The organism is Cupriavidus sp. 05T313 (assembly GCF_056396665.1).
In genome coordinates, this window is sequence record NZ_JBFTLX010000010.1 from 1 (window position 1) to 56185 (window position 56185).

General features: G+C 65.7%; 55 protein-coding genes (1 of these 55 cut by a window edge). 29 read left to right on the plus strand and 26 right to left on the minus strand.

The genetic code is table 11. The annotated features are described in order from the left end of the window. Positions 1 to 140: 140 nt before the first annotated feature. From AC1DKD_RS03775 to AC1DKD_RS03805, 7 genes are all read right to left on the minus strand, one after another. Positions 141 to 1709, minus strand: a complete 1569-nt coding sequence (locus tag AC1DKD_RS03775; RefSeq protein WP_441635513.1) for an amidase — start codon at positions 1707 to 1709, stop codon at positions 141 to 143. Between the two features lie 213 nt (positions 1710 to 1922). Next, positions 1923 to 2441, minus strand: coding sequence for a cytochrome C (locus tag AC1DKD_RS03780; protein ID WP_441635503.1), 519 nt, complete (start codon positions 2439 to 2441; stop codon positions 1923 to 1925). 1 nt (position 2442) lies between these two features. Then, positions 2443 to 2928: a c-type cytochrome gene (locus tag AC1DKD_RS03785; protein ID WP_477142955.1), complete on the minus strand. Its 486-nt coding sequence runs from the start codon at positions 2926 to 2928 to the stop codon at positions 2443 to 2445. After that, complete coding sequence (locus AC1DKD_RS03790; RefSeq protein WP_441635507.1) at positions 2925 to 3446, minus strand: methylamine dehydrogenase light chain; 522 nt, start codon at positions 3444 to 3446, stop codon at positions 2925 to 2927. Before AC1DKD_RS03790 ends, AC1DKD_RS03785 begins: the two co-directional genes overlap by 4 nt. Positions 3447 to 3505: 59 nt before the next feature. Further along, a complete protein-coding gene (gene mauD, locus AC1DKD_RS03795; protein ID WP_035875734.1) occupies positions 3506 to 4093 on the minus strand; it encodes a methylamine dehydrogenase accessory protein MauD in 588 nt (195 codons plus the stop codon). 7 nt (positions 4094 to 4100) lie between these two features. After that, the gene (locus AC1DKD_RS03800; RefSeq protein ID WP_441635509.1) at positions 4101 to 4703 is read right to left on the minus strand and encodes a MauE/DoxX family redox-associated membrane protein; all 603 of its coding nucleotides are present in this window, start codon (positions 4701 to 4703) and stop codon (positions 4101 to 4103) included. Next, complete coding sequence (locus tag AC1DKD_RS03805) at positions 4700 to 5890, minus strand: amine dehydrogenase large subunit (protein WP_441635511.1); 1191 nt, start codon at positions 5888 to 5890, stop codon at positions 4700 to 4702. The genes AC1DKD_RS03800 and AC1DKD_RS03805 overlap by 4 nt, the downstream gene beginning before the upstream one ends. 420 nt (positions 5891 to 6310) lie before the next feature. On the opposite strand from AC1DKD_RS03805, the gene AC1DKD_RS03810 reads away from it, so the two are divergent. Then, on the plus strand, positions 6311 to 6487 hold the full coding sequence (locus AC1DKD_RS03810; protein ID WP_200876849.1) for a hypothetical protein: 177 nt from the start codon (positions 6311 to 6313) through the stop codon (positions 6485 to 6487). A 21-nt stretch (positions 6488 to 6508) separates the two neighbouring features. Here the strand turns inward: AC1DKD_RS03810 and AC1DKD_RS03815 are convergent, their stop codons facing one another. Then, positions 6509 to 6871 (minus strand): translation initiation factor Sui1, encoded by a 363-nt coding sequence (locus tag AC1DKD_RS03815; protein ID WP_441625877.1) that lies wholly within the window; start codon positions 6869 to 6871, stop codon positions 6509 to 6511. Between the two features lie 77 nt (positions 6872 to 6948). After that, complete coding sequence (locus AC1DKD_RS03820; RefSeq protein ID WP_441625879.1) at positions 6949 to 7953, minus strand: LysR family transcriptional regulator; 1005 nt, start codon at positions 7951 to 7953, stop codon at positions 6949 to 6951. A gap of 248 nt (positions 7954 to 8201) precedes the next feature. On the opposite strand from AC1DKD_RS03820, the gene AC1DKD_RS03825 reads away from it, so the two are divergent. The 3 genes from AC1DKD_RS03825 to AC1DKD_RS03835 are packed head-to-tail and all read left to right on the plus strand — an operon-like array spanning position 8202 to position 11747. Next, positions 8202 to 9176, plus strand: coding sequence for a Bug family tripartite tricarboxylate transporter substrate binding protein (locus AC1DKD_RS03825; RefSeq protein WP_441626072.1), 975 nt, complete (start codon positions 8202 to 8204; stop codon positions 9174 to 9176). Between the two features lie 25 nt (positions 9177 to 9201). Next, positions 9202 to 10710 (plus strand): M81 family metallopeptidase, encoded by a 1509-nt coding sequence (locus AC1DKD_RS03830; protein WP_441626074.1) that lies wholly within the window; start codon positions 9202 to 9204, stop codon positions 10708 to 10710. 38 nt (positions 10711 to 10748) lie between these two features. Next, the gene (locus AC1DKD_RS03835; protein ID WP_441625881.1) at positions 10749 to 11747 is read left to right on the plus strand and encodes a tripartite tricarboxylate transporter substrate-binding protein; all 999 of its coding nucleotides are present in this window, start codon (positions 10749 to 10751) and stop codon (positions 11745 to 11747) included. 43 nt (positions 11748 to 11790) lie between these two features. On the opposite strand, the gene AC1DKD_RS03840 is transcribed toward AC1DKD_RS03835, so the two are convergent. The 3 genes from AC1DKD_RS03840 to AC1DKD_RS03850 form a co-directional block, all read right to left on the minus strand. Beyond that, a complete protein-coding gene (locus tag AC1DKD_RS03840) occupies positions 11791 to 12657 on the minus strand; it encodes an isocitrate lyase/PEP mutase family protein (RefSeq protein WP_441625883.1) in 867 nt (288 codons plus the stop codon). Positions 12658 to 12735: 78 nt separating this feature from the next. Next, on the minus strand, positions 12736 to 13689 hold the full coding sequence (locus tag AC1DKD_RS03845) for a tripartite tricarboxylate transporter substrate binding protein (RefSeq protein WP_441625885.1): 954 nt from the start codon (positions 13687 to 13689) through the stop codon (positions 12736 to 12738). 93 nt (positions 13690 to 13782) lie between these two features. After that, a complete protein-coding gene (locus AC1DKD_RS03850) occupies positions 13783 to 14904 on the minus strand; it encodes a TauD/TfdA family dioxygenase (RefSeq protein ID WP_477142956.1) in 1122 nt (373 codons plus the stop codon). A 144-nt stretch (positions 14905 to 15048) separates the two neighbouring features. On the opposite strand from AC1DKD_RS03850, the gene AC1DKD_RS03855 reads away from it, so the two are divergent. After that, a complete protein-coding gene (locus AC1DKD_RS03855; RefSeq protein WP_441625889.1) occupies positions 15049 to 15939 on the plus strand; it encodes a LysR family transcriptional regulator in 891 nt (296 codons plus the stop codon). A gap of 63 nt (positions 15940 to 16002) precedes the next feature. On the opposite strand, the gene AC1DKD_RS03860 is transcribed toward AC1DKD_RS03855, so the two are convergent. Continuing rightward, positions 16003 to 16131, minus strand: a complete 129-nt coding sequence (locus tag AC1DKD_RS03860) for a hypothetical protein (protein ID WP_255350714.1) — start codon at positions 16129 to 16131, stop codon at positions 16003 to 16005. 545 nt (positions 16132 to 16676) lie between these two features. On the opposite strand from AC1DKD_RS03860, the gene AC1DKD_RS03865 reads away from it, so the two are divergent. Further along, entirely contained in the window at positions 16677 to 17147 is a 471-nt protein-coding gene (locus AC1DKD_RS03865) for a hypothetical protein (RefSeq protein WP_441625891.1), read from the plus strand. A 66-nt stretch (positions 17148 to 17213) separates the two neighbouring features. Here AC1DKD_RS03865 and AC1DKD_RS03870 read toward each other — a convergent pair whose 3' ends face one another. Next, positions 17214 to 17933: a YceH family protein gene (locus tag AC1DKD_RS03870; RefSeq protein ID WP_441625893.1), complete on the minus strand. Its 720-nt coding sequence runs from the start codon at positions 17931 to 17933 to the stop codon at positions 17214 to 17216. A 155-nt stretch (positions 17934 to 18088) separates the two neighbouring features. Further along, the gene (locus tag AC1DKD_RS03875; protein WP_441625895.1) at positions 18089 to 18589 is read right to left on the minus strand and encodes a LysR substrate-binding domain-containing protein; all 501 of its coding nucleotides are present in this window, start codon (positions 18587 to 18589) and stop codon (positions 18089 to 18091) included. Positions 18590 to 18638: 49 nt separating this feature from the next. Between AC1DKD_RS03875 and AC1DKD_RS03880 the strand changes: the two genes are divergently transcribed. After that, a complete protein-coding gene (locus tag AC1DKD_RS03880) occupies positions 18639 to 19346 on the plus strand; it encodes a Bug family tripartite tricarboxylate transporter substrate binding protein (protein WP_441625897.1) in 708 nt (235 codons plus the stop codon). 7 nt (positions 19347 to 19353) lie between these two features. Next, entirely contained in the window at positions 19354 to 20466 is a 1113-nt protein-coding gene (locus tag AC1DKD_RS03885) for a CoA transferase (protein WP_441625899.1), read from the plus strand. A gap of 132 nt (positions 20467 to 20598) precedes the next feature. Here AC1DKD_RS03885 and AC1DKD_RS03890 read toward each other — a convergent pair whose 3' ends face one another. Then, the gene (locus tag AC1DKD_RS03890; protein ID WP_477142970.1) at positions 20599 to 21924 is read right to left on the minus strand and encodes an MFS transporter; all 1326 of its coding nucleotides are present in this window, start codon (positions 21922 to 21924) and stop codon (positions 20599 to 20601) included. 140 nt (positions 21925 to 22064) lie between these two features. Between AC1DKD_RS03890 and cyoA the strand changes: the two genes are divergently transcribed. From cyoA to AC1DKD_RS03915, 5 genes are all read left to right on the plus strand, one after another. Then, on the plus strand, positions 22065 to 23138 hold the full coding sequence (gene cyoA / locus AC1DKD_RS03895; RefSeq protein WP_477142957.1) for a ubiquinol oxidase subunit II: 1074 nt from the start codon (positions 22065 to 22067) through the stop codon (positions 23136 to 23138). Positions 23139 to 23190: 52 nt separating this feature from the next. After that, a complete protein-coding gene (gene cyoB / locus AC1DKD_RS03900) occupies positions 23191 to 25194 on the plus strand; it encodes a cytochrome o ubiquinol oxidase subunit I (RefSeq protein WP_477111125.1) in 2004 nt (667 codons plus the stop codon). After that, complete coding sequence (gene cyoC / locus AC1DKD_RS03905) at positions 25187 to 25843, plus strand: cytochrome o ubiquinol oxidase subunit III (RefSeq protein ID WP_441625905.1); 657 nt, start codon at positions 25187 to 25189, stop codon at positions 25841 to 25843. Before cyoB ends, cyoC begins: the two co-directional genes overlap by 8 nt. Further along, positions 25840 to 26226, plus strand: coding sequence for a cytochrome o ubiquinol oxidase subunit IV (cyoD, locus tag AC1DKD_RS03910; RefSeq protein WP_441625907.1), 387 nt, complete (start codon positions 25840 to 25842; stop codon positions 26224 to 26226). The genes cyoC and cyoD overlap by 4 nt, the downstream gene beginning before the upstream one ends. 65 nt (positions 26227 to 26291) lie before the next feature. Further along, a complete protein-coding gene (locus AC1DKD_RS03915) occupies positions 26292 to 27011 on the plus strand; it encodes an SURF1 family protein (RefSeq protein ID WP_441625909.1) in 720 nt (239 codons plus the stop codon). Here AC1DKD_RS03915 and AC1DKD_RS03920 read toward each other — a convergent pair. Next, positions 27008 to 28486 carry a dipeptidase gene (locus AC1DKD_RS03920; RefSeq protein WP_441625911.1) on the minus strand — a complete coding sequence of 493 codons (1479 nt, stop codon included), beginning with the start codon at positions 28484 to 28486 and terminating at the stop codon, positions 27008 to 27010. The genes AC1DKD_RS03915 and AC1DKD_RS03920 overlap by 4 nt on opposite strands. Before the next feature lie 188 nt (positions 28487 to 28674). Between AC1DKD_RS03920 and AC1DKD_RS03925 the strand changes: the two genes are divergently transcribed. The 3 genes from AC1DKD_RS03925 (at position 28675) to AC1DKD_RS03935 (ending at position 31415) form a co-directional block, all read left to right on the plus strand. Then, positions 28675 to 28884 (plus strand): DUF2188 domain-containing protein, encoded by a 210-nt coding sequence (locus tag AC1DKD_RS03925; RefSeq protein ID WP_441625913.1) that lies wholly within the window; start codon positions 28675 to 28677, stop codon positions 28882 to 28884. Positions 28885 to 28937: 53 nt separating this feature from the next. Then, a complete protein-coding gene (locus tag AC1DKD_RS03930) occupies positions 28938 to 30011 on the plus strand; it encodes a zinc-binding metallopeptidase family protein (RefSeq protein WP_477142958.1) in 1074 nt (357 codons plus the stop codon). A gap of 102 nt (positions 30012 to 30113) precedes the next feature. After that, positions 30114 to 31415 carry a UDP-N-acetylglucosamine 1-carboxyvinyltransferase gene (locus AC1DKD_RS03935; RefSeq protein WP_441625917.1) on the plus strand — a complete coding sequence of 434 codons (1302 nt, stop codon included), beginning with the start codon at positions 30114 to 30116 and terminating at the stop codon, positions 31413 to 31415. A 151-nt stretch (positions 31416 to 31566) separates the two neighbouring features. Here the strand turns inward: AC1DKD_RS03935 and AC1DKD_RS03940 are convergent, their stop codons facing one another. From AC1DKD_RS03940 to AC1DKD_RS03950, 3 genes are all read right to left on the minus strand, one after another. Continuing rightward, the gene (locus AC1DKD_RS03940) at positions 31567 to 32286 is read right to left on the minus strand and encodes a Crp/Fnr family transcriptional regulator (RefSeq protein ID WP_441625919.1); all 720 of its coding nucleotides are present in this window, start codon (positions 32284 to 32286) and stop codon (positions 31567 to 31569) included. A gap of 278 nt (positions 32287 to 32564) precedes the next feature. Continuing rightward, entirely contained in the window at positions 32565 to 32912 is a 348-nt protein-coding gene (locus tag AC1DKD_RS03945) for a hypothetical protein (RefSeq protein ID WP_477142959.1), read from the minus strand. Positions 32913 to 32987: 75 nt separating this feature from the next. After that, positions 32988 to 33470 (minus strand): Spy/CpxP family protein refolding chaperone, encoded by a 483-nt coding sequence (locus AC1DKD_RS03950; protein ID WP_441625923.1) that lies wholly within the window; start codon positions 33468 to 33470, stop codon positions 32988 to 32990. A gap of 301 nt (positions 33471 to 33771) precedes the next feature. On the opposite strand from AC1DKD_RS03950, the gene AC1DKD_RS03955 reads away from it, so the two are divergent. Beyond that, positions 33772 to 33948, plus strand: a complete 177-nt coding sequence (locus tag AC1DKD_RS03955) for a CsbD family protein (protein WP_441625925.1) — start codon at positions 33772 to 33774, stop codon at positions 33946 to 33948. A 45-nt stretch (positions 33949 to 33993) separates the two neighbouring features. Here AC1DKD_RS03955 and AC1DKD_RS03960 read toward each other — a convergent pair whose 3' ends face one another. Next, a complete protein-coding gene (locus AC1DKD_RS03960; RefSeq protein ID WP_477142960.1) occupies positions 33994 to 35700 on the minus strand; it encodes an ABC transporter ATP-binding protein/permease in 1707 nt (568 codons plus the stop codon). Positions 35701 to 36217: 517 nt separating this feature from the next. On the opposite strand from AC1DKD_RS03960, the gene AC1DKD_RS03965 reads away from it, so the two are divergent. The 9 genes from AC1DKD_RS03965 (at position 36218) to acs (ending at position 47876) form a co-directional block, all read left to right on the plus strand. Further along, positions 36218 to 36568: a hypothetical protein gene (locus AC1DKD_RS03965; protein ID WP_441625929.1), complete on the plus strand. Its 351-nt coding sequence runs from the start codon at positions 36218 to 36220 to the stop codon at positions 36566 to 36568. Between the two features lie 538 nt (positions 36569 to 37106). Next, a complete protein-coding gene (locus AC1DKD_RS03970; protein ID WP_441625931.1) occupies positions 37107 to 37412 on the plus strand; it encodes a DUF485 domain-containing protein in 306 nt (101 codons plus the stop codon). After that, on the plus strand, positions 37412 to 39076 hold the full coding sequence (locus AC1DKD_RS03975) for a cation acetate symporter (protein WP_441625933.1): 1665 nt from the start codon (positions 37412 to 37414) through the stop codon (positions 39074 to 39076). Before AC1DKD_RS03970 ends, AC1DKD_RS03975 begins: the two co-directional genes overlap by 1 nt. Before the next feature lie 10 nt (positions 39077 to 39086). Beyond that, entirely contained in the window at positions 39087 to 39335 is a 249-nt protein-coding gene (locus AC1DKD_RS03980; RefSeq protein WP_441625935.1) for a hypothetical protein, read from the plus strand. 1 nt (position 39336) lies between these two features. Beyond that, positions 39337 to 42078 (plus strand): ATP-binding protein, encoded by a 2742-nt coding sequence (locus tag AC1DKD_RS03985; protein WP_477142961.1) that lies wholly within the window; start codon positions 39337 to 39339, stop codon positions 42076 to 42078. Then, positions 42075 to 42461 (plus strand): response regulator transcription factor, encoded by a 387-nt coding sequence (locus AC1DKD_RS03990; RefSeq protein WP_477111129.1) that lies wholly within the window; start codon positions 42075 to 42077, stop codon positions 42459 to 42461. Before AC1DKD_RS03985 ends, AC1DKD_RS03990 begins: the two co-directional genes overlap by 4 nt. Continuing rightward, the gene (locus AC1DKD_RS03995; RefSeq protein ID WP_441625941.1) at positions 42458 to 44611 is read left to right on the plus strand and encodes a 3'-5' exonuclease; all 2154 of its coding nucleotides are present in this window, start codon (positions 42458 to 42460) and stop codon (positions 44609 to 44611) included. Before AC1DKD_RS03990 ends, AC1DKD_RS03995 begins: the two co-directional genes overlap by 4 nt. Before the next feature lie 14 nt (positions 44612 to 44625). Beyond that, complete coding sequence (locus tag AC1DKD_RS04000; protein WP_477142962.1) at positions 44626 to 45744, plus strand: DUF294 nucleotidyltransferase-like domain-containing protein; 1119 nt, start codon at positions 44626 to 44628, stop codon at positions 45742 to 45744. 158 nt (positions 45745 to 45902) lie between these two features. Beyond that, positions 45903 to 47876, plus strand: a complete 1974-nt coding sequence (acs, locus tag AC1DKD_RS04005; protein ID WP_477142963.1) for an acetate--CoA ligase — start codon at positions 45903 to 45905, stop codon at positions 47874 to 47876. A gap of 61 nt (positions 47877 to 47937) precedes the next feature. Here acs and AC1DKD_RS04010 read toward each other — a convergent pair whose 3' ends face one another. Beyond that, positions 47938 to 48399 carry a PRC-barrel domain-containing protein gene (locus tag AC1DKD_RS04010; protein WP_477103993.1) on the minus strand — a complete coding sequence of 154 codons (462 nt, stop codon included), beginning with the start codon at positions 48397 to 48399 and terminating at the stop codon, positions 47938 to 47940. A gap of 440 nt (positions 48400 to 48839) precedes the next feature. On the opposite strand from AC1DKD_RS04010, the gene AC1DKD_RS04015 reads away from it, so the two are divergent. From AC1DKD_RS04015 to AC1DKD_RS04025, 3 genes are all read left to right on the plus strand, one after another. Then, complete coding sequence (locus AC1DKD_RS04015; RefSeq protein ID WP_441625949.1) at positions 48840 to 49790, plus strand: DnaJ C-terminal domain-containing protein; 951 nt, start codon at positions 48840 to 48842, stop codon at positions 49788 to 49790. A 4-nt stretch (positions 49791 to 49794) separates the two neighbouring features. Beyond that, a complete protein-coding gene (locus AC1DKD_RS04020) occupies positions 49795 to 50112 on the plus strand; it encodes a chaperone modulator CbpM (RefSeq protein WP_441625951.1) in 318 nt (105 codons plus the stop codon). A 75-nt stretch (positions 50113 to 50187) separates the two neighbouring features. Then, positions 50188 to 51861, plus strand: coding sequence for a PHA/PHB synthase family protein (locus AC1DKD_RS04025; RefSeq protein ID WP_441625953.1), 1674 nt, complete (start codon positions 50188 to 50190; stop codon positions 51859 to 51861). Between the two features lie 75 nt (positions 51862 to 51936). Here the strand turns inward: AC1DKD_RS04025 and AC1DKD_RS04030 are convergent, their stop codons facing one another. The 4 genes from AC1DKD_RS04030 to AC1DKD_RS04045 form a co-directional block, all read right to left on the minus strand. Further along, a complete protein-coding gene (locus AC1DKD_RS04030; protein ID WP_441625955.1) occupies positions 51937 to 52089 on the minus strand; it encodes a hypothetical protein in 153 nt (50 codons plus the stop codon). 291 nt (positions 52090 to 52380) lie between these two features. Further along, entirely contained in the window at positions 52381 to 53811 is a 1431-nt protein-coding gene (locus tag AC1DKD_RS04035) for a C25 family cysteine peptidase (protein ID WP_441625957.1), read from the minus strand. 44 nt (positions 53812 to 53855) lie between these two features. Then, positions 53856 to 55178: a hypothetical protein gene (locus tag AC1DKD_RS04040; protein WP_441625959.1), complete on the minus strand. Its 1323-nt coding sequence runs from the start codon at positions 55176 to 55178 to the stop codon at positions 53856 to 53858. Between the two features lie 85 nt (positions 55179 to 55263). After that, positions 55264 to 56185: the 3' end of a WD40 repeat domain-containing protein gene (locus AC1DKD_RS04045; protein WP_477111130.1), read on the minus strand. 2858 nt of this gene lie beyond the right edge of the window; 922 of the gene's 3780 nt are visible here — the last part of the coding sequence; its start codon lies off the right edge, out of view; it ends in the stop codon at positions 55264 to 55266.

A 56185-nucleotide genomic window follows, 5' to 3' on the forward strand; every position in this document is an offset into this window, starting at 1 on the left:
TCGCATCGCATCGCGCTGGGGTGTGGACCGCCCTTGGGGGCGCTCCACACGGCTACACCGGGTCGTTGATCTGCGCCATCGCTCTTCTTTGCGCCGCCTGCGGGAGAGGACGGGCGCTGGCAGGAGTGTGATGTCTCGCTTTACCCCATCATCGCCGACGGCAGCCGCTTGCCCACCCAATCCCGCTCTTCTTCATAAGCCCGTGCCAGGCGCAACACCGACAGATCATCCCGCGGCCTTCCAATCAGCTGCATCCCCATCGGCAACCCCTGCGGCCCGAATCCCACCGGGACGCTGATCGCGGGGCATCCCGACAGCGTCCACGGGAACACCACTTCCATCCAGCGATGATAGGTATCCATCTCGCGGCCGGCGATCTGCTTCGGCCAGGGCTGGTTCACGTCGAAGGGAAACACCTGCGCGGTCGGTACGGCGATGTAGTCGAAATCCTTGAATACGCCGAGCAGTGCCTGATACCACGCGGTGCGTTCCATGCTGGCGGCGTAGATATCGCTGGCGCTGAGCTTGAGCATGCCTTCGATTTCCCAGATCGCGGCGTCCTTGAGCAGCGCGCGCTTGGCCGGGTCCTGGTAGAAGGCCAGCATGCCGTTACCGACCAGGAAATGACGGTGCACCAGCCACGTCTTCCAGAGCCGCTCGGGCGAGAACGGTGGCTTGATGGCTTCCACGCTGACGCCGAAGGCCGGGAAGGCCTTGAGCGCGTCTTCGCACAGCGGCAGGATGCCGGCTTCCATCGACAGGTAGCCATGCCAGTCACCCAGCCATGCCACGCGCTTGCCCTTGAGGTTGGTCTTCAGCGCGTCGGCTACGTTGGCGGGAGTGAGCGTGGCCAGCACGGGGTCTTGCGCCAGCGCTTGCGGTGTGCGCGGATCGGGCCCGGCTTGCGTGGCGAGCAGCAGGGCCACGTCGGCCACGGTGCGTGCCATCGGCCCTTCGTAGCCGAGTTGCTGGATAAAGACTTCGGCGGCCGGCCCGTAGGGCACGCGGCCGGCGGAGGGCCGCATGCCGTAGACGTTGCAGAAGCCGGCCGGGTTGCGCAGCGAGCCGCCGAAGTCGCTGCCGTCAGCTACCGGCAGCATGCGTAGCGATAGCGCCGCGGCCGCGCCGCCGCTGCTGCCGCCGGCGGTGCGGCCGGCGTCGAACGGGTTGCGGGTGGCGCCATAGACCGGGTTGAAGGTTTGCGAGCCCAGCCCGAATTCCGGCGTGTTGGTCTTGCCGATGAGCACCGCGCCGGCGGCGCGTGCGCGCTCTACGATGATGGCGTCCACGGTCGGTACGTTGTCGCGAAAGATCGGGGTGCCGAAGGTGGTGCGGATGCCGCGTGTGAGCGCCAGGTCCTTGGGCGCCTGCGGCATGCCGTGCATCCAGCCCGCAGGGCGTCCGGCGGCGAGCGCCTGGTCGCAGGCGGCGGCTTCCTGCAGCAGCACCTCGCGCTCGCGCAGCGCCACGATGGCATTGGCGCCGGGATTGACCCGCGCGATGTGGTCCAGATAGGCGGTCATCACCTCGCGGCTGGAAAGCTGGCGTGCATGGATGGCGCGCGAGAGCTGCCATGCCGGCATCATCACGATGGGGTTCGGGCCGCTTGCCGCCGGGCCGGGCGAGGACGCGCCGGATGCGTTCGATGCGCCGCCGCTGCCGGCGGGAGGCGCCGCGCTGGCCCCGCTTGCGGCTACGCCCGCTGCCATGCCGGCAAGCGTCGCGCCCGCGAGACGGCCTAGCAAGTCGCGCCGCGAGCGTTGTTCGGGACTGGCCGGCGCGGCGCCGGTGCCTGCGTCTTGTGGTTTGCCGCTATTGGTGGTGTTGCCAATGGGGTTCATCGTCTCATTCCTCGGTCTTTGTCCTTGTCCCGCGTCTCTGGCTTTTCCTGCCGCGATGATGCGCCTGGGTACGTGAGTCTGTCACATCGGCCGCGGGCTCGCGCGGGCGGTGGTGCCCGGCGTTGCCACAGGTGTTGCCGCAGGTGTTGCATCAGGCAGGGCAACGGCGCCGCCCAGGATGGCGGCGCGATGCGCGCTTACGTCGTCAAGCGGCTGGCGGCGGTAGCGTCCCACTTCCTCGGTGCTGAACGCGGCCACATCGCGGTGTCCGGTCAGCTCGGGCAGCAGCCAGTTCATCAGGCCGGCGATCTCGCTGTCGCTCAGCGCGGAGGCCGAGGTGCCGGGCACCTGGATCAGGAAGGCGCGGCCGGCCGGCGTGGCAAGCAGCAGCGGCGCGGTCTCGCGCATGTCGGGAATGCCGGCCCCGGGTTTGCCGCGGCCGTCGGGCTGGTGGCAGCCGGAGCAGTGCAGCAGATAGTTGTCGCGCGCGTGGCGCAGCTCGGCCTGCGCGCTCGCGGCGGCCGACAGCGTGGCCAGCGCCACGAATGCGAGGCCGCGCAGCGTGGCCGGACGCGAGGAGCGTGGTCGCGGCGATGCCATGTCATTGCCCCGCATCGCGCAGCTTGCGCACGGCGCCGGGGGTCTTGCGCTCGGCACGTGCGCGGGCCAGCGCATCGGGGCTCACCGCTTGCTCCGGTACGCCGTTGCTCGCGGCCAGCCAGGACAACACGGCGGCGAGCTCATCGTCGGGCAGGCTGGCGAAGCTGGGCATGATGCCGTTGAACGACTGGCCCTGCGACTGGATCGGGCCGGCGAGTCCATGGGTCAGTACATTGGCCAGATAGGTTTGCCCCGCCGGCGACGCCAGCCGCTCGCGCAGCGCGCCGGCCAGCGGGGGCGCCACGCCGGCAATGCCGGATCCGTCGGCATTGTGGCAAGCGGCGCAATGGGTGCCGAACAAGGCCTTGCCCTGATCGGCCAGCGAGTCGGCAAGGGCGGTGCCCGCGGGCGCTGCGCAAGCCATGCACACGGCCAGCAGGCGAGCGGGAACGGAGCGTGGCGGCAGCCACGGCAAGGACAGCTTCATTCCTGGACTCCGAGGATGATCGAGGTAGTGCAATGGAACATGGTGCTGTCGTTGCTCATGCACCAGTTGACATCGTTGTGCACGCCCAGCCGGTAGCCCGGCCGCTCGCGTTCGTTGGTATTGCATTCGCAGCGCCCGCAGGTGGTCTTGCCGCAGCAATCGTTGTAGCTGACCATGTAGTCCTTGCCGTCGGCCGGGTTGTGGCAGGTGCCTACCCACGAGACGCGGGAGGGCTCGGTGCCGGGCGGGCAGGTGGTGGAACTGCCGCCGCAGCACGAGCACAGGAAACCGTCCACGGCGCAGTATTTCCAGTAGTCGCAGGCGGTCTCGTCGTTTGCCTGCGGGCCGGCGGCCTTGCCGCCATGCGCGACCGCCGCATGCGCGCTGCGGTCGAAGGGCAGGACGGGCAATGCCATCGTGCCCACCATGACCTTGCCAAGCGTGGCCAGCATGCTGCGCCGGCCGGTGCGCTGCGCCGCGCGCCGCGTCTGGTGTTCGAAAAATCGGTCAAGCCACATTGCTTGTTTTCTCCTGCCTTCAGTCAGGTTCACTCGGGTTCAGTCAGGCTCAGCCGCATTCAGGCGCGCGTTTCCAGGAACTGCTGCACCGAGCCCACATTCAGGTCCATCGCGGTGAACAGGCTCTCCAGCTGCTCGCGCGAATTCACCAGGCCCTTGGCGCGCAGCGTGCCTTGCTCGTCCATCAGCACGCCATACGGCAGCTTGCCGATCTGCAGGTGCATGCCTAGCTCGGGCGACAGCACRTAGGGGAAGGCTTCCAGCCCGGCCTGGCGCAGGAAGGCGAGGTGCTCCGGCTGCTCGCCGTCCGAGGCGAGCACCACGCGCAGCCAGCCGGCCTCGCTGGCCTGCATCGACTTCAGCACCGGCAGCAGCTTCTTGCACACCGGGCAGGTGGGCGAGAGAAAGAACAGCAGCGTGCTGCGCGGCTGCGCGCCGCCCACCGCAACCGGGCCGCCGCGCACGTCCCGCAGGGCAAAGGGCGGCAGCGCATCGCCCACGCGCGGGCCGGCGTCGATCACCAGCGCGCCCATCGGCGCGACCCGTTCGAACAGGATGCCGACCTGGCGGGCCAGCGCGTAGAAGCCGAACAGGAGCGCCAGCACGGCGATCCACAGCACGATATTGGCAATCACAAGGGCAGTCATGGCAGTCTCACGAGTAGGTTGAATGGGTGCGGCGAGAGGGCGCGGCGGCGCGATCGGCATTGACCAGCACTTGCGTGGCGCCGAGCCACAGCAACAGCAGCGCAAGCGCGCAGAAGCCGGCCGCCAGGTAGTCGAGCAAGGTGAACGCGCGCGGCGCCGCGTCCGCCGCCAGGCCGGCCGCCGTTGCCGCGGCCAGCCCCAGCACCGCGAGCAGTCCAAGGTTGCGCGCCAGCAGGCCCGGCGAAAGGCGCAAGCTGTCGGCGGCGCTGCCGCAGCCGCAGCGGATGTCGCGCCGGCCGCGCAGCAGGTTGATGCCCACCGCGCCGCTGGCGATCGCCACCACCAGGGCCGCCAGCAGCGCCGCGCCCGGCTGCAGCGGCGTGGCTACCAGCGCCGCCACGCTGGCCGCCTCGGCGCCGGCATAGGCCAGCGCCACCCAGCGCGACCATGCCTGCGGCATCAGCCGGTAAGCACTCACGGCGGCCTGGAAGCCGGTGAAGTCGCGCAGCTTGGGCCAGAGGGAATGCGCCAGCACCAGCGCGGCGGCGGCGGAGCAGGCCGCCACCATGACGGGATCGCGCAATACGTCGGAGATTTCGGCGGCGCTCATTGATGCAGCTCCAGTTGCACCGCGTTCTCCGCGACCTGGTCCAGGCGGGATATCGGCTTCAGTCCGCGGGCCGGGTCCAGTGACACCACGCCGGCCTTTGCCGCGTCCAGCACGTAGAGCGTTGGCTGGGAACCTTGCGTGATCGTGAGCGCCAGCGCGTTTTGCCCCGGCGCGCGGGCAACGCGCTTGCGCTGGGCCAGGTCGATGGTCCAGATCTCGGCGGCGGGCGACTTGTGCGATCCGTCCTTGGCGCGCGGATGCATGCCCAGGTACAGGCGGCCGGTGGCGGCGTGCAGCGCGAACAACTGGTAGCCGCCCGGCTTCCAGCCAGCCTTGCGGTCGGCGGCGTCGACCACGGGCCAGGGTTGCGCGAACGCTGGCGTCTCGTCCGAGAGGTCGGCGCTGTACACATTGCCGTTGAAGGACACGAAGGTCAGCGTGTTGCCGACGCGCTCGCTGTGCAGGAAGACCGGATCGGTATCGGGATCGAACATGCGCGCGCTGCGCTTTTGACCGCTGGGCTGGCCACTGGCGTCATGCGTCACCGTCAGCATGGTGCCGTCGCCGCACAGGGTGCGAAAGCGCAGGCTGGAAGCCTCCGTGGCAAACACGCCCCAGCATCCCGGGGTTTGCGCCTCCGCCACGAACTTGCCGGCCTGCAGGTCAACGATGCTGACCGTGGTGGCTGGCGTGGCGTTCTGCACGTAGAGGAAATGCCCGTCGGCGGACACGGTGGCGATGCCCCGGTAGTTCAGCGACTGCGCATGTTTGGGCGGGATCACGATCTCGCTGCGGTAGGCCAGCGTGGCGGTGTCATAGAGGCTGACCACGTCGGTGCGCTCGCTGCGCGCCAGCCGCGTGTAGAACGTGGAGATCACATACAGCGTGCGCCTGTCCGGCGACAGCACGCTTTGCCCGCCGAACGCGGTGGGTACCAGCCCGAGGTAGCGCATGCGCTTGCCGTCCACCACGTGCAGGCGCCCGTCCACCATGTGCTTGAACGCCACATCGGAGATATAGAGGCGGCTGTCGTCGGCGGGCGCCAGCGCCTGCACGGAAAGGGTTTCGGGCGGCAATTCGGCGGCGTTGGCGGCGGGCGCAGGCATGGCGAGCGCGCTCAATATCGCCGCTGCCGCCAGTCCCGTGCCCGGCCGTCGCGTGAAGGCCCTGGTGCTTACCTCGTTCACTTGCTGGCTCCTTGGTGCGCTTTGCAATGAGGCCAGTCTACGAACGCGCGTGGCAGGGGCGTTATCCGAAATCGGCAACCGCGGCACGGGGATATTCACCGATGCCGGCGGGCGATGGCTTGCCGCGGGACGCGCCTTCAGCGCCACAGCGGGTGCATGGCCGCCGGGCCGCCAACGTGGCTGCGCCCGCCGGCGGTGCCCGCCAGCCCGCCGCCGCGCGATCCTGCACCGCGGCTGTGCGCGGCCAGCCGCGCGGCGGGCTGGCGCACGGACGCAGGGCTATCCGTTTTCGGAAACGGAGCAGAATAGGCGGAGAGCGCGAAGGAGGCGAGGCAGAGACGCCGATGCGCAGGATGGCGCACCAGCCGGGGCCGCATTCGCCCGCCGTGCTACGATCCGCGCCTATTACGGAGAATGAAGATGTTTTTTACTTGCCAGAACCAGTCGTGCCAGACGCGTTGGGACCCCAAGGACGTGACGGTCAAGGACGAAGGCCAGGGCCCGCTGTTCCGCTGCCCAGTGTGCAATTCCCGCAACCCGGTCGTGCCCCAGCGCAAGGCCGACGGCAGCATCGTTTACAAGCAGCGCACCAGGTAAGCGGATCCCGCGGACTCTTGCTCAGCCACCGGCCCGCTTCACCGTCATGCCGCGCTGACGGAGTTTTTCCATCACCGTGTCGCAGTGGTCGCCCTGGATCTCGATCACGCCATCCTTGACGGTGCCGCCCGAGCCACAGGCGGCTTTCAGTTCCTTGCCCAGTTGCGCCAGCGCCAGCGCATCCAGCGCGATGCCGCGCACCAGCGTCACCCCTTTGCCCTTGCGGCCCTTGGTCTCCCGCGAAACCCGCACGATGCCGTCGCCCTGCGCGACCGGCCGGGCCTTGCCGCAGGTGCAGGCCGCCAGCGCATTGCCGCAGCCGGGGCACATACGGCCGTGTTCCGTGGAGTAGACCAGCGAGCTGGCGGGTTTTTGCTGTGACATGTCCGGGGTCCGGTTGGCGGGCTGGGCAGGCAGCGTACGGCAAGCGTGCGCGCGCTGCAAGAGGCGAGCGCCGCTTGTCACGAGCCGTTCGCCGGGTTCATCAATCCCGCATTGGCCAGCCACGCCGACGGATCCGCCGGCATCTCCGCCGCGTGCTGCAGGATGAAATCGCGAAAGGCGCGCGCCGGGGCGCGCGGCGCCAGCGCGCCATTCCACACCATGACCACCGGTTCCACCTGGCTTGCCAGCTTGAACGGCAGTACCGTGGCGAGATTCGCCGCCGCCAGTTGGGCGGCGATGCGCTCGGGGTACACGGCCAGGAAGTGCGCGGCCTGGAGCAGGTTGACCGTCATGGTCACGTCGCTGGTCCGGATGCCGCGCTCCGGCGGCGGCATGTCCAGCGCGCGGAATGCGGTGTGCAGGTGGTGCAGCATGCGCGCGCCATGCGCCGGAATGCACCACTGCTGGTCGGCCAGGTCCTGCGCGGTGATGCGCGCGCGCCCTAGCAGCGGATGCGTCGTGCTGGCGACGATGACCAGTTTCTGTCCGGGAATGATGGGCGCATGGCGCAAGTCCTTGCGCTCGAGGCGTGGGTCTTCGTAGGCAAACAACAGATCGAGCTCGCCTTCTTCGACCTGGCTGATCAGGTCCATGATGCCGCCATCGATCACGCTGATATCCACCCCTGGATTGCCCGCATGAAAGGCGCAGAGCAACTGCGCCAGTGCGGGCTGGACCGATGTGGTCCGGTAGGCCAGGCTCATCTGGCCTCGCGTGCCCGCGCGCACGGCTTGCAGGGACTCGGCCAGGCGGCTCAGTTGCGCCGTCACCAATGCCGCGCCGTCGATCATCTCCCGGCCGATGTCGGTGGCGCGCATGCCGCGGCGTCCACGTTCGAACAACGGCATGCCCACGATGGCCTCCACTTCGCCCAATGTCTTCGACACCGCCGCCGGGCTGATATGGAACCGTGCCGCGACTTCGGCCGCACTCTGCAGCTCGTCCAGCGCAAGGATGACGCGCAGGTGCCGGAACTTGAGTCGGGCGAGCAGGGCGTGAACGGGATGGACGGCGGGCGGCATGGGGGATTCCAAGGGAGATCTGCGGCGATAAAAAAGCAGGAAGACCTCGCCGCGGCATTAACCAGGTCATTAACCAAATGCTCAACAACTATCAATTTTAATTCGCTTTTGGTTGATTGTGGGCTCCTCTATAGTGAGCCATCGGAGTGCCGTCATGAGCACGCCTCTTCCCCGGCAGGCCTGCGTCGCGCCGCCGTTCCCGCGGCAACGGGAAGCACAAAGATCCAAGGTCAGGAGACAAGCAAGTGATCAAGTTCAGTGCAGCAGTCAAGGCGGCCATCGCCGGCGCCAGCCTTCTCTCCGCGAGTTTCGCGGCCCATGCAGCCTGGCCCGAGCGGCCGTTGCGGCTGGTCGTGCCGTTCCCCGCGGGCGGGTCCTACGACATCGTCGCGCGCACGCTGTCCCAGAAGCTGGGGAAGCGGCTCGGGCAACCCGTCATGGTCGAGAACATCGCGGGCGGCGCCACCGTGCCTGGCGTCATGTCGGCCCTGAAGGACAAGGCGGAGGGCTATACCCTGCTGCTCGCCAGCGATGGCTCGCTCAACATCAACCAGTACGTCATCAAGGGCCTGCGCTACAACCCGGACACCGACCTGACGCCGGTCACCATCCTGAACACGGTGCCGCACTGGATCGTCGCCCGCTCCGACCGCAAGGAGGGAAGCCTGACCGACCTGAAGGCGTATATCCGCAGCAACCCCGGCAAGGTCTCGATCAGCATCAACACGGTGGCCGGTGCGGCCCACCTGGGTCTGGCCAGCTGGAAGCAAAGCAACGGCCTGGACTTCACCATCGTTCCCTATCGCGGCTCGCCGCCGGCCATGGCCGATCTCATCGGCGGCCAGACCGACGCGCACGTCGACGTGATCGGTTCCTCGGCGGCCTATGTCACCGACGGCAAGGTCAAGCCCCTGGCCACGCTGCAGGGCCATGCCGTCACGCAGTTCCCCAGGGTGGAGACGCAAAAGGCCGATAGCCCCGATGCACTGCTGGTGCGCGCCAACCTGGCGCTGGTGGTGAGGACCGGCACGCCCCAGCCGATCATCGAGCGGTTGTACAGGGAGGTGAAGAGCAGCGTGGAAGAGCCTGACTTCATCGCACGCCTGCAGTCGCTGGCTTACGAACCCGTGCTGAGCCCGCCCGCGCAGGCCCGCAAATTCCTCCAGGCCGAGTCCGCCCGCTATGGCGCGATCGCGAAGGCAGTCAACCTCGATGCAAACTAAAGCCATGCAGCCCAAGGATAAGAAGATGCGCTTTGTCATTGCCCTGATGCGGCATGAAACCAATACTTTCTCCCCTATCGCGACGCCGCTCTCGTCGTTCTGCCGGGGCACGGGCGTGGATGGGCCGGTATCCGGCGAGGCTGCCATCCGCGCCTGCGAAGGCACCAACAATGCCGCCGCGGCCTTTATCGACATGGTGCGCAGCCAGGGCGACGAGTTCGTCATGCCGCTGCTGGCCAACGCGGTGCCGAGCGGCATCGTGACCGCCGAAGCGTTCGAATCGATGGCCGGGGCCATCGTGGCGGCGGTGCGCGAAGGCTGCGACGCCGTCATGCTCGACCTGCACGGCGCGATGGTGGCGCAGGGCTATCCCGATGCCGAGGGCGAACTGCTCAGGCGCATCCGTGCCGTGGCGCCTGGCGTGCCCATTGCGGTAGCGCTGGATTTCCACGCCAACTTCAGCGATACGCTGGTGGGCAATGCGACGGCCATCGCCGGCTACTGCACCTATCCCCACGTAGACGTGTACGAGACCGGCGCGCGGGCGGCGCGTACCTTGATGGCCGCGCTGCGCGGCGAGGCCACGCCGGTCATCCTGTCGCGCACTTTGCCGATGCTCACGCATATGCTGCGGCAGACCCCGCAGGACCAGCCCATGAAAGACATCATGGACCGCGCCATGGCGGCGGAGCGCGATGGCGAAGTGCTCAATGCCTCGGTGTTTGGCGGATTTCCGCTCGCCGATATCCCGCACGTTGGCCTGACCGTGGTGATCGTGGCCGATGCCGGGCGCGAACATGCCGCGCGCCAGTTGCTGGACGAACTGACGGCAATGGCCTGGGCACGCCGCGCCGACTTTGTTTTCCCGATCGAGCCGATGGCGGAGTCGGTGGCGCGTGCCAGGACGCTCGACGGCGGCCCCGTGGTGCTGGTGGACCATGGCGACAATTGCGGCGCCGGCGGCCCGACCGACCAGATGAGCGTGCTGGCCGAAGTGATGCGCCAGGGCCTCGACGATGTCGTGGCCGGCCCGTTCTGGGACCCGGCCGCCGTCGAACAGATGATCCGGGCGGGCATAGGCCAGCAGATCACGGTCGCGGTGGGCGGCAGGACCGACATGCCGGCGTTGCGCCTCAAAGGCCAGCCCCTGACGCTGACCGGGCGGGTGAAGTGCATTACCGATGGCAACTACCAGGTGACCGGGCCGATGTTTACCGGCGTACGGCTAAGCCTTGGCCGGGTCGCGGTGCTCGAGGCGGGCGGCGTCCTGGTGATGGTCTGCGAGAAGCCGCAGGAGCCGTTCGATACCGGCGTGTTCACGCATGCGGGCATCGACCTGGCGCGCAAGAAGTACATCCTGATCAAGTCGCGCCAGCACTTCCGCGCAGGGTTCGGCCCGATTGCCCGGCATATCGTGCTGGTGGCCGGACCGGGGGTTTGCAGCTCGGACTACAGCTTGTTTCCGTTCGAGAACCTCCGGCGGCCGATATATCCGCTGGAGCCGGACACGACGCTCGAGCCGGCCGCGGCATGACCCGGCACACCACACGGCACACCACACAGGAATCAGACATGCACAATCGCTTCTCTTGGCCTAAGCTGGCAACCGCGCTCGCGGCCGCCGTTGCCGTCGTCGCGGCAGGCGTGCCGGCTGCGGCCGGTGCCGCCAGCGCCGACACCCCCACACGCATCGTCATCGGCTTTGCACCGGGCGGAGCACTGGACGTGTTCGCGCGCACGGTCGCGGAAAAGCTGCGCGTCTCGCTCGGCGAAACCATTCTGGTCGAGAACCGGCCCGGCGCTTCAGCCCGGCTGGCGCTCGAATCCGTGAAGCGTGCCGCCCCGGATGGAAAAACCATCCTCATCTCGCCCGCGCCTCCGTTCACCATTTTTCCGCTGACCTACAAGCGGCTGCCCTACGATCCCGACAAGGATCTCGTGCCCGTCGCCTACCTGGCGGACGTGCCCCTGGTCGCCTCTGCCAGTGTCAGCCAGCCCTACAAGACGATGCCGGAGTACATCGCGTGGGTGAAACGCAATCCGGCATCCACCGGGTTTGGCCTGGTCACGCTGGGCGGCACCGTTCACTTCGGTGTACTCACGCTGCGCAAGGCCATCGATGTGCCGCTGACCCCGACGGCCTACCGTGGCGCGGCGATGATGTTGACGGATGAGATCGGGGGCACGCTGCCCATCGGCGTCGATGCGATAGGCGGCCAGATGGAACTGCACAGGGCGGGCAAGATCCGCTTTCTCGGCGTGACCGGCACGAAGCGCTCGGTATTGCTGCCCGATGTCCCGACGCTGCAGGAGGCCGGCGTACCGGGGTTCGACATGGCATCGGGCTGGTATTCCGCGTTTGTGCCCGCGGGCACGCCCGCGGCGACCGTGGCACGTCTGGAGAAGGCATTGCTGGACGCGGTGAAGGAGCCTGACGTGCGCGCCAGGATGGCGGCGCTCGGCATGGAGATGGCGGGACAGCCCGGCGCGCAAGCCCGCAAGACCATCCAGGCGCAGCGCGCGCAGTGGAAGCCCATCGTGGAGGCTTCCGGCTTTACGGCCGACGACTGATGCCAGGCGGAACCGGCCATCGCCCGGGAGATGGCCGCCGCCCTCACTCGCCGTAGCGCTGGCCCCGCGCGATCAGTTCCGGGGTGCCGATCACGGCATTCAGCCCGTCAAAGTCCAGCATGGCATCGCGCATCGGCGCGGTAGTGCCATGCTCAAGTAGCGTCGAGTAGTAATGCTTCATCTGCGCACCGAGGAAGCGCACGACGCCGCCAGGGAAGATCACGATCCGGAAGCCTTTGCTGCCGAGCGCGGCAGCACTCTGCACGGGTGTCTTGCCGCCTTCCACCATATTGGCAAGCAGCGGAATGCGTCCCGCGAAGCGCTCGCACACGAGGGCCATGTCTTCCTCGGTGCGCAGCGCCTCGATAAAGAGCGCATCGACACCGCACTCCACATAGGCCTCGGCGCGCTCGATCGCCGCATCGAGTCCTTCGATGGCAACCGCGTCGGTACGGGCAAGGATCAGGGTTTGCGGCGAGGTGCGCGAGTCCAGGGCGGCTTTCAGCTTGCCRCACATCTCGGCGGTGGAGACCACGCGCTTGTTGTCCAGGTGGCCGCACCGTTTGGGGAAGGTCTGGTCCTCGAACTGGATCATGGCGGCGCCGGCACGTTCTAGCGAACGCACGGTGCGGATGACGTTGAGCGCGTTGCCGTAGCCGGTATCGGCATCGACGATCAGGGGCACGTCGACGCGGTCGGTGATCCTGCCGACGATATCCGCCGTCTCCGTCGCGGTGGTCAGCCCCACGTCGGAGCGCCCAAGCTGGGTGTAGGCCACGGCGGCGCCGGACAGGTAGAGGGCTTCGAATCCCGCTTGCGCGGCCAGCAGCGCCGAGAACGCGTCATAGACGCCGGGCGCCAGCAGCACGCGCGGTTCGCGCAGGCGGTGTTCGAGCAACGGGGTGGTCATTGTATTTTCCAGGTGTGGCCGCGCATGGCGGCAGAGTCATCAGGCAACGTCATCAGGCTGCAGCTCCAGGCGACATTGTCAGGCAACCTTGGTATGGGTCACGGCGACTACCTTGGCCCAGCGGTCGATCTCCTTGCGCACGAACTGCGCGAAATCCTGCGCGCTGCTCCCCACCGGAACCAGTCCCTCCTTGAGCAAGCGCTGGCGCATGGCTGGCGACGCGACCGCCGCGCGCGCAGCCTTCTCGATTTGCCGGACCAGGTCGGGCGGCATATTGGCCGGGCCGAACAGGCCATACCATGAACTGTAATCGAAGCCGGGCACCACTTCGGCGATCGGCGCCACATCGGGGAACGCCTGCAGCCGTTGCGGCGTGCTGACGGCGATGGCCTTGAGCTTGCCCGCGCTCAGCAAGGGCTGAACGGTGGCGACATTGCCGAGCAGCAGGTCTGCCTGGCCGCCGACCACATCGGCCACGGCCGGCCCCGCGCCCTTGTACGGCACGCTGACGATATCGACTCCGGCTTCGGCTTTCAGCATCTCGCCCGCGAGATGGTTGGCGCTGCCCACGCCCGCCACCGCCAGGCTCAGGTGGCCGGGCTGCGCCTTGGCCAGTGCGATCACGTCGCGCAGGTTGCCGGCCTTGAGCGAGGGCCGGGCGACCAGGATCAGCGGAGAGCTGGCGATCAGGCTGATGGGCGTGAAATCCTTGAGCGTGTCGAACGGCAGCTTCTGGAACAGCGACGGGTTGATCGCATGGCTGGTATAGCTCAGCAACAGCGTACCGCCGTCGGGCTCGGCCTTGGCCACCGCACCCGCCGCGATATTGCCGGCGGCGCCCGGCTTGTTGTCGACGATGAAGGTGCGCCCCAGCCGGCTTTCCAGTTCCATCGCAAGCGAACGCGCCACGATGTCGGTGCCGCCGCCCGGCGTTGCGCCGACCAGCAGCTTGGTCACGGTGGTCGCCGCCCTCAGGTCGGGCGGGATCAGCAGGGCCGCGGACAGCAGCGCCAGGAAGTCGCGTCGTTGCATGTTGTCTCCATCTCTTGCTTGTCGTTATAGTGCGTCGGCGGGATCGAGCCCGCCGCGTGGGGCGTGTTTGCTACTTGCTACCTGGCGGCAGGATCAGTCCGCCATTGCCGATGCTGGCGCCGGCACGCCGGGCGTCCATGCCCGCAACGGCATGCCCATCGCCGCAGCCTGCCGCGCTTCGAACACGGCAAACGCTTCCGGCCGCGCGGCGCCGCGCAGGCCGCCCCTGACCGCGCCGGCACGCACGTCGTCAAAATACTCGGCCCAGTCATCGGGCAAGGCCTGCGCCGACGGCACGGCCAGCCACAGCCGCAACAGATGGCGCTTGCGGTCCATCTCCTCGTAGTCCTCGAAATGGGTCCGCGAGTGCACCGTCACGTAGTTGTTCAGCAATTGCATGTCGCCGGGTTCCAGTGACATCGAGAAGCAGAGTTGCGGGTCCGTCAGCAGTTCGTCGAGCAGGTCCAGCGCGTCTTGCTGCGGGCCGGTCAGGCGAGGCACGGTGTCGAAGTCCGCTTGCGCGGCGACGATATTCTTCCGGTTGGTGCGGAACGCAAAATGGTCCGGGTGGTTGCCCAGGATGGACAAGCCGTAATACGGCGGCTGGGCCGGATCCTGCGCGCCCTCATAGCTGAAGTAGAAGCGCTGGCGCAGCACCGGCTCCAGGTCCGGCCGCCTGCGCCGTACCTCGTCGCGCAATGCGATCGAGCTGACCACCTTGCTCTCCCCGCCGCTCCTGGCCGCCCGGCGGCACAGCAGGGCAACCACGTCGCTGGAGTCCGTGTGGAAGTCCAGCGCGGCATTGGTGTTGTAGCCGCGCCCGTTCCTGGTCTTGTAGGCCGCGCCGATATCGCGCACATCATTGAGGAATTCGCTGGCGCGGTTCTGCGTGCGCGCCACGCCCATGTGCAGGCCCATGCACCAGTAGGCCAGGCGCGTGTCGTCCTCGGTCCACTTGTCGACCGGAAAGCCCTTGAGCAGGCACATGCCCCACCGGCCTTGCGTGGCGGCGATGGCCCGGTCCAGCGCTGCCCGCGCCGCGGGGCTGAGTGGAAAGTCCTCCTGCGCCAGGTCGAGAAAGGCCTTGCCGGTGGCCTTGGCATGCGCCAGCGCGGTGTCGAAACTGGCCACCTCATCGGCCGACAGGCGTTGAATCCACGAGGTATCTTTTTGCGCATCCGGGGCATGCCAGGCGGCGGGGCTGAAGGCGGTCATGGCGGGTTTGGTCTCCGTTTGATGGGTATCGCTGGCGCAATCGCAGCGGTCTTGCCGATCTTGCGTTGTGCCCTGAGACCAGTCTAAGCTGCGCGAGAGCCAAGAAATAGTGATGAAAATTCGCGCCTTACATAAGGAATCTTGATGAAGCTCGAAGCGTTCTCCACCCTCCAGGCGGTGATCGAGGAGGGCTCGTTCGCCGCGGCCGCGGCGGTGATGCATCTCACCCCCAGCGCCGTGAGCATGCAGATGAAGCAGCTGGAGCAGTACGTGGGCCAGACGCTCTTCGACCGCTCCGGCCTGCAGGTGCGCCCGACCGCGGCGGCCGTTGAGGTGGTGGCAGCGATGCGCGACGGGCTGCACCATCTCAATGCCTTGCGGCGACGCACGTCGGTCGCCATCGAAGGCACCTTGCGCCTGGGGATGATCGAATCGATCCAGCCGGTGCTGTTGCCCGGCACCATGCGCTACTTGAGGGATCGTTACCCGCGCCTGGCGGTGCGGCCCATACGCGGGCGCAGCGCGGGATTGATGGATGCCGTCAAGGCTGGCCAACTCGATGCGGCGGTGGTGGCCCAGCCCGAGAAAGGCCGCCTGGCCAGCCTGCGCTGGCATCCGCTCACGCAACGGGAAATCGTGCTGGTGGCCCCACCGGGGGAGCGCCCGGATTCGGCGGAGGCGCTGCTGCGCAGGCATGACTGGATCCGCTACGACCGCGGCACGGCCACCGGCGCAATGGCTGCGCGCTATGTCCACGCCCGCATGCCCGATAAGCGCAGCACCCTGGAACTTGACACCGTGCCCGCCATCGTCGCCATGGTCAGCGCCGGGCTTGGCGTCTCGCTGGTGCAGTTGATGGATCCCGGTATCTGCCAGATCTATCCGGTGCGGATCGTGCGGCTGGGTGCCGACGCGCCTACGCTGCGGATCTCACTGGTCATCCGCAAGGCCGACCAAGACAGCCGCCTGCTGCTGGCGCTGCACGAGGCCATGACCGCAACGCTGGGCGGGCGTTCCGCCTATGCGGCAATGTAGATTGCGGGCAATGCGCCATGTCCATACATTATCGGCATGGCCGAGGCGCCGCGTGGCCCCGGACTAGCGGGCGGCGGGACTGCCGTAATACGCGCCGGTGCGGGGGTTGGATACGATATAGGTATTGCGCCTGGCCCAGGTCTGGGCAGCCATGAAGACTTCCGGTTCGCGCTGGCTCCAGTCACTCGTCATGAGTGGCGTGGCCTCCTGCTCCGTAGTCGCGTACACAACGGCCTGGTGAAGGGCGGCCCGGCCCTGGCTTCCCGGAATCGTAATCGTGCGAATCGTCACGCGCATCGTCAACGGCCTCAACGTGTTTGGACTGCAAATTATCGCTGCCTTCAAACGACACTATTGTGACAAGTAGTGTGCCCGGCTGCAGCGCCAATATGGTGCCTGCAATGAGGCGCCTGGCGAAGCCGCGGCAGTTCTGGTTTGCGGCGTCGCCGTTGATCTGGAGCGGCTATTCACGATCATACGCCGCAAGTCCTTGCCGAGCCAATGTCGACTGTTGTGGCGTTTATACAGGTCTGCGAGCGCTGCTTGCGTCACAAGCGTGTGATAGCCTCCCGCTGGTTTCCTCCACAAAGGCGGTTGCCAGGACGCCTGATCCCGTATTCCTTGCGGACCTGCTGCCAGGCTGCCATCGCTTGAATGCCGTAGTTCCACCTTGCCCAAAAAACATGATGCAACTTAGTCCGGTCCGCCAGGCTTCCGAGCCTGTCAGCAGGTTTCGCATGCGGTACGCGTTCTTCTGCCTGAAATGGGCCGTCGCCCTTGCGATTCCCCTGGGCCTGCTGCTTTCGCTGCGTCCGGGTATCGAGTCATCATGGACCGCCATTTTCCTGGTGGGCCTTTACATAGGCCTTCCGATCGGCTTTGGAATGGCGGTACTGGCGTGTATCGGCTTTACCATTGGTGGCGTATTTGCCGGGTGGCTGGAGAGCAGCGAAGATGCGCAGCGGCTTTGGCTTCGCGTCAAGTTCGTGTTGCTGACGCTGATCGCGCTGCCGGTCACGGCGTTTGCTATTTACTGCGTATGGCGCGGCTTCGCCGAGCACAGAATCCTGGCGCTGTCTCGTAGTGGCACGCTGATCTCTCCCGAGAGCCATCCGGTTTTCTTCTGGGTCAGTTTTTGCGGATGGGGGTGGCTGGCAGTCGGGATGCCTGTCCACGTCTATCGCCGGGCGAAAGCGGTCTTGGGCTAAGCCGGTCCGTCTCGGATTCGCGGGACGGAGCCCGGCATTCATGTCACGGACGCCGGGTCCCTTGGGCTATAGGCCGTTCTTGTCGAGCGATATCCCCAATTCGCCAGCCATGCGCTCAACCAGCGCCTGCAGCCGTGCCACCTTCTCGGCCAGCTCCTTCTGCTCGGCCTTCAGTGCCTCGAACTCCGAAGGCGGGACCGACTCGTCGGTGGCGCTGCGCTCTGGCATATCGTCGAGGCTGACTTCGCCGCAGAGCAGGTGCATCCAGCGATGCTCGCGCCCGCCGGGCGCGCGCGGCAGCTTCACCGCAAAGGGAGGCTCGGCGGAGGCGAGTTCTTCCAGGAATACTTCGACCGACGAGATATCGGCAAAAGCATGCAGGCGCGCGGAGTTCAGCCGCAGTTCAGCCGCCGTCTGCGGACCCCGCAGCAGCAGCGTGGTGAGCAGCGCGACCGACTGGCTTGGGATGCCCAGCACGCGCTTCATGTTTTGCTCGAAGCGCGGCACGCGGCTGCTGCTGCCTTCCATCGCCAGGCTCAGGCGTTTCAAGCCATCGATGGCGGTAAGGATCTCGGCCTCGCTGGCATTCATCACCGGGGAGCGCGCGGTTTTCTGGTTGCAGCCCGAGGCCAGTGCATTGAGCGACAGCGGGTAGGTGTCCGGCACCGTGTGCTGCTTCTCGACAAGTACGGCCAGCACGCGCCCTTCAAGCTGGGTCAGGGAACGGATGGCTGGGCGCGCGGGGGTGTCGGGAGTGTCGGGAGTGTCGGAATCGGAGGTGGTCATGGGTGGCATCGCAAGGTGAAGCTGCTTGCTCGAGCCCGATCGTGAGTCAGTCTGGAGCGCTTTGTCTGGTGGCCATATGATATCCGGTCGGAAGCCGGGTGCCGGGCGATCGGTGCGGTCAACGCTGCCTTGCCGTTTGACGCGGGATTCCTGCGCTATGGATTTCCCGCGTCCCGCAGGGCTGTGGCAATCAGCGTAACGGCTGGTGACGCCGTATCCCGCTGGGTGATGAACACCATCCGCCCGGAGGCGAAAGGCGTGCGCAGCCGTACCTTGCGCACCATCGACATCGCGCTGTAGTGCCGTACGGCGCTGTCCGGCGCAACGGCCAGGAAATCACTCGTGGCCACCATCGACAAGCTGCTGTGGAATGAGATCGATTCGATATGCGGCACGGGCGGCAGCTGGCCGTCGTCGAGAAACGGCTGCTCGAATATCTCCCGGGTGTGCGTGCCGCGCGGCGGCAGTATCCACGGGCTTTCGCGCAATGCCGACAGGCTTACCTCGCGGCGCCGGGACAGCGGATGGTCCGGGGCGCATGCGATTGCCAGGTGCTCGTCCCACAGCGGCGTGATGTCCAGGCGTTCCTGCCACTGCTCGGGATGACCGGTTTCAAGCCGCCCCACCACGCAGTCGAGGTCACCCCGGGAGAGCATGCCGAACAGTCCGCTAACGGTGTATTCCCGCACTTGCAGGCGCGGCAGGATGCTGCTGGGCGCCTCGACGCATGTCGCGCAAAAGCTGCTGCAGCCGGCAGTCAAGTTCGACCCTGCAACATTCACCCACGTGATCCGCATCGGCATCAGCCCGGCCGTGCTTGTCGTGGGCACGAATTCTCCGTACCGCACGGTGGCGGACCTGGTGGCCGCCGCGCGTCGCTCGCCCGGCTCGCTGAACTACGCATCGGGCGGCGTGGGCTCCGCCGCGCATATCTCCGGCGCGGCATTCGCGTCGGCGGCAGGCATCGACGTGGTCCATATTCCCTACAAGGGGTCGGTGGAGATCGTGCCCTCGCTGATCAAGGGCGATACGCAGTTCGGCTTCCCTGTGGCAGCCACCGCGGTGCCGCAGATCGCCAACGGCAAGGTGCGGGCGCTCGCGGTGACCTCGGCGCACCGGATTCCCACGCTGCCCCAGGTACCGACGCTGAATGAAGCGCTCGGCCGCACCAATCTGACGCTCGACGCCTGGAGCGGCATCTGGGCTCCCGCGAACCTGCCGAAGCCGCTGGTGGCGCGCCTGCACGGCGCCATGCTCAAGGCGCTGGCGGATCCGGAGTTGCGCCGCTTCTACGCCGAGACGGGCGCTCTGGTCGACCCGAGCCCGACGCCGGAAGCCTTCTCCCGCCTGATCGCCGAAGAAACCGCCAGGATGCGGCAGGTGATCGACAAGAACCACATCACCATTGAATGAGCTTGCCATGCCTAACACCGCTACCCATGCGTTCAGCCCGCTCGCCGGTATCCGCGTGCTCGATTTCTCGCACGTCATCGCCGGTCCTTTTGCCACCTTCCTGCTTGCCCAGCTGGGTGCCAATGTCACCAAGGTCGAAAACGCCAATGGCGGCGACGTCATGCGCCGCGCCGGCCGGGGCCGCGAGGGATTTGTCGCGCTCAACGCGGGAAAATCCACGCTTGCCATCGACCTGTCCGGCGAGGAAGGCCGGCAACAGGCGCTGAAGCTGGCAGCCTCCTGCCATGTCTTCGTCGACAACCTGCGGCCCGGCGTGCTCGAGCGCTTCGGCCTGGGCTTCGAGGCGGTGCGCGCACGCAACCCGCGCGTGGTCTACTGCAGCATCTCCGGCTTCGGGCGCGGCGCGCCGGACTGGAAGGACCGGCCCGCCTACGACCATGTGGTGCAGGCCGCTACCGGCATGGCGTTCATGGCCGGCAACGAAGGCGATCCGCCGATCAAGACCGGCTTCCCGGTGATCGATTCCGCCACGGGGTTGCTCGCCGCCTTTGCCATTCTCGCCGGCGTGCGCGAGAGCGAGCGCACCGGGCGCGGCATGCTGCTGGATATCTCCATGGCCAGCGCCGGCATGCAACTGATGTATCCCATGACCTGCGACGCGCTCACGCGCGGCGCCACGCCTGCCAGGCAGGGGAACCAGGGCTACTCGGGCAGCCCCTCGGCCGATTTCTTCCGCACGCGGGACGGTTGGCTGGCCATCGGCGCGAATACGCCAAGGCAACTGCTGGCATTGCTGGAGGCGCTCGGGCTTGGCTATCTCGCCAGAGACCCCGCCTTGTTCAACCCGCAGCTGGAGAGCAGCGATCTGCCTGCCTTTGTGCGATCGCTGGATCCAGCGGCGCTCAAGGATGCGCTGGCTGCCGTGCTGGCCGATGGCAATGCCGCGGAGCTTGAAGTGCGGCTCAACGCTTGCGGAATCCCGGCCGCGCGCTTGCGCAATATCGCCGAGTTCGCCGCCGAGTCCATGGCCAACGGCAGCCTGGAAGCCGTCGAACTGCGCGACGGCGAAGCTGCGGTGCTGTCACCGGGGCTAGGTTTCCGGGTGCGTTCCGGCGCCTGATCCATCTCGCCTTGCCGCGAGCGGAGCTGATGAGCGCGCAACCGGCGGGCGAGCATGGCGCGAGCCCGTTCCGCTACGACAACGGCAACTCCCAGGTGCTCGGGTGGGTCATGCAGCGCGCCATCGGCCGAGTCAGTCGCGCGCCTCCATCTTCCGGTTAAACCAGAGCGCCAGCAATGTACACACCGCTCCGGAAAGCAGATAGCCGCTGACAGCAACCAGCCCGAACTCCACCGACAACCCCAGCGCGACCAGCGGCGCAAATGCCGCCCCGAACAGCCACGCGAAATCGGAAGTCAGCGCCGCGCCGGTATAGCRGAACCTGGCGTCGAAGTTCGCCGTGACGGCGCCCGCGGCCTGCCCATAAGACAAGCCCAGCAAGCCGAAGCCGATCAGGATGAACATGTCTTGCCGGGCCGGGCCGCCGTCCATCAGGTAGGGCGCGAACAAGCTGAATATGGCGATCAGCACCGCCATCAGCGCCAGCGTCGTGCGTCTGCCGATGCGGTCCGCGATCAGTCCGGATGCGATGGTGGCCGCCATGGCGATCCCCGCGCCCGCGATCTGGACGATGAGCACGGAGCTGATGTCCTGCGTCTCGTGCAGCGCGACCCACGACAGCGGAAACACGGTGACCAGATGGAACAGCGCATAGCTCGCCAGCGCGGCGAACGCACCGATGAAGAGGTTGTAGCCCTGCGCGCGAAGCAATGCGACCGGGTTGATCGGCTCCAGTTCTCCCTCGTCCAGCAACTCGGTGTACTCACGGGTCACCACCAGCCTCAGGCGCGCGAACAGGGCAACCACGTTGATCGCGAACGCTACGTAGAACGGATAGCGCCAGCCCCAGTCCAGGAACTCATCGAACTCCAGGGTAACGCGCAGGAAGAGGAACAACGAACCGGCGATCAGGAAGCCGATTGGCGCGCCCAACTGTCCCAGCATCGAGTACCAGCCCCGGCGGTGTGGCGGGGCATTCAACGCCAGCAGCGAAGGCAACCCGTCCCACGAGCCGCCCAGTGCGATGCCCTGCAGGATGCGAAGGAGGGCCAGCAATACGATGGACGTACGCCCGAGCGTGTCGAAGCCAGGCAGGAACGCCATGCCCGCGGTAGCCGTGCCCAGTACGAACAGCGCCGCCGTCAGCTTGATGCTGCGCCCCCAGCGGTGCTGGATGGCCATGAACAGCGCCGTCCCGAAGGGCCGGGCGATGAACGCGAAAGAGAAGATGGTGAAGGAGAGCAGCAGTCCGTCCAGCTGTCTGACGAAGGGGAAGAAGACGGAGGGAAAGACCAGCACCGAGGCGATGCCGTACACGAAGAAGTCGAAATACTCGGAAGCGCGTCCGATGACGACGCCGGCGGCGATCTCTCCCGGAGCGACCTCCCGGTGCATGGCTTCGCGCTCTGTCAGGGCCGGGGATGGTGACGGGTCGTGCTGGTGCGTAACGCTTGACATCATCAGGCCCTCTCGTGGTTCGGGGTGGCGTTTTGTGTCACTCCTTTAAGAATGGCACTTCTTTGACTACAGTGCCATAGGAAATGTTGAGTTTCCGCGGCCAGACCATCGGCGTAGTTTCAACGATCACTTCCACGGCTATGCAATTTCGCATTCGGAGAGTGCCATCCCGCTACGCAAGGCGAGGGTGGCTGTTGCTTCCTGCCATCCTGCTGTTGGCGGGCTGCAACGCGGTATTGCTGGCCCCGGCCGGCGACCTTGCGGTCAGGCAGCGTGATCTAATCATCATTTCAACCGGCTTGATGCTGCTGATCATCCTGCCGGTGATCGCGCTGACGCTGCTGTTCGCGTGGCGCTACCGCGCCGCCAACCGGGAGGYGGTCTACGAGCCGGACTGGGACCATTCCACCTTGCTGGAACTGGTGATCTGGGCCGCGCCGCTGCTCATCATCATCGCCCTGGGCGCGCTGACCTGGGTCAGCACCCACAAGCTGGACCCCTACCAGCCGCTGAGCCGCATCGACGCACAGCGCGATGTGCCCATGGGTGTGGCGCCAATGACGGTCGAGGTGGTCGCGCTGGACTGGAAGTGGCTTTTCTTTTACCYCGAGCTGGGCATCGCCACGGTCAACGAACTGGCGGCGCCGGTGGACCAGCCGATCCGTTTCAAGATCACGGCCTCCACGGTGATGAATTCCTTCTTCATCCCCTCGCTGGCGGGACAGGTCTATGCCATGCCGGGCATGGAGACCCAGCTCCACGCCGTCATCAATCGGACCGGGGTCTACGAGGGCTTCTCCGCCAACTACAGCGGCGCGGGCTTCTCCGGCATGTACTTCAAGTTCCATGGCATGAGCACCGAGGAGTTCGAGCGCTGGGTCCGGCAGGCCAAGGCCGGAGGTGGCGTATTGACGCGCGACGCCTACCTGCAGCTGGAAAAGCCCAGCGAGCTGGAGCCGGTACGCCGATACGCCAGCGTGGCGCCAGGCTTGTACGATGCGATCCTGAACCGCTGCGTGGAAGCCAATCGCCCCTGCATCAAGGACATGATGGCCATGAGCGCGAGCCGCGGGCAGGGCAAGCCGCGGTCCTTCGATGTGGCCGCGCTCGAGGGCGGGGCCGGAACACGAACCGGCCCCATCTGCACCGCGGGCGACCCCGCCGGCATCGGCAATGGTCCCGCCGCAGCATCCGCGAGGGTGTCGCAGCGATGACCCGCCGCTCCCCGATTCCCGCAACAACGCCCCTGCGGCCCTGGTGACCACCATGCCCGAGCACCTTGACCTTGCGAAGCTGATATTTGGCCGCCTGACCTGGGAAGCGATTCCCTTCCACGAGCCCATCCTGCTGGTGACCTTCCTGGTGGTCGCGGCCGGCGGCCTGGCGCTGGTCGGCGCGCTGACGTACTTCCGGGTGTGGGGGTACCTGTGGCACGAGTGGTTCACCAGCATCGACCACAAGAAGATCGGCGTCATGTATGTCGTGCTTGGCATCGTCATGCTGCTGCGGGGCTTTGCCGACGCGATCATGATGCGCCTGCAGCAGTCGGTCTCCTTTGGCGATTCGCTGGGCTACCTGCCGCCGCACCACTATGACCAGATTTTCACCGCCCACGGCGTGATCATGATCTTCTTCGTGGCCATGCCGCTGGTCACCGGGCTTATGAACTTCGTGGTGCCGTTGCAGATCGGCGCGCGCGACGTGGCCTTCCCCTTCCTCAATAACTTCAGTTTCTGGATGACCGTCGGCGGTGCCGTGCTGGTGATGATGTCGCTGTTCGTGGGCGAGTTCGCGCGCACTGGCTGGCTGGCCTATCCGCCGCTGTCCGGCATCCTGCAGAGTCCGGATGTGGGCGTGGATTACTACATATGGGGCTTGCAGGTCGCGGGGCTGGGGACGCTGCTCTCGGGCATCAACCTGCTCGTGACCATCGTGAAGATGCGCGCGCCGGGCATGACCATGATGAAGATGCCGGTCTTTACGTGGACGGCGCTGTGTACCAACGTGCTGATCATCGCCGCCTTTCCGGTGCTGACCGCCGTGCTGGCCCTGCTGGCGCTGGACCGCTACGCGGGCTTCAATTTCTTCACCAACGATCTCGGCGGCAACGCCATGATGTACATCAACCTGATCTGGATCTGGGGCCACCCGGAGGTGTACATCCTGATCCTGCCCGCCTTCGGCATCTTCTCGGAAGTGGTGTCGACCTTCTGCGGCAAGCGCCTCTTCGGCTATGCGTCGATGGTGTACGCCACGGTGGTGATCACGGTGCTGTCCTATCTCGTCTGGCTGCATCACTTCTTCACCATGGGATCGGGCGCCAGCGTCAATTCCTTTTTCGGCATCACCACGATGATCATCTCGATCCCGACCGGGGCGAAGATGTTCAACTGGCTGTTCACCATGTACCACGGGCGCATCCGCTTCGAGGTGCCGATGCTCTGGACCATCGGCTTCATGGTGACCTTTGTCATAGGGGGCATGACCGGCGTGCTGCTGGCCGTGCCGCCCGCCGATTTCTCGCTGCACAACAGCCTCTTCCTGATCGCGCACTTCCATAACGTGATCATCGGCGGCGTGCTGTTCGGGATGATGGCCGGCATTACCTACTGGTTCCCCAAGGCCTTCGGCTACCGGCTCGATCCCTTCTGGGGCAAGTGCTCGTTCTGGTTCTGGCTGGTTGGCTTCTACGTTGCCTTCATGCCGCTCTATGTGCTCGGCCTGATGGGCATCACGCGCCGCATGAGCCATTTCGAGGATGCGTCCCTGCAGATCTGGTTCCAGCTCGCGGCCTTCGGCGCCCTGCTGATCGCGCTCGGCATCGGCAGCTTCCTGATCCAGCTGGTGGTCAGCTTCCGCCGGCGCGAGTCGCTGCGCGACACCACCGGAGACCCGTGGGACGGCCGCACGCTGGAGTGGTCCACCTCTTCGCCGCCGCCCGCCTATAACTTCGCCTTTACGCCGGTCATCCACGACAACGACGCATGGTGGCAGATGAAGTCCCTGCAATACCAGCGCCCGCAGCAGGGTTTCATACCGATCCACATGCCGAAGAACACCGCTGCCGGGATCATAATCGCGGGCCTCAGCACGTTGTTCGGCTTTGCCATGATCTGGCATATGTGGCTGATCGCCGTGGTCTTGTTCGTTGCCACCCTGGCAGTGGCAATCGGCCATACCTTCAACTACAAGCGCGACTACTACATCCCGGCCGACGTTGTCGTCCGCACCGAGGCAGAGCGCTCGCGCCTGCTTGCCAGCCATGGTTGAAACCTCTCTCCCCTACGGCAGCGGCGACACCAGCCTGCCTGAGCGGACGCGCGCGGAAGCGCTCCGTTTTCATGAACTGAGCGAGGTGCATCCGCAGAACGGCACGTTGCTCGGCTTCTGGCTGTACCTGATGAGCGACTGCCTCATCTTTGCCTGCCTGTTCGCCGTGTATGGCGTGCTGGGCCGCCGCTATGCCGGCGGTCCCACGGGCGCCGAGCTGTTCGAGCTGCCGCTGGTCGCCCTCAACACCACCATGCTGCTGCTGTCGTCGATCACCTACGGCTTCGCCGTGCTGGAGATGCAGAAGGACAAGGCGCGCACGACGCTGATCTGGCTCGGCATTACCGGCCTGCTGGGCGCCACCTTCATCGGCATCGAGCTCTACGAGTTCGCGCACCTGGTCCACGAGGGAGCGGGGCCGCAGCGCAGCGCTTTCCTGTCCTCGTTCTTCACGCTGGTGGGCACGCACGGCACGCACGTGACCGTGGGCATCGTCTGGCTGATCACGCTGATGGCGCAGGTCGGGCAGCATGGGCTGATTCCGGAAAACAAGCGCCGGCTGATGTGCCTGTCCATGTTCTGGCACTTCCTGGACGTGGTCTGGATCGGCGTATTCACCTTCGTCTACCTGATGGGAGTGCTGCCATGAGCGCGCATGACAATGCCCTCGATGCCCATGGACATGACCACCATGGCCACGACGACCACGCCCCCAGCACCTTCAGGGGCTACATGACGGGCTTCGTGCTCGCGGTGATCCTGACGGCCATCCCCTTCTGGCTGGTGATGGCAAAGGTGTTCGACAAGTCCAGCACCACGGCGCTGCTCGTGCTGGCCTGCGCCTCGGTGCAGATCGTCGTGCACATGATATATTTCCTGCATATGAATGCCAGGTCGGAAGGCGGTTGGACCATGCTGGCGCTGATTTTCACCATCGTGCTGGTGGTCATCGCGCTGACTGGCTCGCTATGGGTGATGTTCCACCTCGACCAGAACATGATGCCGATGCACGATATGAAGAACCTGCCTTGACTCTCCCGCAACAAGATTTAGCCCGCCCGACCCCAACTCGCAGACGAACCGCCGGTGCACTGATCGTGCTGGCCCTGATTGCCGCTATCGCGGTTGCCGGGCTGGCTGCGCTTGGCACCTGGCAAGTCCAGCGGCGCGCCTGGAAGCTCGACCTCATCGAACGCGTGAACCAGCGGGTGCATGCCCCCGCCACAGCGGCGCCGGGCCCCGGTCAGTGGCCGCGCCTGAACAAGACGGACGACGAATACCGGCGCGTGCAAGTGACCGGCACGTTCCTGCATGACCGCGAGACCCTGGTCCAGGCCGTGACGGAACTGGGTGGCGGCTTCTGGGTGCTGACGCCGCTGCGCGCGGCGGACGGCAGCGTGGTGCTGGTCAACCGGGGCTTTGTGCCGCCGGAGCAGCGCGATCGCGCCACACGCAGCGGGAGCGACCCGGCCGGAGAGACCACGGTGACCGGCCTGTTGCGCTTCAGCGAGCCCGGCAACGGATTCCTGCGCCACAACGACCCGGCGGCCGGCCTCTGGTACGGGCGCGATGTGCCCGCCATTGCCGCCGCCCGCGGGCTCTCGAATGTGGCGCCGTATTTCATCGACGCGGATGCGGCCGCGCCGGGCGGCGAAGGCAGCAAGCGCGTCTGGCCGGAAGGCGGCCTGACGGTGGTCACCTTCAACAACAACCATCTCGGCTATGCCATTACCTGGTACGTACTGGCGCTGATGGCGGCTGGCGCCGCGTGCTATGTTGGCCGCGAGGAATACCGGCGGCTGCGCGGCGGCGCCTAGCCGACCGAGGCTTCGAATACCCGCCGGTAGTTGCCGCCGAGAATCCCGTTCATTTCGTCTTGCGTGAAGCCCGCCGCCAGCAGCGCATCGGCCAGCGAAGGCAATTGCTCGTAACTCCTGAACACCGGTGGGGAAATAAAGCCGAGCATGTCCGTGCCCAGGCCGACATGTTCGACGCCAACCACGTCGGCCATCCGCTTGATGCCCTCGGCCATTGCGCGCAGGTCGCGGAAGGTGCCCGAACTGGGCCAGACGCCGATCACGCCGCCGGTGCCGGCGATCACGCGGGCGTGGTCGGGCGTGATCAGCCGGCTGCGCGTGCCCGGACGCGTCGCCAGCGCGGAGTGCGAGATCACCAGCGGCCTGGTGGACGTCGCCGCGGCGCGCTTCACCAGCGCATAGGTGCCGTGCGCGACGTCGACGACGATGCCCCGCGCATTGCAGCGCCGCACCACCTCCGCGCCAAAATCCGTCAGGCCGCCGTGCACCGGCGTCTCGGTCTGGATATCGCCGAGTTCGTTGACGCGGTAGTGCGTCAGCTGCAGGTGGCGCAACTGGTGCATCGCGTACGCTTCGTCGACGCGCTCCAGTCTGCCTTCAAGAAAATCGGCGCCTTCGGAAGCGATGATCGCGCACGGCCCGGCGCGGCCACGGGCGGCCAGGGACGCCGCGTCTATCACCACATGCATCTGCTCACGCTCGATCAGCCGGTGCGCGCGCGCGAATTCGGCCACGCCGAGCGCGTAAAGCTCGCCCTCCTCCGGCGCTCGCCACGCTTCGAAGCGCGAGCGGTCCGCGGACACGCGCGTGACGGTGGTGTCGGTCACGATCGCCAGGCAGATCACGTTCATGCCGCCGGCGCGCATCGGCGCGGCGAGAGGCTGGAAGGGACGGTCCGCGCCGATGGCGGGATCGCGCGAGACGGTCACGCGGCCGCCGTGGCTGTGCATGTCGATCGTCAGCGCGTTGGCGGGCGGCGCCCATCTGGCGGCAGCGTCAGCCGCTTGTGGGGCGGATGCCGCGGATGACTCGCGCGCTTCGGTGTAGCCGGCGAAGCGTCCCGGCGCGCAGGCGGCAAGCCCGAGCGCCGCGCCGGACGCCAGGAACACGCGCCGGCTGATCGGCGCCACCCCTGCTTGCGGCGCGGGCGCAAGCGCCGAGGCTTCCACCAACTGATAGCGCCAGCCCGCCGGATCGTCGCGCAGCCGCAGCAAACGCCCTCGCAGGCAAACAGCGCGCTCTTGCCGCGCGAGCGGCGCCGCGAGGTACACCTCGATGCAGGCCAGCGGATCGCGTGGCACGCACCCGCCGCAGCATGGCGCCTCGGCGGTGAGCAAGGCATAGTCGGCAGTCTTTTCCGCGGGATCCAGCGGCATCATCCAGCCTGTCACCTCGACCAGGGTGTCATGCAGCGCGTCGGCCGCGCCGGTACGGATTGTCGTCCAGTCAATCTGCGCAATCTGCTCGATCTGCATTGCCGCTCCACGCGTTGGGCATTCGGACCTGAGCGTTGGCCGGTCAGGCATGGCTTGCTTGCGATCCACATGATATCGCGGCGAAATGCGCGGGTGGCTCCCGGTACCGGGCTTGTAGGACGGCGCCCAATTGCCGGACGGGCGCGCACTGCCTACCCTTCCTGTAACGCACGCAGCCGGAGAAACAGATGTTTCGCGATTTCGTAGTATTCCCCGCAGGCGGGGGCTGGGCATTGAAGGTCGATGGCGCCGCCACGGCCATTCTTCAGTACGAAACACGCGAGGAGGCGGCGAGCATCGGCGCCGTGATGGCTGCCAGGCGAGGCGTATCGCTCGTGATCCGCGGGCACGAGGAAAACCCGCCTTGCGTGGCGGCGGCCGATCCCATCGCGTCGTGACCTGTTGCCCGGTTCTGCCTGGCTGCGCCGTGCCCTACTGAGTCAAACCGTTCATGAAGACTTATCACTGCGGCAATTGCTCCAACCATGTCTTCTTCGAGAATGTCATCTGTGAACGCTGCAATGCCCTCCTTGGCTACGTCTGCGAGGACGCGCAGATCAGGGCCTTCGAACCCGCCGAAGGCAACGTGTGGCGGAGCCTGCATGCCGGCGCGGACGACCGGCTCTACAAGCAGTGCGAAAACTATGCGGTGCACGGTGTGTGCAACTGGATGATCCCCGCTGGTTCGGAGGATGCGCTTTGCCAGGCCTGCAAGCTGACCCGCACCACGCCAAATCTCGCGATGCCAAACAACCGCCTGTACTGGGCGCGCCTGGAGACCGCGAAACGCCGCGTGCTCTATACCCTTGTGGCATTGGGATTGCCCGTCGTGTCCCGGGAGGAAGATCCCGAAAATGGCTTGCAGATCGATTTCCTCGAAGATGCCGGTGGCAAACGCGTGATGACGGGGCACGACAAKGGCATCATCACCATGAACATCGCGGAAGCCGACGATGCCCATCGTGAAATGACCCGCTCCCGGATGGGTGAGCCCTACCGTACCTTGCTCGGCCACTTCCGTCACGAGATTGGCCACTACTATTTCGACCGCCTGATTGCCGGCACGCGCTGGCTGGAAGCGTTCCGGGAGCGGTTCGGCGATGAGCGGGCCGACTATGGGGCGGYGCTGCAGGCGCATTACGGCCTGGGTGTCCTGCAAGGATGGGAGCAGACCTACGTCAGCGCCTACGCGGCCGTGCACCCGTGGGAGGACTGGGCCGAAACCTGGGCGCATTACCTGCACATTGTCGATACCGTGGACACCGCCGCGGCGTGCGGGCTTGCACTCAAGCCAAGCAGCGCCGGGGAGCCGACCCTGACGGACCAGACGCCGGTCGAGGATGCGAGCTTCGACAGCCTCATGAACCGGTGGTTTCCGCTCACCTATGTGCTCAACAGCCTGAACCGGAGCCTGGGGCTGCCGGATGGCTACCCGTTTGCGCTGTCGCCGCTTGTCGTGGACAAGCTTCGCTTCGTGCATGACGTGGTGTCGGCGGGGCCACAAGCGCCTTTGCCTGCACCGTAGACCCGTTTCCGCACCATTCCCGTCATTCCGGCATTCGCATAGCAAGTACAATGCTGGGCTTCGTCCCGGAATGTCCGGGTCCGCCCCGCTATACCTGATCCCATGTCCAATCTCATCGTGCACGGCGGCAAGCCGCTCCGCGGCCGTATTACTCCCTCGGCCAACAAGAATGCAGTGCTGCCCGTGCTCTGCGCCACGCTGCTCACCGATGAGCCTTTGCGCTTGCATGGCGTGCCCGATATCACCGACGTGCGCAAGATCCTCGATATCTTCCGCGCTTTGGGCAGCAAGGTGCATATGGACCACGCCACCGGCACGCTGGAACTGCACCATTGCGAAACCGTCTTCGATGCTGCCCGCCATCGGCTGCCCGAGGAAATGCGCTCTTCGATCATGCTGGTGCCCCCGTTGCTGGCGCGCTTCGGCGTTGCCCGGCTGGAGGACAACGTCAAGGGCTGTACGCTTGGCGTGCGCGAGATCGATCCGCACGTCGACGTCTTCCGCCGCTTCGGCGGYGAGGTGGAGCGTGTCGACGGCTCGCTGCTCGTGCGCAGTGCCGGCCTGCTGACACCCACCGACCACTGGCTGGATTACGCATCGGTCACCACGACGGAGAACTTCGTGCTGTGCGCCGCCGCCGCGGGCGGCACGTCCACGCTGACCAATGCGGCATCGGAGCCGCATGTGCAGGAGTTCTGCCGCTTCATGGCGATGATCGGCGCGCGCATCGAAGGCATTGGCACCTCGCGCCTGACGGTGCACGGCGGCAACGCCCTGCGTGGCGGGGAGTTCACCTTCGACGAGGATTTCCACGAGATCACGACCTTCCTGGCGCTGGGCGCCATCACCGGCGGCGATGTTGTCGTGCGCAACAGCGCGCCCGGCAATTTCCCGCTGATCGACCGGACCTTTGCCAAGTTCGGCGTGCAGATCACGCACGAGGACGGCTGGTCGCGCGCCACCTGCGCCGGCCCGCTGAAAGTGCAGACGCCCTTCACCAGCAACGTGCTCACCAAGGTCGAGGCCGCGCCCTGGCCGTATTTCCCGGTGGACCTGCTGCCGATCTTTATCGCGCTGGGCGTGCGCGCGCAGGGCAACGCCATGTTCTGGAACAAGGTGTACGACGGCGCGCTGGGCTGGACCGGCGAGCTGTCGAAGTTCGGCGCGCATGTGTTCTCGTCCGACCCGCACCGGCTCATCACCTTTGGCGGCAATCCGCTGACGCCGGCGGTGGTGGAAAGCCCGTACATCATCCGGGTGGCGATCGCGCTGTTCATGGTGGCCGCCAGCATCGACGGCCGGTCCGAGATCCGCAACGCGGCGCCGATCCGCCGGGCCCATCCCCGCTTTGTCGAGAACCTGCGCAGCCTGGGCGTGCAGGTGGAGTGGACGAGCGAAGATTGAGGGCAGGGCTGCGCGGGCCGGGCAACGCGGGTCTTGCGCAAGCGCGGCCCGCCACGTTCAGCGCGACGCCGCGGCGACTGCCCCGGCGATGTCCACCTCGCCGGGAAAGCTCGGCCTGGTCCGCTTCGCGACCGCCTTGCCGCCGGGATTCTCAGGTTGCAGGTTTACCGGGCAACAGGCGGTCGAACTCGCGCTTTACCACGGCATAGCACTCGCAGGCATGCTTTTCGAGCGCTGGCCGGTCGAGCACCGCAATATGGCCATGGCTGTATCGAATCAGGCCGGCGTTCTGCAGTTTCAAGGCCGCCTCGGTGACGCCCGAGCGCCGCACGCCCAGCATGTTCGAAATCAGTTCCTGCGTCATCGTCAGTTCGTTGGACGGCAGCCGGTCGATGCTTAGCAGCAGCCAGCGGCAGAGTTGCTGCTCGATGGAGTGATGGCGGTTGCAAACGGCGGTCTGGGCCATCTGGGTGATCAAGGCCTGGGTATATCGCAGCAGCAAATGCTGTATGGGACCGCCGCGGGTGAACTCCTGTTTCAGGATCTTTGCATTTAGCCGGTATCCGTGGCCGCCGCTTTGCACGATGGCCCGGCTCGGCGTCGTCTCGCCGCCCATGAACAGGGCAATGCCGACGATTCCCTCATTGCCGACGATGGCAATCTCGGCGGACGCGCCGTCCTCCATCACGTAGAGCAGCGAGACGATCGACGTGGTCGGGAAGTACACATTCGCCATCTGGTCGCCCGACTCGTACACGACATGGCCCAGCGGGAGATCGGTCAGAACCAGATGGGGCGCGAGGCGCAGCCACTCCGCTTCCGGCAGCACGGCCAGAAGGTGGTTGGCCTTGGGATCCTGGACGGAAGTCACGCTTCGCCTCCCAATACTGTTTGGGTTGACTGCCGGTCACATTGGCGTTGTCTGCCCGCGCGCGGAACTGCGGGGACGACAACAGACGGCCTCTATAAATATAGGGCAGCAATATCGGAAGCAGAAGGCGCTGCACGGCCAGGAGTGCGCGTGGAGCCGCGTGGAAACCTTGCCGGGGGACGGCAGGGGGGAGGGGGGGGATGACGCTGCCCGAGGCTTACCCTTGGCTTGCAGCCTGGCATGCGGGATACATGCCAGGCCGCCTGTGCATCAGCCGGTTAGCGGATCTGCAAAGGAAAGAACAGGCTGATGCCGGGTGCCGGCTGAGGTACATAAGCCACGGGTGGCGGCGCATAGACGTAGCCATAGCGCTGGTCGTCATAGTAGTTGCCGCGATAGTGATTGTGATCGTAGCGCTGGTTGCCATGCCACGCGCCGTTATGTCCCTGATGGGCTGAAGGATGCGGGTTGCCAYGGTTCTGCTGGCTGGGATGGTGGTCGCGGTCTTCGCCGAAGGCCGGTGCCGTCGACACGGCGCCGATGGCCATTGCCAGGCCGAATGCCGCGACGGTCCGCGCGCTCGCAGAGCGCATCCACCTTGACCGCGCTGTTGAGGTGTTCATCATGATCTCCTGTGTTCGGGTGGAAGCCCGGACCGCACCGCGTTGCTTGCGCCCGCGGCTGCCATCCGGTTCCGGGATTCAGTTCCTCCTCGAAGCATGTTGCTCCCTGGTCCGGAAGATCAGGTCGGCATTCTTCTTCTGTACGTCCGACATGCTGTCGTACAGGTCCCGGAACACGGGCGTGAGCTTCCTGATGCCATCGGCATGGGCGTCGGCAATCTCGCCATAAGACTTGAGGTCGCCAAGGGCGGTCATGCCTTTGACGTCGTCAGCCCGCTCCTGACGCAGCGAATCCATCCTGCTCGCGTTGTCGCGCATGACCTGCGCGACCTTCAGCCAGAGCTGTTCCTGGGAGCGGGTGATCTGGAGCTTCGCATGCAGGTCGCTGATGTGCATATCGATGCGCTCTTGCTTCGCAATCTTTAAAACGTGCGAGGTACCCTGGGCATCCGTGGCCGTGATGGCGCCGGCGGGACCGGCCAGCGCCAGCGCCGAAAGAAACGCGATGGACGGCAGGACGAACGCCGTCCCTGGCTGGAAATAGCGGGCGGTGAGTTTCATGATCGGTCTCCTTGGACATTCCATGATCCCGCCGGCGGCTCGCCAGTGCTGGCGGCGCGATCGCATGCCTACTTGTGCGCCAGTTCCTGGTGCGCGTCTGTCCGGCACCGGACAAGGATGAGGGGGGAGCCCTGCGCCGGTACGGGGCAGGCGACGGCGTTCGCCAACTGTCCGGCATCGTACCGACACTGCCGCAAATTGGTGTCAGCCTGACTGTCCTGGAAAGATGTCTCGTCGTTCGCGCGATGACGCGCCAGGCGTAGCGCTGGCCGGCCATTCGCCGTCTTCAAGGAGCAAGATCATGAACTCAGATCAAGTGAAGGGTCGCATCGAACAGGCAAAGGGGAAGATGAAGGCAATATTTGGCAAAGGAACGGGTAACAAGAAGACCGAGCTGGCCGGCAAGATAGAACAGATAGTCGGCTCCACGCAGGCTTTGTATGGTGACGCGAAGGAGGAATCCAGGAAGCAGCCGTAGGCGCCCCGTCCTGGCAGAGGAGAGCTGCCGGACCGCCCCCCGGAGTTACCAGCTGAAGCGGTAGCTCCGGGAGCGGTGGAGTTCCCAATCGCCGTTTCCCTTCAGCTCCAGCACCTGTTGGTGGTACTTGAGGAGCGTGGGCCGGTGGCTGACGCTGACCAGTGTCGTCGGGGCGGTGGATAACTGGAAATAAAGACGTTCTTCATTGCCAATGTCCAGGGCGCTGGTGGCCTCATCCAGCATCGCATAGCGTGGTTTCGCAAGCAGCACGCGGGCAAAGGTAAGACGCTGTTGTTCCCCCACGGAGAGAACCTTCCCCCAGTCCAGAACCGCATCCAGCCCGCCAAATCGTTCCACGAAGTCCGGCAGGTTTACCGCGTCAAGCAGTTGCAGGAGTTCCTCGTCGGATATCTTCCGGTCATCGAGATTGGGGTACAGCAGTTGGCTGCGCAGGCTTCCCAGCACCATGTAGGGATGCTGCGGCAGGAACAGCATCTRCTCAAGTTCCGGCCTTGCGATGCGTCCGGTGCCGCAGTTCCACAGCCCCGCTATCGCACGCATCAGCGAACTCTTGCCGCCTCCGCTCGCACCCACGATCAGCAATCCCTGTCCGGGGTTGATCGATACGGTGAGATCCCTGACGAGGGTCCGCTCGTAATTTGGCGTTTGCAAGGTGACATGCTCGAGCGCCAGGCGCGAGTCGCGCGTGGCTTCGATCCGGTCCCCGGCTTGCCTGGGCGTCGCCGGTGCTTCCTTCAGCGAACCTGAGAAAGTGCTCAGCCGGTCGAGTCCGGCGGCAAATCGGCTCAGGCTTTCAAAGTTATCGACGATGACGGTGAGCGCGGCCAGTATCGCGGCAAAGGCGCCGGCTGCCTGGATGGCCCGGCCGACTTCGAGCTCGCCCGAGAGCACGCGCGAAGCCACGATGGCACTCGGCAGCATGATGGTCAGGAATGCATAGGCATACTGAAACAGATTGAGGTTCAGTTGCCATCGGATGAGCTTGCTGAAATTCGCGAAGACGTGATCGAAACGGTCCCGCACGTGAAGGGACTCAAGTGCCTCGCCGCGATGAAAGGTAATCGATTCGGCGTTCTCGCGTACCCGGATCAGGCTGAAGCGGAAATCCGCTTCCCGTTTCAACTGGTAGAAGTTCAACCCGATCAGGATTCTCCCGAACAGGAAGATGGAGACCAGCGTGCCCGCGATTGCATAGAGGACAAGAAACAGGACCAGTTCCTTGGAAATCGACCAGAGCACGCCGCTAAACGCAAAAAGCTGTAACAGTGCCCCCAGTCCAAGCAATAGAAAATACAGGGATTGGTTTGTGAACGTGTTGATATCTTCCGAGATTCTCTGGTCGGGGTTGTCTATCTCGGTATTGGCGTTCAGTTTGTAGAAAGCGTGATTCCTGAAATATTTATCCAGGTAGTGGCTGGTCAGCCAGCGCCGCCAGTGGATGCCAAGTGTATTTCTGACGTAGTAGTAGAGAGCGTAGACCGGCACGGCTGCGATCATGACATAGACGCACAAGAGGATGGAGTGCCAGAATCTGCCGGCATCCTTCGCCGCCAGCGCCGACGTGAACTCGCCGGATTGCTCGTTGAACAGCACATTGACGCCGGTCTGGCCAAGAAGCAGCAGGACCAACAGGAAAAGGAACAGCCTGGCCTTCCATCTTTCCCGCGAGAACCAGTAAGGTTTCGCGATTTCCCAGAATCGCGTCCACAAGTTACCGCCAGCGTTTCCCATGATCCTTCTCTTGCCCGAACCGGAGCCATGATTGCGTCGCCAGCCCGGCCAGAGTGCTTCTCTTGGCAGCGCCGGAACGCGTCACGCCCTTCGAATGCCTGCCTCACGCCCCCCTGAGCCTTCCGGGGTCGTTGATCCGTCACATGTGGTCTTTGCCGGCGAGATGCATGCAATGGGTTGGAAGGCCGTGTATTGAAATATAGGTGAGCCAACCGGCGATGGCGGATTTTTGGCAGGAATCCAGGGCGATATGATTTTGCAAATTGGTACGCTTGCGGACAGTAATTATTTCAAAAACAAGCTATAAATACACGTAGGGGCGCACATGCCGCAACATACCAGAATCGGCGCCGGGATTTTATGGAAGATGTCCGGCATGGGGCCCCACCAGTTTCAGATTCGGATTTGCTGGTTGGCGATTTTTTATAAAAATTGAAAGAAATAAAATCGATCCCTATCCGGATATTTTCATATTGAATGTGGGATAAAGAACCAGATTCTGGTTGGGGGTAAGGGTATGTCAAAGGAAGTTTGTCGCGCCGTCGTCGTTGTCTATCGAAGTAGTCCGGCCAGCTGGTTCTTTGCTGAAGTGGATGGCAATGACATCTACCGGTTCGGGCCGTTCGAGAGTGAACGCATCGTTAGCGAAATCCTCCCCGTGATCTACCCTGCCGACCTGCAGCGTGAAACCATCACCGCGATGATCGATTGCGACGATGCCACCCTGCTATGCGCGGCGCGCGGAAACATCGCGCCGCCGCCTCCCGGCCCCAGGGCGAATGAAAAGCCGCAGGCGCAGGCATCCGTCTCCTCTGGCTCCGTCTGGCGAGCCTTCTTCAGTCGCCATATCCAGGGCCGGATGGCGTGAGGAACAGTCTCGCGCGCCGTCACGGGAAATTCCCGCGATGGGGGCACGGCCATTCCGCATGACACTACGTGAATGCCGGCACCGCGTCGGTACGCAAGCGGGCATGCCCGCTTGCGATTGCGGGACTTGGCTGATGAACCCATATCGCATTGCTGCCTCTGCCTCGCCAGCGAATGTGTCAGTCCTGCCGGGCAGCTTTGCTGCCGTCGCGCTTCAGCTGGAAACTGTCCGGCAAATGTCCGGAGAATGTCTGAAGAAGAAGTCTGAAATGCCGAAGCGCGGGCGCGCATCAAGCCGTAAGACAACCGGTACGGGACCGTACCGATTCTTATTTCAATCCCGGGCATGATGCCGCCGGTTGCCTTTTGACTTTCCGCGCATACCGGATGCCATGAACGAGACTGCAGCGAAGATCGGCTTTACGTCACTTGCCCATGGGCTGCATGCATATCGCCATTGATTGTTGCCGCTGTTCGACATAAGACTGAAGACAGCGCGTCGCATGCGCACCTCCTGCCCGAAGAACCGGAGATAAGACATGGAAGAAGATCTCGTTCAGCGGATACGGTCCAATCCCAACTATCAGCGGCTGGTATCGACCCGTTCTACCTACGGATGGGTGCTCGCCGGGATGATGATGGTCGTGTATTACGGCTACATTCTCCTGGTTGCCTTCGGCAAGACCCTGCTTTCCACCAGGATCGGCGACGGCGTGATGACCTGGGGTATTCCGATCGGACTCTTTGTGATCGTATTTACCGTGGCCATCACCGGCATCTACGTCTGGCGCGCCAATCGCGAATTCGACGACCTGACGGCTCAGATTCGCAAGGAGGTGCTGTAATGTCGACCCGGAACCGCATCCTGAGCACACTGACGCTGCTTGCCCTGTGCGGGGCGGTCTGGGGAGCCGGCGGCGACCTTGGCCAAATGCAGAAGCAGCCGACCAACTGGACTGCGATCTCCATGTTCGCTGTCTTTGTGGTGTTTACCCTGTTCATCACGAAATGGGCCGCCAGCAAAACCAAGTCCGCCGCGGATTTCTATACGGCCGGCGGCGGCATCACCGGCTTCCAGAACGGCCTGGCAATCGCGGGCGACTATATGTCCGCGGCATCTTTCCTCGGGATATCGGCCGCGGTTTATTCGAACGGCTATGACGGCCTGATTTATTCGATCGGCTTTCTGGTCGGCTGGCCCGTCATCACCTTCCTGATGGCCGAGCGGCTGCGTAACCTCGGCCGCTTCACCTTCGCCGACGTGGCTGCCTATCGCTTCGAGCAGACACCGATCCGCGTATTCGCGGCCTCGGGCACGCTGGTGGTGGTGGCGTTCTACCTGATTGCCCAGATGGTCGGCGCCGGACAGCTGATCAAGCTGCTGTTCGGCCTGGAGTACTGGCTTGCCGTGGTGATCGTCGGCACGCTGATGATGGTTTATGTTCTGTTCGGGGGCATGACGGCGACCACATGGGTCCAGATCATCAAGGCCGGCCTGCTGCTCGCGGGCGCGACGTTCATGGCAGTCATGGTGCTGGCGCAGTTCCATTTCAATCCCGAAGCGCTGTTTGCCAAGGCGGTCGACGTCCATGCCAAGAAGGATGCCATCATGGGTCCCGGCACCTTCATCAAGGATCCGATTTCCGCCATTTCATTCGGCATGGCGCTGATGTTCGGCACGGCAGGGCTGCCGCACATCCTGATGCGGTTCTTTACCGTGCCAAGCGCCAAGGAAGCGCGCAAGTCCGTGTTCTGGGCGACGACATGGATCGCCTACTTCTACCTGCTGACATTCATCATCGGCTTTGGCGCCATCGTGCTGGTCAGCACCAACCCGGTATATAAGGATGCGCTTGGCGGCTTGCTGGGCGGCAACAACATGGCTGCCATCCACCTTGCGAACGCCGTTGGCGGCAATGTGTTCCTCGGTTTTATCTCCGCGGTGGCCTTCGCCACGATTCTTGCCGTGGTCGCCGGGCTGACGCTGTCCGGCGCTACTGCGGTTTCGCATGACCTTTATGCGACCGTGTTCAAGAAAGGCAAGGCGGCCAGCGATAAGGAATTGCGCGTTTCGCGGTATACGACAGTCGCGCTGGGCGTCGTGGCGGTGATTCTCGGGATTGCGTTCGAGAAGCAGAACATCGCGTTCATGGTGTCCCTGGCCTTTGCCGTTGCGGCATCGGCTACCTTCCCCGTGCTGTTCATGGCTGTGCTCTGGAAAGACTGCACGACGCGCGGCGCGACCATCGGCGGCTTTCTCGGCCTGATCACCGCGGTCGGGCTGACCATTGTCTCCAAATCGGTCTGGGTGGATGTATTCGGCTACAAGGATGCGATCTTTCCGTACACATCGCCTGCCTTGTTTTCGATGACCGCAGGCTTTGTCGGCATCTGGCTGTTCTCGATTCTCGACAATAGCGATCGTGCCCGGGTTGACCGCGCAGGGTACGAGGCGCAGAGAGTCCGGTCGGAAACCGGCATTGGCGCGTCGGGCGCTTCCGGCCACTGAAGGACGTGCCGTGTTGCGCCGCAACCTTGTCGGACACCGCCTGATCGCGCTGTTTGCCCTGGGCTGGCTGCTGTTCAACTATCCGCTGCTGGCCCTGTTCAACAACACGCTCACCTGGTTCGGCATCCCGCTGTTGTACGCCTATCTGTTCGCCGCATGGGCGGTGCTTATCGTTCTGCTGGCAGTCACCGCGGAGCAGGAAGCACCGCGAAAAGGAAACCCTCAGTTCGCCCCGCCCGCACCTGCGCCGAGGGACTGACATGCTGCAGGGCTGGGTCGTTGCGCTGGCGTCGTTCACGTACCTTGGCATGCTGTTCGCCATTGCGTATTACGGCGACAAGCGCTCGGACGCGGGCGCCAGCGTCATCAACAACCCATACCTGTATGCGTTGTCGCTGGCCGTGTACGCCACCTCGTGGACATACTACGGCAGCGTCGGCCGCGCCGCCGTCAGCGGCATCGGCTTCTTGCCCATCTACCTCGGCCCTACACTGATGGCGGCGCTATGGTGGACCGTGCTGCGCAAGATCATCCGTATCAGCAAGAACAACCGCATCACGTCGATTGCCGATTTCCTGGCTTCGCGATACGGCAAGAGCGCGCTGCTTGGCGGCCTTGTCACGCTGGTGTCGGTGGTGGGCATCGTGCCTTATATCGCGCTGCAACTAAAGGCCGTCTCGGCGAGCGTGGCGGTACTGGTGCATTCCGCCGACATCGGCATCCGGCGCGGCACGGCAGGGCCGGTGTGGTCGGACACCACGCTGTACCTCGCGCTGATGCTGGCCATATTCACCATCCTGTTCGGCGCCCGCCATATCGATGCTGCGGAGCGCCATGAGGGCATGGTCGCCGCGATTGCGTTTGAATCGCTGGTAAAGCTGGCGGCCTTTCTCTCGGTAGGGATCTTCGTCACCTTTGGCCTGTACGATGGCTTCGGGGATCTGTTCGGGCGCGCGGGCGCGGTTCCCGCGCTGAAGGCGCTCCTGACATTGAATGGCGGTACCGTGACATTCGGCAGCTGGGCCGCGCTGGTATTCCTGTCGATGCTGTCGATCCTGCTCCTGCCGCGCCAGTTCCAGATCGCCGTGGTCGAGAACGTCGACGAGAATCACCTCAGGAAAGCCATCTGGATGCTGCCCTTGTACCTCCTGGCGATCAATCTCTTTGTGTTGCCGATCGCCTTCGCAGGCGTGCTGCGCTTTCCGGGCGGCCAGGTCGACCCGGATATGTTCGTGCTGGCGTTGCCGCTGCAGGAAGGCGCTCCGGCGCTGACGCTCCTTGTGTTCATCGGCGGGCTGTCGGCCGCGACCGGCATGGTCATCGTCGAAACCATCGCGCTCAGCACCATGGTCTGCAATGACCTGGTGATGCCCTTGCTGCTGCGCCTGAAGCCCCTGCGGTTCGGCCATCGCGCCGATATCAGCGCGATGCTGCTCGCGATCCGGCGCGCGGCCATCGTGCTGTTGATGATGCTGGGATACGCCTACTTCCGCCTGGCCGGCGAAGCGTACGCGCTGGTCTCGATCGGCCTGATCTCGTTCGCGGCCGTGGCGCAGTTCGCGCCCGCGATGCTGGGCGCCATCTATTGGAAGAACGGCACGCGGCGCGGCGCGCTGGCTGGCCTCGGCGCAGGCTTCCTGCTCTGGCTGTACACGCTCCTGCTGCCATCGTTCGCGCAGTCCGGCTGGCTGCCGGCCAGTTTTGTCGAATACGGGCCGTTCGGCATCGGGTGGCTGAAGCCGCAGCAACTGTTTGGCCTGGCCGGGCTGGACCCGGTCTCGCATGCGCTGTTCTGGAGCATGCTGGCGAACGTCGGCGGCTATGCCGGCGTGTCGCTCACCAGTCCGCAAAGCGCGGCGGAACGGGTGCAGGCCATCCTGTTCGTGGATGCCTATGCCCACGGCGGCAGCGCACTGGGTTCCCATGTGTGGCGCGGCAGCGCTTCGGCCGAAGCGGTACTTGCGTTGTTGCGGCGCTTCCTTGGCGGCGTACGGGCCGACGAAGCGTACGCGCGGTTCCACCGCGAGCGTGCCGGCGCCAGCCCGCTGGCCGCCGACGCCGCGCTGGTGCATTTCGCGGAAATCCAGCTGGCAGGTGCGATCGGCGCCGCATCGGCGCGCGCGATGATCGCCTCGGCGGTGAATGAAGAGCCGCTCGGCCTGGACGAAGTCATGGCAATACTGGATGAGACCTCGCAAGCGGTCGCCTACAGCCGGCAACTGGAACAGAAWTCGCGAGAACTGGAGATGGTATCGGCCGGACTCAAGGCCGCCAACATGCGGCTCACCGAGCTTGATCACATGAAGGACGACTTTATTTCGACAGTGACGCACGAGTTGCGYACCCCGCTTACGTCAATCCGCGCGTTCTCCGAAATTCTTCGCGACCATCCCGATCTTGCCGCTGCCAGGCGCAGCGAATACCTTGACATTGTGATCAAGGAAAGCGAGCGCCTCACACGTCTCATCAACAACGTGCTCGACCTTGCCAAGATCGAATCCGGCAGCACCGAATGGCACCCCGTGCCACTAGACTTGAAACAAGTGATCGAGGATGCGGTAAGCGCCACCCGGCAACTGTTTGCGGACCAGCGCATTCAGCTTGAGCTGCACCTGCCGCCGCAGGTCCCGCTGATACTGGCCGACCCCGACCGGCTGATGCAGGTGATGCTCAACCTGCTGTCGAACGCGGCAAAGTTCTGCGACCGCGCGGACGGCCGGGTCGCGGTGAGCCTGGAGGCGGCGGGCGGCAATTTGCGCGTCGCGGTGCGCGACAACGGTTGCGGCGTGCGCCCGCAGGATCGGGAGCTGATCTTCGACAAGTTCCGCCAGGGCGGCGACAGGCTGGCGGGCAAGCCCCAGGGCACCGGGCTCGGATTGCCGATCAGCCGGGAAATCATCCGCCATTTCGGCGGTGCGCTGTGGCTGGAGACCACGCAGGACAACGGCGCGGTATTCGTATTCACGCTGCCGCTGCCGAACGCACCGGAGACAACGTCATGACCCACAAAGTCCTTATCGCCGACGACGAACCGAACATCGTGATCTCCCTGGAATTCCTGATGCAGCAGAGCGGCTACGAGGTGGGCATCGCGCGCGACGGGGAGGAAGCCCTGGCGCAGATGGCCGCGTTCCAGCCCGATCTTGTCCTGCTCGACATCATGCTGCCGCTGCGCAGCGGCTTCGAGGTCTGCCAGAAGATCCGCGAGAACAAGGCCTGGGATCGGGTCAGGGTGGTCATGCTATCGGCGAAGGGGCGGGACCTTGAGGTGAGCAAGGGCCTCGCGCTGGGCGCCGATGCGTACATCACCAAGCCGTTTTCCACCAAGGAGCTGGTTGAGAAGGTGGGCGCATTGCTCGCGAGCTGTCAGAGAGACCCCGAATGATTCGAACGTGGATCGCCGGGCACCGCTTCGGCGTGACATTGGCGCTGCTCTTCCTGGCGCAGTTGCTGCTCGCCGGCGCGATCCTCCTGCCGCTCGCGATCGACCTGCCGGACGCGCAGCGCACCTGGTTGCGCGCGTTGCTGCTGCAGCGCGGCGCGCTGTGGATTGCCCTCGCGTTGCTGCTGCTGCTTGGCCTGGGCATTGGCCTGAAAGCCCTGTTCGACGCCTACCTGACGCCGGTCGCGCGGCTGGCCGAAGACGCCGCGCTGCTTGCGGCCAACCCCGGTCATCGCATCGCGCCACAGGGCGCGCGCGATGTGCGCATCCTGGTCGACAAGCTTAACCTGCTGGCGGCGTCCCATCAGGCCGTGCACGACGACGTGCAGGCCAGGATCGAGCTGGCGAACCGCGCGCTGGCCGAGGAGAAGAACCGGCTCGCCGCGCTCATGGCGGAGCTTGCGCTGAGCGTGCTGGTCTGCAATATCGAAGGGCGAATATTGCTCTACAACGACAGCGCCAGGCAGTTGCTGGAAGCTGGCCGGGGCGGCGCGCCCGCGGCTGGCATTGCGGCAATCGGCCTGGGCCGCTCCGTGTTCGGCGTGATCGAGCGGGGTCTCATCCTGCACGCGCTGGAACAGCTGCAGCACCAGCTCCGCGAGGGCGGGGCCCGCGGGGCGCGGCCGGTATCCGGATTCGTCGCCACGCTGTCGCAGGGCCAGATCGTGCGCGCGCACATGGCACCCGTGTTCGACAGCGCGCATACCCTCAACGGCTTCGTGCTGACGCTGGAAGACATCACCCGCAACGTCGAGGCCGACAACCGCCGCGACGCGTTGCTGCAGTCGCTCACGCAAGATGCGCGCGCCACGCTGGCGAATCTCCTTACGGCGGTGGAAACCCTCCAGGCGTTCCCGGCAATGAACGCTGAGAAGCGAGCCCAGCTTACCGGCATCATCGACGACGAATCGCAGCGCCTGGTGGGCCAGATCGGCCGTGCCGTGGATCAGCGCGGCGCCGGGATGGACAGCCATCAGGAGCTTGAAGAGATGCGCGGCGCCGACCTGCTCGCGCTGCTGCTGCGGCGGATCGGCAGCCCGTCGCTCAGCGTAGCCGCCAGCGATGCGGTCGACGCCACGCTGTGGCTCAAGGTGGACAGCTATGCCTTGACCCAGGCGCTGGCTTATCTGGCGCAGCGGCTCGCTACCGAAGCCGGCGTCACCGAGTTGCGTTTCGGCCTGTGCCGTGCCGGCCGTCTGGCCTATCTCGACCTTACCTGGCGCGGCGCGCCGCCAACCGCCGACATGCTGCGGGCGTGGGAGAACGCACCATTGCAGGCCGGTGCGGCCCTCTCACTGAGCGCGCTGATGGCGCGTCAGGGCGGCGAGACCGTATGTTCGTCCGGCTCGTCGCCCGACATGGCCCGCTACCGTCTGATGCTGCCGGTCTCCGAGCCGCGGTCGGCGCTGGACAGCCTGCCGGCACAGCAAGGCCGCCCGGAGTTCTACGATTTCGACCTGTTCCACCAGCCGGGACAAAACGCCGAAATCGACCAGTGCCTGCTCGCGCAACTCAGCTACACGGTGTTCGATACCGAGACCACGGGGCTGGAGCCTGCCGCCGGCGATGAAATCATCTCCATCGGCGCCTTGCGCATCGTCAACGGCCGGCTGTTGCAGCGGGAGAGTTTCGAGCAGCTGATCCAGCCGCGGGGCGCGCTGAGCGCCGGGTCGATAGCGGTTCACGGCATCACGCACGCCATGCTCAATGGCCAGCCAATGATCGAAACCGTGTTGCCGCAGTTTCACCGTTTCGCCGCGGATACCGTGCTCGTCGCGCACAATGCCGCGTTCGACATGAAGTTCCTGCAAATGCTGGAGGAAAGAACCGGCACCGCCTTCACGCAACCCGTCCTCGATACGCTGCTGTTATCGCAGGTGATCCACCCCCATCAGACCGAGCACACACTGGAAGCGATCGCCAGCCGTCTCGGCGTGGCGGTGATTGGCCGCCATACCGCCCTGGGAGACGCGATCGTCACTGGCGAGGTCTTTCTCAAGATGACCCCGCTGCTCGCGGAAAAAGGCATTGTCACCCTGAAGGATGCCCGCGATGCCGCGCAACAGACCCTTTACGCGCGGCTCCGGTACTGAGGAACGTACAACCCATGAATGAGCCGCCCACGATCCATCCCGACGCCGTTTTCGACCCGCCCGATGCCCAGGCGGGCGCATTCATGCGAGACATGGAGGGCGCCCGCCGCCGCATCGCCGGCGCGCAGGACGGAGGCGGGCTGCAGCGGGCCGCCGCGGAGATCCGGGCGCTCTGGCATCGCGTGGCGGGCGAGACGGAAGCGGAGCCGCTTACGCGGCTGATCTCGACGCTGAACGATGCGTTGACACGGCGCGTGATAGACCTGGCCTGTGCGGGGCAGCAGTTGCAGGACGTACGCTGGTGCTGGATCGCGCTCGGCAGCGAAGGCCGCCAGGAACAGACGCTGTCGAGCGACCAGGACAACGGGCTCATCCTGGCTGGCAGCGGCGGCGCCCAGGCACTGCGCCAACGGATGCTGCCGCTGGCGCTACGCATCAACGAAGCGCTCGACGCCTGCGGGTTCCCGCTGTGCACCGGGCAAATCATGGCAAGCAATCCGCAGTGGTGCCTCGACCTGCACGAATGGCGGGAGCGCTTCGCGAGCTGGATCATCGAAGGCGATCCGCGGGCGCTGCTCAACGCCACCATCTTCTTCGACCTGAGGCCGCTTCATGGCGCGCACGATCTGGCACAGGCGTTGATCGACTGGCTCGCGGACATGGCGCCGGACAACCCGCGCTTTCTGTACCAGATGACCGAGAATGCGCTGCGGCGCAAAGCGCCGCTCGGCCTGCTGCGCGACTTCGCGGTGGCCAGGAGCGGGAAGTTCGCCGGTACGATCGATCTGAAACAGGATGCCGCCACGCTGTTCGTCGACGCGGCCCGCATCCACGGCCTGGCTTGCCGCGCCCGCGCCAGCAATACGGCCGATCGCCTCCGGCGCGCCGGCGAGGCGCGGCGCCTGGAGCCACAGGATGTGCAAGCGTGGATCGGCGCGTTCAATGGCATCCAGACGTTGCGCCTGAAGACACAGCAGCGCTGTTTCGCACGCGGCTCGGCCATGCACAATCGTGTGGACCCGAACGAACTGGACGCGGGCGAGCGGCGCGCCTTGCGCGACGCCTTGCGCCAGGCCCGCGCACTGCAGAAACACCTGGCGCTGGACTACCTCGGTTTTCGCCAGGGAATCTGATCCCGCCGGCACCGGGTACGGCAGCGTACCGACGTCCGGGCCGATTGCGCGCACCGTTTGCTGAATGCCTTGATCCACTTGTCGCAGGATGCCCGAACCCGCGGCGCGAGCAAGCGGATGGCGTGGCCCTATGCCCAACCTGCGCGCAGGAGTACGAAATGCAATCCATTGAATCGGTTCTCCAGGAACACCGCCTCTTTCCGCCGCCCGCTGATCTGGCGGCCCATGCGGCCATCTCAGGCATGGACGCGTACAAGACGCTGTTCGCTGAATCCGAACGCGACTACGACGGCTTCTGGGGGCGTCTCGCGCGCCAGGCGCTGACCTGGAAGACGCCGTTCTCCAAAGTGCTCGACGAGTCGAACGCACCTTTTTACACCTGGTTCGAGGATGGCGAGCTGAATGCCTCGTATAACTGCCTGGATCGCCATGTCGAGTCCGGCAGCGGCAACCGCATTGCCATTGTCTTCGAGGCCGACGATGGCACCGTGGCCGCCGTCACCTACCAGGACCTGCTGCAACGTGTGTGCCGCTTCGCGAATGCGCTCAGGAAGCGGGGCGTGAAGAAGGGCGACCGCGTGGTGATCTACMTGCCGATGTCGGTGGAAGGCGTGGTTGCCATGCAGGCGTGCGCGCGGATCGGCGCGACGCATTCGATTGTATTCGGCGGCTTCTCGGCAAAATCGCTGCACGAACGCCTTGTGGATGTGGGCGCCGTTGCACTTGTCACCGCGGATGAACAGATGCGCGGCGGCAAGGCACTACCGCTGAAGAATATCGCGGACGAAGCCCTGGCGCAGGGCGGCTGCGACGCGGTGAAGAGCGTGATCGTGTACAAACGCACGGGGGGCAAGGTGCAGTGGAACGCGGATCGCGACCTGTGGATGCACGAATTGACGCAGGCCGAAGCGGGCACCTGCGAGCCGGAGTGGGTCGGCGCCGAGCATCCGCTCTTTATCCTGTATACCTCCGGGTCGACCGGCAGGCCCAAGGGGGTCCAGCACAGCACCGGCGGCTTCTTGCTGTGGGCCGCGCAGACCATGAAGTGGACCTTCGACTGGAAGCCCGCGGATGTGTTCTGGTGTACCGCCGACATTGGCTGGATCACCGGCCACAGCTATATCGCCTATGGCCCGCTCGCGGTCGGCGGCACCCAGGTGATGTTCGAAGGCGTGCCGACTTACCCGAACGCGGGCCGCTTCTGGGACATGATCGCCAGGCACAAGGTCACGGTCTTCTACACCGCGCCAACGGCGATTCGTTCACTCATCAAGGCCGCGGCGGTCGACGCAAAGGTGCACCCGTCGAACTACGACCTGTCGTCGCTGCGCATCCTCGGCACCGTCGGCGAGCCAATCAATCCGGAAGGGTGGATCTGGTACTACACCAACGTCGGAGGATCACGCTGCCCGATTGTCGATACCTGGTGGCAGACCGAGACCGGCGGCCACATGATCTCGCCGCTGCCGGGCGCGACCCCGCTTGTGCCGGGCTCGTGCACGCTGCCGCTGCCAGGCATCATGGCGGCGGTCGTCGATGAAACCGGGCAGGACGTGCCTGCCGGCCAGGGCGGGATCCTGGTCATCAAGCGGCCGTGGCCCGCGATGCTGCGCACCATCTGGGGCGACCCGGAGCGCTATCGGACCAGCTACTTCCCGGAAGAGCTGGGCGGCAAGCTGTACCTTGCCGGCGATGGCGCGGTGCGCGATCCCGAGACGGGCTACTTCACCATCATGGGCCGCATCGACGATGTGCTCAATGTGTCCGGCCACCGGCTCGGCACGATGGAGATCGAGTCGGCACTGGCCGCGAACGCGCTGGTTGCCGAGGCTGCCGTGGTCGGGCGGCCGGACGAGGTCACAGGCGAAACCGTGATCGCGTTCGTGGTGTTGAAGGGAGCGCGCCCGGAGGGCGAGGCGGCGGAGAAGATCGCCAACGAGCTGCGCGCGTGGGTGAGCAAGGAGATCGGGCCGATTGCGAAACCCAAGGACATCCGGTTCGGCGACAACCTGCCCAAGACGCGTTCGGGCAAGATCATGCGCCGCCTGCTGCGCTCGCTGGCGAAGGGCGAAGAGATTACTCAAGACATATCGACGCTGGAGAATCCGGCGATCCTCGATCAGCTCCGCTGAGCCGGAGCGGCGCCGCCGCACGTCGCTTCGGGCTACCCCAGACGGTGGGAGACGCACGCGCTCAGCGCTGCGTCTCCCGCTCGTACCGGTCCTGCTCCCAGTACGGCGGCCGGCCATAGTATTCGTGGATGCTGGTGGCCCACTGCGGGTCCGCCATGCTTGGCCAATGGTCCTTGTCGAAACCGGGCGCGGCCTCCAGCACTTCCTTGTCGATGCCCAGCACGAAGCTCTTGCGCTGGATGTCGAGCGTCAGCGCGGACCAGGGGACGGCGAAGAGCTTTTCGCCCATGCCCAGGAAGCCGCCAAAGGACAGCACCGCATAGGCGATACGCCCGCCGGGCACGTCCAGCATGATGTGGTCGACCTTGCCGAGCTTGTCGCCGCCCGGGCCGATCACCGGGTTGCCTTCCAGCGTATCGGCAGCCATCAGGAAAGGCCCGGGCCCCGCGCCGTTCTTCTCGATGTTGCCGACGATGGCGGCACGCGGGCCGCTGCTGATGTGGTCAAGTTCATACGGATTCATGATTGGACTCCAGGGAGGGTGGTCATGCCATGCGCCAGACATTGGCCCGCGCATCCGCGCAGCCGCCGATCGCACCCGGCATTCGATAGACCGAGACTGACATCGACCGGCCATGGTGTCGGTACGATGGCGGACACGCAGATGTCTTTATTGGCACTTCGCGTGGGTTGGCCTCATGCGCGCATTGTCGCCAGCATGGCGCAGACAGCCGCCGCCATCAGCATGGTCACGACCATGCTCGGCACGGAGATCACGCCGTTGATGACGGCGCTCCAGTACAAGGCTTGCCACCAACATAGCCGGTTCCCGGACGCTTTCCCTCCCGCTCACCCGCGGCGTGCGTCTTGAGAGGCGCACGCCGCCCCCTTTGCCTATACTCAGTGACAAGTTGTTCGCAAGCGCCGTGCGCGTCCCGCACGCGAGCCGCCGGAGGGCCACTCATGGAGTTCAAGGACTACTACGCGATGCTGGGCGTGGAGCGCACGGCCACGCAGGATGACATCAAGCGTGCCTACCGCAAGCTCGCGCGCAAGTATCACCCTGACGTCAGCAAGGAGCCGGATGCGGAAGCCCGGTTCAAGGACGTGGCCGAAGCGTACGAGGCGCTGAAAGACGCGGAAAAGCGCGCGGCCTACGACGACGTGGGGGCGCGCTACAAGCACGGCCGCGAGTTCACTCCGCCGCCGGGATGGGATAGCGGCTTCGAGTTCAGCGGCGGCGATGCCGGTCGCGACCCGGAGATGGATCACAGCGATTTCTTCGAATCGCTGTTCGGGGCGAGGCCGGCGCAGGGCCGCGGCGCGCGCCATGCCGGCCGTATGGCCGGGGCGGATCATCACGCCAAGGTGCAGATCGATCTGAAGGACGCATACCGGGGAGGGCGCCGCACCATTTCGCTGCGCACGCCGCAGGTGGACGCCAACGGCCATGTCCGCTTGCAGGAGCGGCAACTGGACGTGAATATTCCCAAGGGCGTTCGCGGGGGACAGCATCTCCGGCTTGCCGGGCAAGGCGGCCCGGCGATTGGAGACGCGCCCGCCGGCGACCTGTACCTCGAGATCGAGATCGCGCCGCACCCGCGGTTCCGCGTCGACGATCGCGACGTCTACCTGGACCTGCCCGTCGCCCCTTGGGAAGCTACCCTGGGCGCCAGCGTCGACATACCCACGCCGGACGGCAGCGTGCTTCAACTCAGCGTGCCGCCGGGCTCGTCGGCTGGCCGCAAGCTGCGGCTCAGGGGCAAGGGCCTTCCCAGCACGCCGCCCGGCGACCTGTACGCGGTGCTCTCCATCGCCTTGCCGCCTGCCGACACGGAGCAGGCCAGGCAGGCGTACCGGGAGATGGCCAAGACCTTTAGCGGTTTTTCGCCGCGCCGTTCAACGGAGGCTTGATGCGATGAGCAATCAAAGCGGTTCGACGCTACAAGGCGTGCTTGTCGAGGAAGAGGTTCAGTTCACGCTGGTCGAACTGAGCGTGGCCTGTCACGCCGACATGGAGCAGGTGGTGGCCCTTGTCGAGGAAGGCGTGCTGACGCCGCGCGGCGAGGATGCGCAGGGCTGGCGCTTTGAGGGCGCCGCCCTGTCGCGCGCCCGCGCGGCGCTGCGTTTGACACGCGACCTGGAGCTGGGGCCCGCGGGCGTTGCACTCGTGCTTGACCTGCTGGACGAGATCGGGGCGCTCAAGGCGAAACTACGCCGCGCCAACCTGGCCTGAATGGCGTCCCTGTCCGGCCGCGCACAGATAATGCCACCGGAGGCCGCCGCGGGACCCGGGGCAATGGAGACAACGATGGCATTCCCCTACAACGTTCCTGACGAGTTTGTCCAGGGTTTCATCAAGTCGGGGCAAAGCCTGTGGCAGGCCATGGCGCCGACCGGCGCCGGCCCCTTCGCCGATCTGCAGTTGAACTACTTCCAGCAGCAGTTGGCGCTGTGGACACGGATGATGGTCAACATCGCGGGCGAACCGGCGGAGCCGGTGGTCGCACCCGAGCGCGGCGACCGCCGCTTCGGCGCCATCGAATGGCGCGACAATCCCGCCTACAGCCTGCTCAAGCAGAGCTACCTCCTCAACGCCAGGCTGGCCAGCGACATGGTGGAGGCCGCGGATCTGGACGAACCCGCCAGGCAACGGCTGCGCTTCTATACGCGCCAGTTCATCGACTCGATGAGCCCGGCCAACTATGCCGCCACCAACCCGGAGGTGATGCAGCTCGCATTCGAGACGCAAGGCGAGAGCCTGAAGGCCGGGCTCGGCAACCTGCTCGCGGACATGCGCAAGGGCGGGCTGTCGATCACCGATGAGTCCGCGTTCGAGATCGGCAAGAACGTGGCCGTGTCCGAAGGCGCGGTGGTGTTCGAAAACGCGCTGTTCCAGCTGATCCAGTACGCACCCCTGACCGGGCGGGTGGCAACGCGCCCGCTGCTGATCGTGCCGCCGTCCATCAACAAGTTCTACATCCTCGACCTGCAGCCCGAGAACTCGTTTGTGCGGTTCGCCGTCGGACAAGGCTACACAGTCTTCCTGGTGTCGTGGCGCAACCCCGATGCCAGTTGCGCCCACGTCACGTGGGACGACTACCTGAGCCTGGGGGTGATGAAAGCGATCGAGGTGGCGCTGGCCATCGGCGGTGCCGACAAGCTCAACGCGCTTGGCTGGTGCGTAGGTGGCACGATCCTCTCTTCCGCGCTCGCGGTGCTGCGCGCGCGCGGCGACACCTCCGTGGCCAGCCTGACCCTGCTGACCACCATGCTCGATTTCCGGGACCCCGGCGACCTTGGCGTATTCATCGACGAGCAGGGCGTAGCAGCGCGCGAGCGGGCGATCGGCCAGGGCGGCATCTACCCCGGATCGGAACTCGGCTTCGTGTTCCAGACGCTGCGCGCCAATGACCTGATCTGGCCGAATGTCATCAACCACTACCTGAAGGGCAAGTCGCCCGAAGCATTCGACCTGCTTTACTGGAATGCCGACAGCACCAACCTGCCGGGGCCGATGTATACCTGGTACCTGCGGAACATGTACCTGGAGAACAACCTGTGCGTGCCGAAGCGGCTGACAATGTGCGGCACGCCCGTGGACCTCGGCGCGATCGATCTGCCCAGCTATGTGCTGGCGACGCAGGACGACCACATCGTGCCCTGGAAGTCCGCCTACCGGACGACGCAACTGGTCGGTGGCGAGACGCAGTTTGTGCTTGGCGCGAGCGGGCACATCGCGGGTGTCATCAATCCGGCGTCGAAGAACAAGCGCAGCTACTGGGCTGGCGGCACCCTGGGGGATGACGCCGGGCAGTGGCTTGCCAGTGCCACGGCGACGCCGGGGAGCTGGTGGCCCCATTGGATCAAGTGGCTCGCGCCCAAGGCCGGGAAGGCCATCGACGCACCCCGCCAGGCCGGCAGCAAGACGTACCCCGTGATCGAACCGGCACCCGGGCGCTACGTCAAGGAACGGGCGGGCTGAGCGATGGCGCGCTGAATCGGGAAACTGCGTGACGTGAAGGAGCGCGCTCCCGCTCAGGGGAGCACGCGCCGCGTCTTAGCGAAGCTGCTCGTCGATATAGCAGAACACGGCCGTGCCACTGCCGTATTCGGTGTCGCGCGTGGTGAATGCCCCGGACAAGCAGATAAACACGGTCATGCATGCGACGGCGGCAAGCAGGCAGAGCGTCAGGATGGATAGCTTTTGCATGGCTAAGCCCTCCGGCAATCATTAGACGTCGATACCACGTTCATTCTCCTGACGAGGCCGCAAGCACCGGGGCCGGCGCTCACACGTCTATACGCATTTCTCATGCCTGCGTCCGGCAGGCGACACTGCCGCCGGATTATGCTTCACGGGATACGCGTGGAGGGGAAATCGTTGGGCCGCACCATACAGTCCTGGCGACTTGTGTGTGTCCGGGAGCGACAGTGCATGACGCCCCGGATGGCCGGTCAGGCCATTGGGCGACGCCTCGCCGGGCGAGGCGTGAGGCAATGGTCAGGCGATGTCGCGCACCCTCAGCCGTACCGCCGGATCGCCCAGCACCACGTAATTGCGCGCATCGTCCCGCGCCACCCAGCGTAGCGCGATCTCGGTATCGGAAACGGCGGCACCCGCGCCGCGGTCGCGCAGCAACTCGGCCAGTTCCGTGCTGAGCGCGGCCCAGCGGATGTTGAAGCGATCCGTGGCCTGCCCCACGCGCTCGCCCCGCAGCAGGCTGCCGATCACGTCGCGGAATCCCTGGGTCTGCGGGTCCGCGCGCTCTGACTGGAAGCCGTAAGCCCAGGCCCTGTCGACATGCCCGAGCACCGCCAGCGCGCCGCCGTGGGGATGCGCAAGCAGCCGCTGCGGCAGGCGGGCGGTGAAGGGGGCCGGCGCGAGCCGCGCGGGGGCGACGGCGTCGCGGCCGAAATTGTCGAACTCGGGGCAGCCGGCGCCATAGCAGGCAAAGCAGAACTGGATGAGGCCGTGGCACTGCGCGTCGTCGGGCACATCTTGCGCGGCGAACCAGTGCTCGGGGCCGATTGCGCCGTAGCCTGGCCAGTCCTGGCAGACGATGGCGCCCTGGGCGCCGGCAAGGCGCGCATCGTCCGCGCGAAAGCCCATGCCGTGGGAGCCGGTGAAGAGCAGGGCGGGCGGGCCGTCCGGGCCTTTGCCGCGCAAGACTTCGGCCAGGGCGGATTTGGTGGCCGCTTCCCCCAGCAAGGCTTGCATGGCAAAGCCCTGGCGCTCGCCGAGGGCTTTGGCTTGCGCGGTGCCAAGGCTGAGCGGGGTGGCCAGTTGCCGCGTGAGCAACTGCGTGGCGCGATCGAAGTCGTGGCAGGTGGCGAACAGCGCGATCCGGCGCCGGGCTGTCACGCTGGCCATGGTTTCGTAGGCCGTCACGCTGTCCGCGTAGCTGCGAAAATCAGCCAGCTGCGGAAAATCCAGCCGCCCCACCGCCCAGTACAGGTCGAGCGTGTATTGGAAGGCAAACGATATCTTGTCGGGCGGCCCGACCAGCACGAGGTAGTAGGGCACGCCCAGGGCCGGATCCACCACGTTGAGCGAGACCTTGTGCCGCGCCAGCCAGGTGGCGGCGCTCTCGCCGGGCAGGCAGCCGTCCGCGCCCTGGAATATCGTGACCTGTCCGGCCTCCCGGTGCCGCCAGGCGATCAGCGGCGCGAGGGCGTCCAGGTAAGGCGCGGGATCGACGTCGGAGGGAAACAGCAAGCCCCAGCCGGCCTCGTCCAGCTTGTCGCCGTCGACATCGCCCAGCACGGCGTAGGTCTCGGCCTGCCGGGCCTTCTCCGCGGCGCGTTCGGGCGCACGGCGTCCCGCGTGCTCGTGCGCGGTGAACGCGGCGACAGCCTGCGCGTCGATGTCCGCGAGCGGGCGTCCGGTGTCGGCCTGGATGCCGAGCGGGATGGGCATGGATTCGTCGGTCATGGTAGTGCTCCCGGTCGCGCTCGTCATCTCGCTCAGGTTCGGATTCAGGCCCCGGCCAGCGCGGCCTGCCAGATCAGGTGGGCGACTTCGGGGCCGTCGATGTCGTTGTGCGCGCCCGAGACGCCGCTCTTGTGGCAGATGTACTCGCTGGCCTCGATGTTCAGCACCTTGCCGCCAGTCATGGCGTAGTGGCCGTCGTAGGGCTGCAGGGGCGCGTCCGTGGCGCCGTCGATGCCCTGGATGCCGAACGCGCCGATGGCGCCGAAGGCGGGATAGGCCTGCGCGGGTTCGAAGGCGACCTGGCCGGCCACGCCGGCGGCCCACGGATACAGCGAGCCGACTGCCGTATCGTGCCGCGAGCGGGTCACCACCAGCGGCCCGCTGACCTTGCCGTCCGGCAGCACCTGGTGGCAGTAGCCCGCCGTGCCGGGCCGCACGGGGATATCCGGCGCGTAGGCCCATAGCGACATCGCGCCCTGTACCAGCACGCACGACGCCACGGGGCGCCGCAGCGCCGCCGTGCCGCCCGGCCCGCCCAGCGCGGCGGACATGACGACGGCGCCGAAGCTGTGGCCCATCAGGTGGATGCGCGCCGCCGGCAAGGCATCGCCGATGCGGTTGACCAGGGGATGCACGCCGCTTTCTCCCACGGTCTGGGCGCGCTTCTTCATATTCCAGAAGGACAGCTGCCGCAGCGGTGCCAGCAAGCCGCCCAGCACGGAGCCGCCGAACGTGGCGCCCAGCTGGGTGGCTTCGGCGAAGGAGGCATCGGGATCGAACGGCAGGCGGTCGGCGCCGGCATCGCCTCCCACCCCCTCGCTGCCGAGCGCGAGCGCCTGGTCGAGTTGCAGGTAGGCCAGGCGCGCGGCTTCCGGCAGGCTGGCGGCATCCGCCTGGGTGCGCGCGGCCTCGAAGATGGCCGCCAGCGCGGCACGCACTGGCGGCGTGTCGCCCAGACGCTGCGCATAAGCATCGACCATGGCTTGCGCGCCCGCCCCTGCGAACGGCGCAAAGCTGGTATCGCCGCCCAGTTCCTCGTCGCCCCACGGCAGGCTGGGCCAGTGCACGCCGATATGGGCAACGGCGAAATCCGGGTGTCGCGCGCGCATCTCCTGCTCGTCGCCGACGCTGCGCGCGAAGGCGCCGATCCAGCGGTCGTACTGGTTGCGCGCCGCGGGCAGGTCGCCCTGCCAGCCGTGGCTCCAGAGAAAGACATCGGTGGGCGCGCTGTCCCGCCATTGCGGCAGCAGACGCTCGGACAAATGTCCGCCGACGCCGTCCGGGTCGTCGTTGCGTTCGTTGCCGGCGGCGTCCAGTGCCAGCAGCGCATAGCTGGCGCTGGTACCCGCAATGGTCTGGATGGGCATGGCGTGCTCCTCTTCCGGTCAACTCAGTCGATAAAGGCGTCGATAAAGGCGTCGATCAACCTGTTGATCAACGCATTCACCGTATTCAACGTGCTTCACATGCGGTCGGCGATGGCGTATCGCCCTTGAAGAAATCGGCTTTCTGCCGGGCCGTAAAGCCACCGCCGGCAATGGCGCAGGCCTGCTTGCGCCATTGCTCCATATCGAGATCCCAGATCGCGGCAAGCCCGGTGCCCGCCGCATACAGCCAACGGCCGTCGTCGCTGACGGAGAGGGCGGCCACGGGTTGCCGCGGGTCGCGATAGAGCGTTTGCGGGATCGGCAGTGGCCGGTCGGTCTCGCGGTCGAGCAGGAAGAGATTGCCATGGTCGTCCCCGGCGACGACAAACGGCGCGTCTGGCGCGGCCAGCGCGGTGATGACGCCCGCGGCATCTTGTTTGAGGATGGTGGCCCGGGCGCGCACCGGCTGGCCCGGCGAGGCCGGGGACTTCGGCAATGCCAGGCGGTACACCTTGCCCAGATAGTTGCCGGCCACCAGCGTGTCGCCGCGCGCGCCGAAGGCAAGACTGGTGATCTGGCCGCGCGGCAGGTCTTCGAAACGCTGGACCATGACCGCCCTGGCGTCGGCGCAATCGGTCCCGGCGAGCTCGATCCGCCACAGGCCGATGCTGTCGTCCTCGGCCACGGCGAGTTCGCTGGCGCCGGGCCGGAAGGTGGCATAGGCCGCGCGCGCCAGCGGCTCGGGCAGCGGGATCCGGCAGGCGTCGGCTTCTGCGGTGGCTTCGGTGGCGGATGCAGCGGCCGCGGCAGGCGTGGCCGCGCCGGCGTCGGGCGGCAGACGCCATAGTTCCAGGCGCCGGGCTTCGGCGGGTTCGCCCGAACGGATCGCCAGCAGGCGCGCATCGTCGCTGAGTGTCAGGCGCGCGCTGGTGCCCGCCATTACGCCAGGCAGGATCGCATTGCCGGTGCCATCGGCCGCAAGCATCCAGACCTGGCCGTTGTCATCC

Excerpts from the sequence above, each read along its gene's own strand:
- AC1DKD_RS03775 (WP_441635513.1), bottom strand. The coding sequence starts at position 1,709 with ATGGCAGCGGGCGTAGCCGCAAGCGGGGCCAGCGCGGCGCCTCCCGCC.
- AC1DKD_RS03780 (WP_441635503.1), bottom strand. The coding sequence starts at position 2,441 with ATGGCATCGCCGCGACCACGCTCCTCGCGTCCGGCCACGCTGCGCGGC.
- AC1DKD_RS03785 (WP_477142955.1), bottom strand. The coding sequence starts at position 2,928 with ATGAAGCTGTCCTTGCCGTGGCTGCCGCCACGCTCCGTTCCCGCTCGC.
- AC1DKD_RS03790 (WP_441635507.1), bottom strand. The coding sequence starts at position 3,446 with ATGTGGCTTGACCGATTTTTCGAACACCAGACGCGGCGCGCGGCGCAG.
- AC1DKD_RS03800 (WP_441635509.1), bottom strand. The coding sequence starts at position 4,703 with ATGAGCGCCGCCGAAATCTCCGACGTATTGCGCGATCCCGTCATGGTG.
- AC1DKD_RS03810 (WP_200876849.1), top strand. The coding sequence starts at position 6,311 with ATGTTTTTTACTTGCCAGAACCAGTCGTGCCAGACGCGTTGGGACCCC.
- AC1DKD_RS03815 (WP_441625877.1), bottom strand. The coding sequence starts at position 6,871 with ATGTCACAGCAAAAACCCGCCAGCTCGCTGGTCTACTCCACGGAACAC.
- AC1DKD_RS03820 (WP_441625879.1), bottom strand. The coding sequence starts at position 7,953 with ATGCCGCCCGCCGTCCATCCCGTTCACGCCCTGCTCGCCCGACTCAAG.
- AC1DKD_RS03830 (WP_441626074.1), top strand. The coding sequence starts at position 9,202 with ATGCGCTTTGTCATTGCCCTGATGCGGCATGAAACCAATACTTTCTCC.
- AC1DKD_RS03835 (WP_441625881.1), top strand. The coding sequence starts at position 10,749 with ATGCACAATCGCTTCTCTTGGCCTAAGCTGGCAACCGCGCTCGCGGCC.
- AC1DKD_RS03845 (WP_441625885.1), bottom strand. The coding sequence starts at position 13,689 with ATGCAACGACGCGACTTCCTGGCGCTGCTGTCCGCGGCCCTGCTGATC.
- AC1DKD_RS03850 (WP_477142956.1), bottom strand. The coding sequence starts at position 14,904 with ATGACCGCCTTCAGCCCCGCCGCCTGGCATGCCCCGGATGCGCAAAAA.
- AC1DKD_RS03855 (WP_441625889.1), top strand. The coding sequence starts at position 15,049 with ATGAAGCTCGAAGCGTTCTCCACCCTCCAGGCGGTGATCGAGGAGGGC.
- AC1DKD_RS03860 (WP_255350714.1), bottom strand. The coding sequence starts at position 16,131 with ATGACGAGTGACTGGAGCCAGCGCGAACCGGAAGTCTTCATGGCTGCC.
- AC1DKD_RS03865 (WP_441625891.1), top strand. The coding sequence starts at position 16,677 with ATGCGGTACGCGTTCTTCTGCCTGAAATGGGCCGTCGCCCTTGCGATT.
- AC1DKD_RS03870 (WP_441625893.1), bottom strand. The coding sequence starts at position 17,933 with ATGACCACCTCCGATTCCGACACTCCCGACACTCCCGACACCCCCGCG.
- AC1DKD_RS03875 (WP_441625895.1), bottom strand. The coding sequence starts at position 18,589 with ATGCTCTCCCGGGGTGACCTCGACTGCGTGGTGGGGCGGCTTGAAACC.
- AC1DKD_RS03880 (WP_441625897.1), top strand. The coding sequence starts at position 18,639 with ATGCTGCTGGGCGCCTCGACGCATGTCGCGCAAAAGCTGCTGCAGCCG.
- AC1DKD_RS03885 (WP_441625899.1), top strand. The coding sequence starts at position 19,354 with ATGCCTAACACCGCTACCCATGCGTTCAGCCCGCTCGCCGGTATCCGC.
- cyoB (WP_477111125.1), top strand. The coding sequence starts at position 23,191 with ATGCCCGAGCACCTTGACCTTGCGAAGCTGATATTTGGCCGCCTGACC.
- cyoC (WP_441625905.1), top strand. The coding sequence starts at position 25,187 with ATGGTTGAAACCTCTCTCCCCTACGGCAGCGGCGACACCAGCCTGCCT.
- cyoD (WP_441625907.1), top strand. The coding sequence starts at position 25,840 with ATGAGCGCGCATGACAATGCCCTCGATGCCCATGGACATGACCACCAT.
- AC1DKD_RS03920 (WP_441625911.1), bottom strand. The coding sequence starts at position 28,486 with ATGCAGATCGAGCAGATTGCGCAGATTGACTGGACGACAATCCGTACC.
- AC1DKD_RS03925 (WP_441625913.1), top strand. The coding sequence starts at position 28,675 with ATGTTTCGCGATTTCGTAGTATTCCCCGCAGGCGGGGGCTGGGCATTG.
- AC1DKD_RS03950 (WP_441625923.1), bottom strand. The coding sequence starts at position 33,470 with ATGAAACTCACCGCCCGCTATTTCCAGCCAGGGACGGCGTTCGTCCTG.
- AC1DKD_RS03955 (WP_441625925.1), top strand. The coding sequence starts at position 33,772 with ATGAACTCAGATCAAGTGAAGGGTCGCATCGAACAGGCAAAGGGGAAG.
- AC1DKD_RS03965 (WP_441625929.1), top strand. The coding sequence starts at position 36,218 with ATGTCAAAGGAAGTTTGTCGCGCCGTCGTCGTTGTCTATCGAAGTAGT.
- AC1DKD_RS03970 (WP_441625931.1), top strand. The coding sequence starts at position 37,107 with ATGGAAGAAGATCTCGTTCAGCGGATACGGTCCAATCCCAACTATCAG.
- AC1DKD_RS03975 (WP_441625933.1), top strand. The coding sequence starts at position 37,412 with ATGTCGACCCGGAACCGCATCCTGAGCACACTGACGCTGCTTGCCCTG.
- AC1DKD_RS03990 (WP_477111129.1), top strand. The coding sequence starts at position 42,075 with ATGACCCACAAAGTCCTTATCGCCGACGACGAACCGAACATCGTGATC.
- AC1DKD_RS03995 (WP_441625941.1), top strand. The coding sequence starts at position 42,458 with ATGATTCGAACGTGGATCGCCGGGCACCGCTTCGGCGTGACATTGGCG.
- AC1DKD_RS04000 (WP_477142962.1), top strand. The coding sequence starts at position 44,626 with ATGAATGAGCCGCCCACGATCCATCCCGACGCCGTTTTCGACCCGCCC.
- AC1DKD_RS04010 (WP_477103993.1), bottom strand. The coding sequence starts at position 48,399 with ATGAATCCGTATGAACTTGACCACATCAGCAGCGGCCCGCGTGCCGCC.
- AC1DKD_RS04015 (WP_441625949.1), top strand. The coding sequence starts at position 48,840 with ATGGAGTTCAAGGACTACTACGCGATGCTGGGCGTGGAGCGCACGGCC.
- AC1DKD_RS04020 (WP_441625951.1), top strand. The coding sequence starts at position 49,795 with ATGAGCAATCAAAGCGGTTCGACGCTACAAGGCGTGCTTGTCGAGGAA.
- AC1DKD_RS04025 (WP_441625953.1), top strand. The coding sequence starts at position 50,188 with ATGGCATTCCCCTACAACGTTCCTGACGAGTTTGTCCAGGGTTTCATC.
- AC1DKD_RS04030 (WP_441625955.1), bottom strand. The coding sequence starts at position 52,089 with ATGCAAAAGCTATCCATCCTGACGCTCTGCCTGCTTGCCGCCGTCGCA.
- AC1DKD_RS04035 (WP_441625957.1), bottom strand. The coding sequence starts at position 53,811 with ATGACCGACGAATCCATGCCCATCCCGCTCGGCATCCAGGCCGACACC.
- AC1DKD_RS04040 (WP_441625959.1), bottom strand. The coding sequence starts at position 55,178 with ATGCCCATCCAGACCATTGCGGGTACCAGCGCCAGCTATGCGCTGCTG.